Source organism: Streptomyces sp. SID13666 (genome assembly GCF_010548325.1).
GTDB classification, from domain to species: Bacteria; Actinomycetota; Actinomycetes; order Streptomycetales; family Streptomycetaceae; genus Actinacidiphila; species Actinacidiphila fildesensis.
Genome location: NZ_JAAGLX010000007.1, coordinates 57,672 through 115,098, shown reverse-complemented (window position 1 = coordinate 115,098; position 57,427 = coordinate 57,672). Strand labels below are relative to the sequence as shown.

Annotated in this window: 47 protein-coding genes and 1 pseudogene (2 of these 48 only partly in view); 10 read left to right on the top strand and 38 right to left on the bottom strand. The window is 70.9% G+C overall.

Going from position 1 to position 57,427, the window contains the following annotated elements; all coding sequences use genetic code 11:
- From G3I60_RS13250 to G3I60_RS13210, 10 genes and pseudogenes are all read right to left on the bottom strand, one after another.
- Positions 1-1,602: the 5' portion of a fatty acyl-AMP ligase gene (locus G3I60_RS13250; RefSeq protein WP_239069787.1), read on the bottom strand. The gene continues 150 nt to the left of window position 1, outside the view; only the first 1,602 of its 1,752 coding nucleotides appear in the window; the start codon lies at positions 1,600-1,602; the stop codon falls past the left edge of the window.
- A 47-nt stretch (positions 1,603-1,649) separates the two neighbouring features.
- On the bottom strand, positions 1,650-2,894 hold the full coding sequence (ccrA, locus tag G3I60_RS13245) for a crotonyl-CoA carboxylase/reductase (protein ID WP_164293617.1): 1,245 nt from the start codon (positions 2,892-2,894) through the stop codon (positions 1,650-1,652).
- Between the two features lie 72 nt (positions 2,895-2,966).
- Complete coding sequence (locus G3I60_RS13240; RefSeq protein ID WP_164293616.1) at positions 2,967-5,318, bottom strand: type I polyketide synthase; 2,352 nt, start codon at positions 5,316-5,318, stop codon at positions 2,967-2,969.
- A gap of 50 nt (positions 5,319-5,368) precedes the next feature.
- Complete coding sequence (locus G3I60_RS13235) at positions 5,369-6,424, bottom strand: aldo/keto reductase (protein ID WP_164293615.1); 1,056 nt, start codon at positions 6,422-6,424, stop codon at positions 5,369-5,371.
- 9 nt (positions 6,425-6,433) lie between these two features.
- A complete protein-coding gene (locus tag G3I60_RS13230) occupies positions 6,434-7,204 on the bottom strand; it encodes a thioesterase II family protein (RefSeq protein WP_164293614.1) in 771 nt (256 codons plus the stop codon).
- Entirely contained in the window at positions 7,201-9,969 is a 2,769-nt protein-coding gene (locus G3I60_RS46780) for a type I polyketide synthase (RefSeq protein ID WP_164607156.1), read from the bottom strand. The genes G3I60_RS13230 and G3I60_RS46780 overlap by 4 nt, the downstream gene beginning before the upstream one ends.
- Complete coding sequence (locus tag G3I60_RS13220) at positions 9,962-10,330, bottom strand: phosphopantetheine-binding protein (RefSeq protein ID WP_164293612.1); 369 nt, start codon at positions 10,328-10,330, stop codon at positions 9,962-9,964. Before G3I60_RS13220 ends, G3I60_RS46780 begins: the two co-directional genes overlap by 8 nt.
- Positions 10,331-10,446: 116 nt before the next feature.
- Positions 10,447-10,560, bottom strand: a pseudogene (locus G3I60_RS45375) (5,10-methylenetetrahydrofolate reductase); the annotation flags it as partial.
- Between the two features lie 46 nt (positions 10,561-10,606).
- On the bottom strand, positions 10,607-12,016 hold the full coding sequence (locus G3I60_RS13215) for an aldehyde dehydrogenase family protein (protein WP_164293611.1): 1,410 nt from the start codon (positions 12,014-12,016) through the stop codon (positions 10,607-10,609).
- Positions 12,016-13,095, bottom strand: a complete 1,080-nt coding sequence (locus G3I60_RS13210; RefSeq protein ID WP_164293696.1) for a long-chain fatty acid--CoA ligase — start codon at positions 13,093-13,095, stop codon at positions 12,016-12,018. Before G3I60_RS13210 ends, G3I60_RS13215 begins: the two co-directional genes overlap by 1 nt.
- A 222-nt stretch (positions 13,096-13,317) precedes the next feature.
- Here G3I60_RS13210 and G3I60_RS13205 point away from each other — a divergent pair, with 222 nt between their 5' ends.
- On the top strand, positions 13,318-13,695 hold the full coding sequence (locus G3I60_RS13205) for a YdhR family protein (protein WP_164293610.1): 378 nt from the start codon (positions 13,318-13,320) through the stop codon (positions 13,693-13,695).
- A gap of 63 nt (positions 13,696-13,758) precedes the next feature.
- On the opposite strand, the gene G3I60_RS13200 is transcribed toward G3I60_RS13205, so the two are convergent.
- The 9 genes from G3I60_RS13200 to G3I60_RS13160 all read right to left on the bottom strand — a co-directional run bounded on the left by G3I60_RS13200 (position 13,759) and on the right by G3I60_RS13160 (position 23,859).
- Complete coding sequence (locus G3I60_RS13200) at positions 13,759-15,144, bottom strand: FAD-binding oxidoreductase (protein ID WP_164293609.1); 1,386 nt, start codon at positions 15,142-15,144, stop codon at positions 13,759-13,761.
- Positions 15,145-15,196: 52 nt separating this feature from the next.
- Positions 15,197-16,810 (bottom strand): amino acid adenylation domain-containing protein, encoded by a 1,614-nt coding sequence (locus G3I60_RS13195; protein ID WP_164293608.1) that lies wholly within the window; start codon positions 16,808-16,810, stop codon positions 15,197-15,199.
- A gap of 93 nt (positions 16,811-16,903) precedes the next feature.
- A complete protein-coding gene (phzG, locus tag G3I60_RS13190) occupies positions 16,904-17,527 on the bottom strand; it encodes a phenazine biosynthesis FMN-dependent oxidase PhzG (RefSeq protein ID WP_275405896.1) in 624 nt (207 codons plus the stop codon).
- 77 nt (positions 17,528-17,604) lie between these two features.
- Complete coding sequence (locus tag G3I60_RS13185) at positions 17,605-18,441, bottom strand: PhzF family phenazine biosynthesis protein (RefSeq protein WP_164293606.1); 837 nt, start codon at positions 18,439-18,441, stop codon at positions 17,605-17,607.
- A 23-nt stretch (positions 18,442-18,464) separates the two neighbouring features.
- The gene (locus tag G3I60_RS13180) at positions 18,465-20,348 is read right to left on the bottom strand and encodes an anthranilate synthase family protein (RefSeq protein ID WP_164293605.1); all 1,884 of its coding nucleotides are present in this window, start codon (positions 20,346-20,348) and stop codon (positions 18,465-18,467) included.
- A complete protein-coding gene (locus tag G3I60_RS13175) occupies positions 20,345-20,968 on the bottom strand; it encodes an isochorismatase family protein (RefSeq protein ID WP_164293604.1) in 624 nt (207 codons plus the stop codon). Before G3I60_RS13175 ends, G3I60_RS13180 begins: the two co-directional genes overlap by 4 nt.
- A gap of 53 nt (positions 20,969-21,021) precedes the next feature.
- Positions 21,022-22,197 (bottom strand): 3-deoxy-7-phosphoheptulonate synthase, encoded by a 1,176-nt coding sequence (locus tag G3I60_RS13170; RefSeq protein ID WP_164293603.1) that lies wholly within the window; start codon positions 22,195-22,197, stop codon positions 21,022-21,024.
- Between the two features lie 32 nt (positions 22,198-22,229).
- Positions 22,230-22,718, bottom strand: coding sequence for a PhzA/PhzB family protein (locus G3I60_RS13165; RefSeq protein ID WP_164293602.1), 489 nt, complete (start codon positions 22,716-22,718; stop codon positions 22,230-22,232).
- 442 nt (positions 22,719-23,160) lie between these two features.
- The gene (locus G3I60_RS13160) at positions 23,161-23,859 is read right to left on the bottom strand and encodes a response regulator transcription factor (protein WP_239069794.1); all 699 of its coding nucleotides are present in this window, start codon (positions 23,857-23,859) and stop codon (positions 23,161-23,163) included.
- A gap of 660 nt (positions 23,860-24,519) precedes the next feature.
- Here G3I60_RS13160 and G3I60_RS13155 point away from each other — a divergent pair.
- Positions 24,520-25,551 (top strand): ketoacyl-ACP synthase III family protein, encoded by a 1,032-nt coding sequence (locus tag G3I60_RS13155; RefSeq protein WP_164293601.1) that lies wholly within the window; start codon positions 24,520-24,522, stop codon positions 25,549-25,551.
- Between the two features lie 38 nt (positions 25,552-25,589).
- Positions 25,590-25,871: a phosphopantetheine-binding protein gene (locus G3I60_RS13150; protein WP_164293600.1), complete on the top strand. Its 282-nt coding sequence runs from the start codon at positions 25,590-25,592 to the stop codon at positions 25,869-25,871.
- A gap of 69 nt (positions 25,872-25,940) precedes the next feature.
- Here G3I60_RS13150 and G3I60_RS46775 read toward each other — a convergent pair whose 3' ends face one another.
- The 3 genes from G3I60_RS46775 to G3I60_RS13135 form a co-directional block, all read right to left on the bottom strand.
- Positions 25,941-28,436, bottom strand: a complete 2,496-nt coding sequence (locus G3I60_RS46775; RefSeq protein ID WP_164293599.1) for a helix-turn-helix transcriptional regulator — start codon at positions 28,434-28,436, stop codon at positions 25,941-25,943.
- A 68-nt stretch (positions 28,437-28,504) separates the two neighbouring features.
- Positions 28,505-29,380, bottom strand: coding sequence for a class I SAM-dependent methyltransferase (locus G3I60_RS13140; RefSeq protein ID WP_164293598.1), 876 nt, complete (start codon positions 29,378-29,380; stop codon positions 28,505-28,507).
- Between the two features lie 382 nt (positions 29,381-29,762).
- Positions 29,763-31,922: a RecQ family ATP-dependent DNA helicase gene (locus G3I60_RS13135; RefSeq protein WP_164293597.1), complete on the bottom strand. Its 2,160-nt coding sequence runs from the start codon at positions 31,920-31,922 to the stop codon at positions 29,763-29,765.
- A 107-nt stretch (positions 31,923-32,029) separates the two neighbouring features.
- On the opposite strand from G3I60_RS13135, the gene G3I60_RS13130 reads away from it, so the two are divergent.
- On the top strand, positions 32,030-32,293 hold the full coding sequence (locus G3I60_RS13130) for a hypothetical protein (RefSeq protein WP_164293558.1): 264 nt from the start codon (positions 32,030-32,032) through the stop codon (positions 32,291-32,293).
- A 197-nt stretch (positions 32,294-32,490) separates the two neighbouring features.
- Positions 32,491-33,081, top strand: coding sequence for a hypothetical protein (locus G3I60_RS13125; RefSeq protein WP_164293596.1), 591 nt, complete (start codon positions 32,491-32,493; stop codon positions 33,079-33,081).
- 117 nt (positions 33,082-33,198) lie between these two features.
- Here the strand turns inward: G3I60_RS13125 and G3I60_RS13120 are convergent, their stop codons facing one another.
- From G3I60_RS13120 to G3I60_RS13110, 3 genes are read right to left on the bottom strand one after another with little or no spacing between them, the layout of a single operon-like run.
- Positions 33,199-33,858, bottom strand: a complete 660-nt coding sequence (locus tag G3I60_RS13120) for a hypothetical protein (RefSeq protein ID WP_239069786.1) — start codon at positions 33,856-33,858, stop codon at positions 33,199-33,201.
- 46 nt (positions 33,859-33,904) lie between these two features.
- The gene (locus tag G3I60_RS13115; protein ID WP_138357293.1) at positions 33,905-34,591 is read right to left on the bottom strand and encodes a ribonuclease HII; all 687 of its coding nucleotides are present in this window, start codon (positions 34,589-34,591) and stop codon (positions 33,905-33,907) included.
- Positions 34,592-34,615: 24 nt separating this feature from the next.
- Positions 34,616-35,227, bottom strand: a complete 612-nt coding sequence (locus G3I60_RS13110) for a TetR/AcrR family transcriptional regulator (protein WP_138357294.1) — start codon at positions 35,225-35,227, stop codon at positions 34,616-34,618.
- Between the two features lie 67 nt (positions 35,228-35,294).
- Here G3I60_RS13110 and G3I60_RS13105 point away from each other — a divergent pair, with 67 nt between their 5' ends.
- Entirely contained in the window at positions 35,295-36,842 is a 1,548-nt protein-coding gene (locus G3I60_RS13105; protein ID WP_138357295.1) for an MFS transporter, read from the top strand.
- An 87-nt stretch (positions 36,843-36,929) separates the two neighbouring features.
- Here the strand turns inward: G3I60_RS13105 and G3I60_RS13100 are convergent, their stop codons facing one another.
- From G3I60_RS13100 to G3I60_RS13090, 3 genes are all read right to left on the bottom strand, one after another.
- Complete coding sequence (locus tag G3I60_RS13100; protein WP_164293594.1) at positions 36,930-37,844, bottom strand: ADP-ribosylglycohydrolase family protein; 915 nt, start codon at positions 37,842-37,844, stop codon at positions 36,930-36,932.
- Between the two features lie 56 nt (positions 37,845-37,900).
- Positions 37,901-38,569 (bottom strand): histidine phosphatase family protein, encoded by a 669-nt coding sequence (locus G3I60_RS13095; protein WP_164293593.1) that lies wholly within the window; start codon positions 38,567-38,569, stop codon positions 37,901-37,903.
- A gap of 136 nt (positions 38,570-38,705) precedes the next feature.
- Complete coding sequence (locus tag G3I60_RS13090; protein WP_138357298.1) at positions 38,706-39,311, bottom strand: YdbC family protein; 606 nt, start codon at positions 39,309-39,311, stop codon at positions 38,706-38,708.
- An 86-nt stretch (positions 39,312-39,397) separates the two neighbouring features.
- On the opposite strand from G3I60_RS13090, the gene G3I60_RS13085 reads away from it, so the two are divergent.
- On the top strand, positions 39,398-39,802 hold the full coding sequence (locus tag G3I60_RS13085) for a VOC family protein (RefSeq protein ID WP_164293592.1): 405 nt from the start codon (positions 39,398-39,400) through the stop codon (positions 39,800-39,802).
- 33 nt (positions 39,803-39,835) lie between these two features.
- Here the strand turns inward: G3I60_RS13085 and G3I60_RS13080 are convergent, their stop codons facing one another.
- The 4 genes from G3I60_RS13080 to nrdR all read right to left on the bottom strand — a co-directional run bounded on the left by G3I60_RS13080 (position 39,836) and on the right by nrdR (position 45,258).
- Positions 39,836-40,729, bottom strand: coding sequence for an arylamine N-acetyltransferase (locus tag G3I60_RS13080; protein WP_164293591.1), 894 nt, complete (start codon positions 40,727-40,729; stop codon positions 39,836-39,838).
- Complete coding sequence (locus G3I60_RS13075) at positions 40,726-41,508, bottom strand: MBL fold metallo-hydrolase (RefSeq protein WP_164293590.1); 783 nt, start codon at positions 41,506-41,508, stop codon at positions 40,726-40,728. The genes G3I60_RS13080 and G3I60_RS13075 overlap by 4 nt, the downstream gene beginning before the upstream one ends.
- Before the next feature lie 206 nt (positions 41,509-41,714).
- Positions 41,715-44,612 carry a vitamin B12-dependent ribonucleotide reductase gene (locus tag G3I60_RS13070; protein WP_164293589.1) on the bottom strand — a complete coding sequence of 966 codons (2,898 nt, stop codon included), beginning with the start codon at positions 44,610-44,612 and terminating at the stop codon, positions 41,715-41,717.
- Positions 44,613-44,745: 133 nt separating this feature from the next.
- On the bottom strand, positions 44,746-45,258 hold the full coding sequence (nrdR, locus tag G3I60_RS13065; protein ID WP_138357303.1) for a transcriptional regulator NrdR: 513 nt from the start codon (positions 45,256-45,258) through the stop codon (positions 44,746-44,748).
- Positions 45,259-45,819: 561 nt separating this feature from the next.
- On the opposite strand from nrdR, the gene lexA reads away from it, so the two are divergent.
- Positions 45,820-46,590, top strand: coding sequence for a transcriptional repressor LexA (gene lexA / locus G3I60_RS13060; protein WP_138357304.1), 771 nt, complete (start codon positions 45,820-45,822; stop codon positions 46,588-46,590).
- Positions 46,591-46,689: 99 nt separating this feature from the next.
- Here lexA and G3I60_RS13055 read toward each other — a convergent pair whose 3' ends face one another.
- Positions 46,690-48,795, bottom strand: a complete 2,106-nt coding sequence (locus G3I60_RS13055) for an ATP-dependent DNA helicase (RefSeq protein WP_164293588.1) — start codon at positions 48,793-48,795, stop codon at positions 46,690-46,692.
- A gap of 103 nt (positions 48,796-48,898) precedes the next feature.
- Between G3I60_RS13055 and G3I60_RS13050 the strand changes: the two genes are divergently transcribed.
- Complete coding sequence (locus G3I60_RS13050) at positions 48,899-50,155, top strand: serine/threonine-protein kinase (RefSeq protein ID WP_164607154.1); 1,257 nt, start codon at positions 48,899-48,901, stop codon at positions 50,153-50,155.
- Here G3I60_RS13050 and G3I60_RS13045 read toward each other — a convergent pair.
- The 5 genes from G3I60_RS13045 to G3I60_RS13025 all read right to left on the bottom strand — a co-directional run bounded on the left by G3I60_RS13045 (position 50,133) and on the right by G3I60_RS13025 (position 56,889).
- Positions 50,133-50,630, bottom strand: coding sequence for an FHA domain-containing protein (locus G3I60_RS13045; protein ID WP_138357307.1), 498 nt, complete (start codon positions 50,628-50,630; stop codon positions 50,133-50,135). The genes G3I60_RS13050 and G3I60_RS13045 overlap by 23 nt on opposite strands.
- Before the next feature lie 64 nt (positions 50,631-50,694).
- Entirely contained in the window at positions 50,695-52,443 is a 1,749-nt protein-coding gene (locus G3I60_RS13040) for an IucA/IucC family siderophore biosynthesis protein (RefSeq protein WP_164607174.1), read from the bottom strand.
- A 188-nt stretch (positions 52,444-52,631) separates the two neighbouring features.
- Positions 52,632-53,324: a GNAT family N-acetyltransferase gene (locus G3I60_RS13035; RefSeq protein ID WP_307811530.1), complete on the bottom strand. Its 693-nt coding sequence runs from the start codon at positions 53,322-53,324 to the stop codon at positions 52,632-52,634.
- Between the two features lie 29 nt (positions 53,325-53,353).
- On the bottom strand, positions 53,354-55,351 hold the full coding sequence (locus tag G3I60_RS13030) for an IucA/IucC family siderophore biosynthesis protein (RefSeq protein ID WP_239069784.1): 1,998 nt from the start codon (positions 55,349-55,351) through the stop codon (positions 53,354-53,356).
- On the bottom strand, positions 55,348-56,889 hold the full coding sequence (locus G3I60_RS13025; protein ID WP_164607152.1) for a diaminobutyrate--2-oxoglutarate transaminase family protein: 1,542 nt from the start codon (positions 56,887-56,889) through the stop codon (positions 55,348-55,350). The genes G3I60_RS13030 and G3I60_RS13025 overlap by 4 nt, the downstream gene beginning before the upstream one ends.
- Positions 56,890-57,052: 163 nt before the next feature.
- On the opposite strand from G3I60_RS13025, the gene G3I60_RS13020 reads away from it, so the two are divergent.
- Positions 57,053-57,427: the start of a serine protease gene (locus tag G3I60_RS13020; protein ID WP_138357310.1), read on the top strand. The gene runs 789 nt beyond the window's last position; only the first 375 of its 1,164 coding nucleotides appear in the window; its start codon is at positions 57,053-57,055; the stop codon falls past the right edge of the window.

Here is a 57,427-nt window from a genome sequence, read left to right as displayed (position 1 = left end):
GCGCAGCAGTGCCGCACGCACCGCCGTCGTCACTTCCTCCGCACTCGCGTACCTGCCCACACGGCTGTCGCCCTCGACCACCACGACCACCGACTCCTGCTCACCGTCATCCACGGCGAACGCGGCCGCGGACGCGGGACGAAGCAGCGGATGGCTGTTCTCGGCCGTGTGCTCCAGGTCCTGCGGGTAGTGGTTGCGGCCCTTGACGATGATCAGGTCTTTGCGACGGCCGGTGATGAACACGTCGCCGCTGCGTACGAAGCCCATGTCCCCGGTGCGCAGGAACGGACCGTCCGCCGCCGCGCCGGCGATGCGGGCCCGGAACGTCCGCTCGCTCTCCTTCTCGCGCCCGAGGTAACCGGCGGCCACACACGGGCCGGAGACCCATATCTCGCCGACCTCGTCGGGACCCGCCGCCCTGAGCGTGTGCGGGTCGACGATACGAACGCGGGTGTCGCCCACCGTACGGCCGACGCTCATGACCGTGGCGGTGAAAGCGGACGCCTCCGCGTCCTCGGCGAGTGGGACCACCCTGCCGTGGCCCAGCGCCTGCGCGTCCAGCACGAGCGGCGCGGATTCGACGTCCTGCGGGCTGCCACACACCTTCAGGGTGTTCTCGGCCAGGCCGTAACTCGGGCACATGGCACGGGGGTCGAACCCGTCGGCGGCGAACTTGCCGACGAAGTCCTGCACGGTGTGCGCCCGGACCGGCTCGGCGCCGTTGACGGCCATCCGCCAGCGCGAGAGGTCGAGAGGGCCGCGGACGCTGTCGCTTCGCACGCACAGGTCGTACGCGAAGTTGGGAGCCGAGGCGTGCGTACCCCCGAACCGCGACAGCGCCTCCAGCCAGCGGCCGGGACGTCGGATGAAGGCCTCGGGCCCCATCAGGTAGGCCGGACGGCCCGCCCACAGGGGCAGTACGAGGCCCAGCACGAGGCCCATGTCATGGAAGAGCGGCAGCCAGGAGACCACGGTCCCGTCGTCCTGGACCGGCCAGAGCTCATCGATCGCCACGGCGTTGAACCAGAAGTTCGCGTGCGTGACCATGACGCCCTTGGGGTCCCCGGTGGACCCGGAGGTGTACTGGAGCAGCGCCACGTCCGAGAGCCCCGGCGTGGGCAGCTCGACCTCGGCGGCCGGCGCGAGGAGCTCGTCGGTCGCGACGAGCTCCAAGCCGGCCAGCTCGGGCAGGTCGGGGAAGTCGGCGAGCACCCGGTCGCGGACCTCGCGGGTGGTCAGCACGAGTGTCGTGTGCGCGTCGTCGGCAATCGTCCGCAGCCGCCGCACGGCGTGCCCGCGCGTCGGCACCTGGATGGGCGCCCCCTTGATGCCGGCCGCCGTGCAGCCGAGCCAGGCCCTGATGAACTCGAGGCCGGTGGGGTACATCAGGACGGCGCTGCGGCGCTCGCCGGCCAGTTCGGCGAGTGCCGCGGCCCTCGCCCGCACGTCGGCGTCGAGCTCCCGGTAGGTGATCTGCTCGCCGATCTCCTCGCCGTTGCGCAGGTAGACGTAGGCGACGGAGTCCGGGGTCCGTTCCGCACGCTGGGCCAGAATGGCCGGCAGCGGCAACGGGGTGCGCTCTGTCGTGGGATCAGTACTCATGGCCGTCCGTTCATCAAGGGTGGCAGCGGACATCCTCGAAGGGCCGCTCAGGCGAGGTCGGTGAGTCCCGCCCGGCGCGCGTTGACCAGCGCGGCCATGTTGCCGGGGGGCTGGCGGTTCTCGTGCATCTGCTGGTGCGCCTCGCCGATCTCCCCGAAGGTGAACAGCTCGGAGAGGCAGGGGTCGAGCTGTCCGGAACCGACGAGGTGGATCACGGCCCGGCACTGGGCCGGGTTGAAGCCGTGCGAGCCCTGGAGGCGCTTCTGGCGCATCCACAGGAAGCGCAGGTCGACATCTGCCGCGTAGCCGGAGGTGCCGCCGCAGATGGTGACCATGCCGCCGGTGTCGCACAGGTACATGGAGGTGGGGATGGTGTCCTGGCCGCTGTGCTCCAGGACGACCTTCGGCGCACGCCGGTCGCCCAGGGCCTCCCAGTACGCGCGGCCGAAGGACCGCACCCCTGCCATCCAGGCACCGAACGCGGCCTGGTCGTCGAGATCGGGCATCCGGCCCCAGTGGGCGAAGTCGTGGCGGTTGATGGTGCCGACGGCTCCCAGCTTGCGGCAGTACTCGGCACGCTCCTCGCTGGAGACCACCGCGATGGGCAGCCCGCCCGCGTTGCGGACCAGCTGGATGGCCATCGAGCCGAGGCCACCCGCACCGCCCCAGATCAGCACCGGGTCGCCCGGCTGGACGGTGTTGGGGGCCCAGCCGAACAGCTGGCGGTACGCGGTGGCACCGGTGAGGATGAAAGCCGCCGCGGCCTCCCAGGTGAGGTTCTTCGGCTTCGGGTGGCACTGGAAGTCCTGGACGAGGGCGAACTGGGCGAAGGAGCCGTAGTTGGACTCGTACCCCCAGGCCTGCAGGGTGGGAGACAACGTCGGGTCGCCGCCGAGACGGATGTCCTGGCTGGTCTCGTCCCACTGGCCGCCGGAGAGCACGACCTGGTCGCCGGCCCGGACACCGGACACGCCCTCGCCGACTGCGAAGACCACGCCCGAGCCCTCGGAGCCGCCGATGTGGAAGTCCTCCGGCTCGCCTCGCTTCTGGCGGGCTCCGATGACGTCCAGGGGATAACCGAGCCCCGCCCAGACGTTGTTGTAGTTGATGCCTGCCGCCATGACCCACACGAGCACCTGGCCTCGGCCCGGCTGGGGGGTGTCGATGACCTCGGTGGCGAAGGCCTTCTGCGGCTCACCGAACCGGTCCTGACGGATCACGGACGCGTACATCTTCTCCGGGATGGAACCGAGCGGCGGCATCTCACCGAGCTCGTACAGGCTCTTGCCCATGGTCACTGCTCTCCTGATGCTCGTGAACTGGTGGTGTGTCGAAAAACTGCGGGTCCGGGGCAGCCGGCTGGGTCAGGCCCCGGGGACCGGGAACGCGGAGCGTTCGAAGGGGTAGCCCGGAAGCGAGGTCTTGCGGGGATCGCGAAGCGGGTGCAGCGCGGGCCACTCGACCTCGACCCCGGCCGCCCACAGCGAGCCGATCGTCGACAGGAGGATCTGGGTGTCGGGCGTCGGGTCCGTCGGGTGCGGCAGCCCCTGGAGGATCGGGTGGCTCCAGCGCAGCTCCCCGTGGCGGCGGGCCAGCGAGGTCAGTGTGGTGCCGGGGCCGACCTCGACCAGCGCACTGCCCTCGACGGCTTGGAGCGTCTCCAGCACGTCGTGGTAGCGCACGGCGTTGCGCATGTGGCGGCACCAGTACGCGGGCGTGGAGATCTCCGCCGGGTCGGCCCAGGTGCCGGTGGTGTCGGAGACGATCCGGATCGCCGGCTCGTGGAACACGATGCCGGTGAGGAACGCCTCGTACTCGTCGAGTACCGGGTCGACCAGTGAGGAGTGGCCGGCGCCCGGAATCTTCAGCAGGCGCGTCTCCAGACCCTTGGCGGCCTGCTCCTCGACGAAGCGGGTGACCGGCTCGCGCGGCCCGGAAATGGTCACCTGGTCGGGTCCGCTGATCGCGGCGATGCCCACGCCCTCAGGGAGCAGGGGCAGCAGTTCGGCCTCCCCCAGCCGTACCGCCGCCATGGCGCCGTCGGCCAGGCCCAGCAGCAGCTCGGTGCGCTTGATGACCATCCGGATCGCGTCCGGGAAGGAGAACACCCCGGCGACGCATGCGGCGGCGTAGCCGCCGAGGCTGTGGCCGACGACCGCCGATGGCCGTATCCCCCAGCGGATGAAGGCCCGGGCCAGCGCGTACTCCAGTACGAACAGAGCGAGTTGGACGATCGCTCCGTCCGCGAGGAACTGGCGGGCCGTCTCCTCGGCCTCCTCGCCCCGGGGGTCGAAAATGACGCGCAGGTCCACACCGGCGGCGGCCCGCACGTGCTCGGCGCACCGGTCCAGGTCGGCCCGGAAGTACGGATCCAGGCGGTACAGCCCGCGTCCCATGCCGACGTGCTGACCGCCGTGCCCGGGAAAGGTGAACACCACGGGCGGTGCCACGCCGACGGAGCCCGCGCCCGCTCGGTCCTTGGCCTTGATCTTGACCTCCGCGAGCGCGGCGGCCGCCTCGGCGTGGTCCTGTGCGACGACGAAGCCCCGGTGGGCGTACGCCGTACGGCCCGTCTGGAGGGTCCAGGCCGCGTCCTGGAGCTCCTCGGCGCCCTTGGCCTGTTCCAGGTGGCGGCCGAGCCGCGCGGCCGCACCGGCCAGGGCGGTCGGCGACTTCGCCGAGAAGGGAATCAGCTGCCGGCCCACCTCGGCGGCGGACGAGGGCGCTCCGATGAGGGACTCGGGGGCGGGCGCCTCCTCCAGGATGACGTGGGCGTGCGTGCCGAAGGGGCCGGACCCGCTCACCCCGGCGCGCCGCGGCCTGCCGGCGCCGCCCGATTGGTGTTCCGCGTCGTGCACGGCGAGGACGGCCCGGATGAAGGCGGCCGCGGCAGGCGCCGTGTCGGTGACGCCGGACCCTGCGGGGGTGTCGATGGCGACGACCGTGTCTGCGGCGACACCGCTCACCACGAGGGCGTCGCGGACGGTGCGGCCACGGCCCGCCTCGGCGGACTCGCCGGGTCCCGCCGTGCCGACGGCTGTGCCGCGCACCACGGCGTAGATCCGGTCGCCGTCGTCCAGGGCCGCGCGGAGCGGCTTCAGCACGACGACCCCGCAGCCCCCCGTGGCGACCGCGCCGCCCTCGGGAGCGTGTACGGTGACCGACCCGGCCAGGGCGAGGTCGCACTCGCCGCCGAGCAGCGCCTGGACGGCGGTGTGCACGGCGACCAGCGCGGTCGCACCGGCAGCCTGCACGGACACGGCAGGGCCGGTCAGCGCCAGCTTGTAGGCGACCCTCGAGGCGAGGAAGTCGGCGCCGGTGGCGGCCCGGATCTGCCGGTCGTCGGTATGCGGCGACCGGTCGGCCTGCCGGCGCAGCCGCGCCGCGTGAGTCGTGGTGGCGCCGCCCGCGTAGATGCCGACGACCGCGTCGTCACGCGTCGGGTCGTGGGCGGCGTCCTCCAGGGCGTGATGCGCGCATTCCAGCAGGATGCGCTGCTGCGGGTCGAGTACGACCGACTCGCGCGGCGAGATGCCGAAGAACTTGTGGTCGAACACGTACGGGTCGGCCAGCGGCTCGTCGGTGACCGCCTCGCCGGGGGCGCGCAGCCGCTCACGGAACGCGCCGAGGTCCCCGGCCTGCCCGAAGCGCGCCGCCACTCCGACGACGGCGGCGCAGGCTTCGGGGTCGATGTCGGCCGGTGCGAGGTCAGTCATGCGATCCGTCCTTCCTGTTCACGTTCAAGTCGTCCGCTCACGTGGGGTGTTCAGGCCACTGGAATGGTCGGGCCGATAAATCGACCGGCTTCGCCGCCCAGTACGGCCTCGCGGTGGCCGGCGATCAGCTCGTAGGGCTGTCCGAGGTGGCACGCACTGGCCTGTTCCAGACGGTCGAACTGGGCCTCGTTGAGAATGACTTCGAGTGCGCCGAGGTAGTCGTCGAGCTGATCGGCGGTGCGGGGCCCGATGACGGGCACCATGGTGGTGGCCGAGCGTGCCGCGCGGGCCCGCAGCCAGGCCATGGCGACCTGTCCGGCGGACGCGCCCGTCTCCCCGGCGATGGCCAGGACGCCGTTGACGATCTCGGTGCGCTGCTCGGAGTCCTCGACCCGGATGGCCCGGCCCTCCCAGTCGCTGAGCCGGCCGCGGGGGCTCTTGCGGTACTTGCCGGTGAGCAGGCCGCCGCCGAGCGGCGACCACAGGGCGGCGCCCAGGCCCAGGGCCTCGGCCATGGGCAGCAGCTCGCGGTCGGCGCCGCGCTCGGCGAGGCTGTACTCGAACTGGATTCCCACCAAGCGGCTCAGGCCGCGCAGTTCGGCGATGGTTGCGGCGCGGGAGATCCGCCAGGCCGGGAAGTTGGAGAGCCCGGCGTGGAGGATCTTGCCGGCGTGGACGAGGTCGTCGAGCGCGGCGAGGACCTCCTCGATCGGAGTGACCGAGTCGGGCAGGTGGGCCCAGTACACGTCGATGTAGTCGGTGCCGAGCCGTTTGAGGCTCGCCTCGACCGAACTGCGGATGTTCTTGCGACTGTTGCCGGTGTTGGAGATCCGGGCACGCCCGGCTCCCAAGGTGAACTTGGTGGTCAGCACGAAGTGGTCGCGGTCGGCCGCCAGGAACTCGCCGAGCAGCTTCTCCGACTCCCCGATCTGGTAATTGTCGGCCGAGTCGATGAAGGTGCCGCCCGCCTCCGCGAAGCGCTCGAAGATCTTGCGGGATTCCTCGCGGTTGGCACCGCCGCCCCACAGCGTGCCGAAGTTGGCGGTGCCGAGCGCGTACTCGGACACGCGCAGGCCGGTGTTGCGGCCGAAGGTCGTGTAACGCATGCGTATCCCCTAGTTCTCCGTGCTCAGTGCGCCGCCGATGAGTCTCAGTAGTTCGGCCTGCTGCTCCGGGTCGCGGAAGTAGAAATGGCCGCCGCGCAGAACGTGTGCGCGGTAGGTGCCCCGGGTGTGGACGTCCCAGCCGAGTTGGGCGGGATCCTCCTGGTCACCGGCGAACGCCGTGACCGGGATGTCCAGTGGCTCCTCGGCCAGGTACTCGTAGGTCTCGGCGAGTTCGGCGTCGGCCCGGAGGTAGCGGAGGGCGAGCTCCTTGAGCTCCGGCTCCTCGTGGACGACCAGCGGCAGTGCGCCCCAGCGGCGCTCGATCTCGGCCAGCAGCTCGTCGTCCGGCAGCAGATGGGCGCGCTGCCGGGTGGTGATGGGGGGCGGCTGCATGGAGGACAGCAGCAGTCTGCCCGGCTGGCGCAGGCCCGCCTGGCGCAGGGCGCGGGCGGTCTCGAAGGCGATCAGCGCGCCCAGGCTGTGGCCGAAGAACGCGAAGTCACGCCGTCCGAAGTCGACCTGTTCGACAAGGTCGGTGACGAGTTCGGTGATCCGGGAGTAGGGGGGCTCGTCCTGCCGGGGGGCTCGGCCGGGCAGTTTGACCGACCAGAGCCGGATGCCGGGCAGGCTGCCGGACCACCGCAGGAACTCCCCTGCGGAGCCGCCCGCGTGGGCGAAGCAGAACAGGTCGAGGGTGGTCTCGGTCTTCGGTTTGCGGCTGGAGATCCAGCGGGCCTCCAGGTCGGCCGCCGCCGTGGTGCCGGCTCCGGTGCCGTTCATGTGGACCCCTCTTCCGTGTCCTGGTCCAGCTCGGCCAGCCTCTGCTCGATCAGTCCGGCCAGATCGGCTGCCGTGGCCGAGGTGAACAGCGAGCGCATCTTGATCTCGACCGGATAGATCTCCCGGATCCGGGCGAGGAGCTTCACGGCGACGAGAGAGTCGCCTCCGAGCTCGAAGAAGCTCTCCTCCGGTTCGACGTCGGCCAGTCCGAGCGCTTCACCGAAGAGGCGCAGCACCAGGCCGAGGGGGGTGTCGTCGGCCGGGCGGTCGTCGGCCTCCAGCCGGCCGATGCCGTCGGCGGCGCTCCCGGTGGCCGGTTCCTCGTCCGTCGTCCGGGCGTCTTCGGACGCGGTCCCCCGGATGCCCGCACCGGGTGCCGCCCGGGCCTCTTCGGCGGGGTGACGGACCAGGTACGGCAGCCGCTCGTGGGGGTAGGTGGGCAGCGCCACCTTGACCCGGCTCTCGCCTTCGTGGACCCCGGTCCAGGAGACCGTGATCCCGGACAGCCACAGCTGTCCCAGTGCCTGGTAGAGGGCCGCCAGCGCGTCACCGCCCTCGTCGAGGTCGGCCAGCGCGGCCAGCAGGAGGTGCGCGGGAGTGTGCGCGGGCTGCTGCCGGGCGAGCCTGACGAGGGTGGAGCCCGCGCCGATCTGCAGGAGGACGCGCCCGGGGTCGGCCAGCGCCGTGCCGAGCGCGGCGTCCGGGTCTGCCTGGTCGCGCAGTTCACCCGCCCACTGCTCGGCGATGATCGGCATGTCGGCGTCGTACCAGGTGCCGTCGCCGAGGATCACGGGGATCCGGTGCGCCTGTGTGCCCACCGAGTGGACCAGCCTGCGCAGTTCCTCGTCGCCCGCTCGGGAGCGGGTGGGTTCGGTGATCAGCCGCAGCGCGTCGGCGAGAGGGAAGACCCCCGCGACGACGGCCGCGGCCAGGGAGCCGACTCCGGTGCCGAAGACCGCGCCGGGTCGCACGCCCCAGCGCTGCCACAGCGCCGCGAGAGCGTACTCGAACGCGAAGACGTAGGCGTCGCGCACCACCGGGTCGCCGGGCCGGCGAAGGCCGCGCGCCACTTCGCGTACAGAGGTGACGAGTTCCCGATCGCCGCTGTCCAGGGCCGCGTCGAACGCCTCCTGGAAAGCGGGTTCGGTGGTGTACAGCCGCCAGGCTTCCGCGGGGCCGATCGTGCCGGGGAAGAGGAACACCACGGGCCGCTCCCGCGGGGGCCCCGCGGCAAGGACCGGCTCCGGGGCCGAGCCGTCGCCCGCGACCGCGAAGGCACGGTACGCGTGCTCGCGGCGGCCCGTCTGGAGGGTCCAGGCGACATCGGCGTAGGCAGGGTGGACCTGGCCGGCCAGATGGGCCTCGAACCGGTCCAGCCGGGCGCGCAGCGCGTAGGGCGTGCGTGCGGAGTGCACCAAGAGCTGGGCGCGGCGCTCGGACTCGCGCACCGGCCGCTCCGGGGCCTCTTCCAGGACCAGGTGGGCGTTGACACCGCCGACCGCGAAGGAGCTCACTCCGGCGCGCCGGGTGGCGCCGGCGGGCGCCCAGTCCCGGAGTTCGGTGGCGACCCGGAAGGGACTGGACTCGAAGTCGATCTGCGGGTTGGCCTCGGTGAAGTGGAGGCTCGGCGGGATCTGGCGGTGGCCGAGCGCGAGGACCGTCTTGATGAAGCCCGCGGCGCCGGCCGCCGCGTCCGCGTGCCCGATGTTGGTCTTCACCGAGCCGATGGAGCAGAAGCCCTGCTCGTCGGTGCCGTCCCGGAAGGCCTGGGTGAGGGCCGCGATCTCGATGGGGTCGCCCAGCGGAGTCGCGGTGCCGTGGGCCTCCACGTACGTGATGGTGCGGGCGTCGGTTCCAGCGGTGAGTTGCGCCTCCCGGACGGCGGCGGCCTGGCCTTCAACGCTGGGCGCGGTGAAGCCGATCCGGGCCGAGCCGTCGTTGGTGACGGCGGAACCGCGCAGCACGGCGCGGATGTGGTCGCCGTCGGACAGCGCGTCGGACAGCCGCTTCAGCACGACGACGCCGACGCCGTTGCTCGCGACGGTTCCGTCGCCCTTCGCGTCGAAGGCGCGGCAGGTGCCGTCGGGGGACAGGGTGCCGTCCGGGCCGCTCCAGGTGATCTTCTTCGGCGGTACATGCACGGCGACGCCGCCCGCCAGGGCCATGTCGCAGTCGCCCGCGAGCAGGCCTCGGCCCGCCGTGTGGATGGCGACCAGGGCCGTGGCACAAGCGGACTGCACGGCGATGGCCGGGCCGCGCAAGCCCAGCCGCTGGGCCGTGCGGGACACCAGGAAGTCGGGTGAGGTGCCGAGCAGGATGTCATCCTCGGTGACGCCCGCGAGCTGCTCACGCTGCGCCGACAGAGCCTGCGCGTACTGGGTTTCGGTGGATCCGCCGTAGACGCCGATGGCGCCGGGGAAGCGGTCGGGGTCCTGGCCCGCGTCCTCCAGGGCCACGGCCGAGCACTCGAGGAAGACCCGGTGCTGCGGGTCGATCAGGAACGCTTCCTTCGCGGAATAGCCGAAGTAGTCGGCGTCGAACCACTCGGCGCCGTCCAGCCGGCCGCGGGACGGCACGTAGGTGAGGTCGCTGCCGTCGGGCGCGCCGCCTGGAAAGACCTGGGGAGTCTCGCGGGTGACCGAGTCGGTTCCGGCGGCCAGATTGGCCCAGAACTCGTCGATGTCCGCGGCACCCGGAAAACGTCCCGCCATTCCGATGACGGCGATGAACCCGTCGGCGTCATCCTGGGGGTCGAAGTCATTCACTGAATTCTCCCCGGGTGTCCGATGAGTTTCCGTCGAGCTGGGCCCGCCGGTTTGCGAGGCGGTTCACCCGCCCGGCCGGGCGGCGTCGGCTGTTCCTCGCCAGTACACCGCCGTCATTGTCGAGGTGACGCGCAATGGAGCGTACGGTCGGGTGATTGAAGAACTCAATGAGCTCAACGTTCTTTCCGAGTCGCTGGACGACCTTTTCGCGAACCATCTGGAGCAGAATGGAATGCCCGCCGAGATCGAAAAAGTTGTCGTCACCACCCACTTCGGGGACTTCCAGAACTTCACACCAGATCCCGGCAACGACAGCCGCTGTCTCTATTTCCAGTGGATTCGTACGAGATGTGTGATCCACTCCACGCCCCCCCTTTGGCTCGCCGATTTGGCGGGTTCCACAGGATCATCTGCCGCACTCAGGAAGGTGTCCAATAGATTCCTTCCCCACCAAGCAGAACTGTTGTTTATAGTGATGGCCGCCGAGTGCCCCACGGCGGTCGGACGGGCCACCGGGCGTAGCGTCGCGTCGGCTGCGATCCGCTGGGCCGGTTCCACCGTGCGGTCCCGGGAGGATCCCCCGGCCCGGTACCCGCGGAGAGTCGTAGCCGACCTCCGGGACCTCGTTGCGGATGCTTCAGACCCGGACGACGGTCTTGCTGCGCATCAGGAACTCGCCGAGGTAACCGTCATGCGGCAGACCCGGGCGGTGCCAGTGCGTGGCGTGGCTGCCCACGTGCAGGTTGCTGATCGTCGGTTCGTCGATCAGCGCCTCCACGAGGTGCTCGTCCTCCGTGACGACGGTCAGCACGAGGGTGTCGCGCAGCGGCTCGACGCCGTCCTCGCGGCTCCAAGGCGCGACCCACACGCAGGGGAAAGGGACTTCGGCGGAAAGCTGGGGGGCGTCGGCCGAGTCCACCTGGTGGACCACCGGGCGCAGGACGGCGCTGCCGTCACCGAGTTCGTCGACGAAGCCGGCGCCGCCGAGCCAGGCGCGGGTGCCCTTGGCGCGGTCGAGCACGAACTTCTCCAACGCCCGGGCGGCCTTGGTGTTCTGGACCGGCAGCCGGGCCTTGTCGTCGTACGGCGGCAGGCTCGGCAGTGCGGCCAGCCGCTCGGCGATCGCGCCGGCGAGCGGGGCAGGGTCGCCCTCGACGAGCACGGCGGTGGCATTGACGCAGCCGCTGCCGGCGTGCCGGCTGACCGAGTCGACGATCATGTCGAGGTGGTCGCGCCAGTCGGTGTCGGCGGTCAGCAGGATCTTCGACCGGCCCGGCTGGAGGGACAGTACTCCGGGGTCGTCGGCGTACCGGCGGATGATCTCGTCTCCACCGTAGGCCAGGTCGGCGCTGCTCACGATCGCGTCGGCCGCCTCGTGGCCGCAGGGCAGCAGCACGACGTGGTCGTTGCCGAAGCCCGCCTCGCGCAGGGCGAGGACCAGGCGGTGTGCGGTGAAGGGCTCGCGGGTTGAGGCGCGGACAGCGACCCGGTAGCCGAGGGCGAGCGCTTCGGGCCAGAAGCCGTGGGTGCCGGGGTGGTTACCGGGGACGTGCACGGCCAGCACGTCGCCGCGCCGGGTCCACACGGCCTGGGTGGTGCGGACCAGCGGGTCGCGCCAGTCGGACACGGCTCCGCGGGGCCGGGCCAACTGGACGCTGCGGTAGGAGTGGGAGACCCGGTCGGCGCAGGTCTGGGTGGCGACCCGGACGATTTCGACCGGCAGCCCGGAAACCCGGGTGACGGCCGCCTCGTAGTCCTGCAACGTCAGTCCACCCAGCGTGGCCGTGCGGAACAGCTCGGCGGCACGGGCCAGAGCGCTCGCGCGCTCGGCGGCGGGCAGCGGGGCAGCGGCATGCAGGGCCTTCATCGCCCGGTTGACGAACAGTGCGGGCACCAGGCTCATTTCAGCCATGACCGCGCCGGTCACGTCCCTGACCTGCTCGCGGGTATGGGTGCGGTACGGGCCACCCGGGCCCAGCGCGTCCAGCACGGGCAGCCCGGGCTCCTGCTGCCCGGTCCCCTGCTGCGGCTCCTGCTCGGCGCCCATCAGTAGACCCCCTCGATGACGGCCTCGTCGTCGAACCGGGCCACCGGGGCGATGCCCGCGGCCGAGTCGCCGAGCCGGCCCTCGGGCGCGGCCACCCGGATCGCGGTGTCGCGCTCAAGGTTGTTGGGCAGCAGCAGCGCCTTGCTGACGTGGTGCATCACGACCCGGCCGCGCTCGCCGTAGGCCACTGCGGCGCCGGTGGCGGGGTCCACGACCTGGAAGGTGATGTACGGCGAGAAGGTATCGAACACGCGCGGCTCGCCCAGCGGGGTGCCGTGGCGCTGACCGGCGATGCCGAGGATCATCGTGCTGCCGTAGTGGCCGTAGAGGATGGTCTCGGGGAAGATCTCGGTGCGGTAGAGGGCCTCCGTGTCGGGGTCCATCTGTGTGCCGCCCCAGCGGATGGCCTTCACCTTGCGGTTGATGAGCTCGACGAGCTCATCGCGCCGGGAGATGCGCTCCAGCAGCGGCGGGGTCACTGTCAGCACGCCGATGTCCTGGGTGCGCAGGATGAAGACGGCCTGGTCGATGACGTGCTCGGCGTAGGCGTCCGCCTGGCTGCCGTTGCCCTCGGAGATCAGGCGCCTGACCCAGCGCGGGTCGAGGTCGATCTGGAAGCCGTACCGGCCGTGGGTCCGGGCCGACCGGCGGAAGATCTCGCCGACGATGTGGGGGCCGGAGGGGGTGATTCCCAGCCAGTCGACGCCGCGCGGGAAGCCGTGCACATCGAGGTTGGTGTTGCTCCAGGCGACCAGCTTCTCCAGCCAGTCGGCGGGGCACACCACCCGCTTCGGCGCCCCGGTGGTTCCACCGCTTTCGAACACCCCGACGATGTCGGGGTGTTCACCGTAGCCGCGCGGAACCAGGTCTGCGGCGGGCACGTCCCGCAGCTCATTGGCGACATTGGGGAAGAGGGTCAGATCGGCGTAGCCCTTGACGTCGGCGAGGGGGTTGAAGTCGAGCGTTTCGGCTCTTTTCAGCCAGAAGGGAGAACCTGTCTCCGGGCTGAAGTGCCACTCCATCGCGGCCCGGACGAGTTCGTCAGGGTCCGGACCCGCGTCGTGGGGCAGGTCCAGCATCGACAGCTCGGTAGGCGCCACTCGTCCTCCAATAACAACGGCCGGCACAAGGTGCCGGCCGGTCCCCGAATCGGGTCCAGCGCTGACATTGCCTGATATCTCTCATTCGATCACCGGCCGGGGCTCCCACGCCTGAGTAATGGCTACTCAATTCTGCGCCGGGTACCACTCTTCGGTATGAGTATCGGGCGCGAGCCCGCGGCCGGCTCATACACTGGCGCAATGAAGGCAATGATCGCTTGGTGGGATCTCACCGAGTCGCAGCAGACCGCCGGGACGCTCCGTGATTTCATCCGCGAGGAGGAAAAACGCTGGACGGACATATCCGGTCTGCTCCTGAAGGTCTGGCTGTCCGACCCGTCCACGGGGCGCTGGGGTGCCGTCCTCCTATGGGAGTCCGAAGAAGCGGCGAAAGCGGCGGTGTTGCCGCGCAGCCCGGCCGAGCTGATCGGCCGTCCGCTCGACTTCCGGGGGTGGTTCGACGTGGAGGCGACCGTCGAGGGTCTCCATTCCCTGTCCTCTCTCGCGGGCCTCGGGCCTGCCCTGGCCGGGCCTCTCGCGGTCGGTTCCGAAGAATCCGAAGAATGGGGACAGGCCTGAGCGGCGCCCAGGAGATCCGGAGCGCCGCAGAGAGCCGGACGAGAGTCTTCGGCGGGCCGCGATTCAGCCGACCGGCCGGATATTGCGATTGAACCGGAACAGATTGGCCGGGTCGAGGGCGAATTTCAGTGCGGCCAGCCGCCGATGGTCGGCCGGCTCCCAGAAGTCCTCGGCCGGCTCCCCGGGAGCGCCGTCCGCACAACCGCCGTACACCAGGCTCTGGAAGCGGCCGCCGACGGACTCGGCGGCGAGCGCGCCGAGCACCTTGTTCTGGGCGCCGAATACTTCGTCCTGCCCCGCGCCCATCAACGGCATCAGCACGCGCAGCAGGTAGCGGGCCTCGCGGTGGCCCACCGCGTTCGGCACCTCGGCCGCCCGGCCGAGGGCACCGCCGAGGTGGCGGATGTCGACCACACACGGAACGGCCGAGCCCGGTCCCACCAACTCCGTCACCTCCGCGGCCTGTTCCGGACCGAAGGCGCGCAGCAGGACGTTGTCGCCCTGATAGGCGTGCGGCATGGGAGGGTCGTTGTAGATCGCGCCGCACTCGGTGTACGGGATCTCCGCGACGGTGTCGGTCAGCCGGGGCCCGAGCGCGCGCAGCGGGGCGACCAACTGTTCGCCCGTGCGGGAGTCCCCGGTGTAGGCGATGCGCACGTGTGCCGCGTACCGGCCGCGCAGCGTGGCGGGGAACAGCGGCATATCAGGGTAGTCGAGCAGGGAGACCGAGGACGTGAGCTCCTCGGGGAGCGTCTCGGTCCAGCTCAGGTAGCCGGCGAGCAGGGCCGGGGTGCGGGCGAGGTCGAAGACCAGCTCTCCGCCGTACAGCCGGCTGACCGGCACCAGGTCGATTTCCATGCCGGTGATCACGCCGAAGTTGGCGCCGGCCCCGCGCAGCGCCCAGAACAGTTCGGGGTCGCTGTCGGCGGTGATCCGTCGCAGCCGGGCGTCGGCGGTGACGATGTCGATCGAGGTGACCCGGTCGGCCGCGTAGCCGAACTCCCGGGCCAGGAGGCCGAGTCCACCGCCGAGTATGTAGCCGACCGTGCCGACGCCCGGCGATGAGCCGTTCAGCGGGGCCAGGCCGTAGCGCGCGGCGGCGTCGACGATGGCGGCGAAGCGGGTGCCCGCGCCGATCCGTGCCGTGCGGGCCCGGGCGTCGATCGTGACGCCGGTCAGTGCGGCGGTGCTGATGAGCATGCCCCCGTCGGTGGCGACCGAGAGGCCGTGCCCGGTCGCCTGGACCGCCACCGGCAGGTCGTGGGCGGCGGCGTACGCCACGGCCGACACCACATCCTCGGGGTCGGCGGCCCGGACCAGCACGGAGGGCCGGTGACGGTAGGCGGTCTGGAAGCCCGCGCACCGGGCGTCGAACCGGTCGTCGCCCGGCAGCAGCACCTCGCCCCGCACTCGGTCGCGCAGCGAGGCGGCCGCGGCAGCGTCGTTCATCTCGAAGGTCCCTTTCTGTTCGTACGGTTCCCGGACCGACCGCGCCGACCGCTCACAGGAGGATGGGCTCCAGTTCCCCGGAGATGACCCGCTCGCGCAGCGCCTTGCGGTCGACCTTGCCGTTGACGTTCAGCGGGAAGGTGTCCAGCAGGTGGTATGCCAGCGGGATCATGTACGGGGGCAGGGTCTCGCGCAGCCTGTCGTCCACCTCGTAGACGTCGAGTTCGTGGCCGGCCAGGACACCGGCGAGCACCAGCACGCCCGTCTCGTCCCCGGGGACGGCGACGACGACGGCCTGGGTGATGCCCTCCTGCCGGAGCAGGTGAGCCTCCACCTCGCCCGTCTCGATGCGGTGACCCAGGATCTTGACCTGGGTGTCGAGGCGGCCGACGTAGCCGAACCCGCCCTCCGAGGTGCGGCGGACCAGGTCACCGGTGCGGTACCAGCGGCGAGTCTCCCCGTCCTGCGACACGGTGGTGTGGAAGGCCCTCTCGGTCTGCTCGGGCGCGTTCAGATAGCCCTCGAAGACCTGCGTTCCGGCGAGGCAGAGCTCGCCGGTGTCGCCGTCGGGCACGGGGCGGCCGCCCTCGGCCAGCACGGCGGCGGTCATGCCCGGGTAGGGGGAGCCGATCGACACGATGCCGTTGACGACGCCGGCCGGCGAGGTCTGCGGGTCCCAGCGGTGCACCAGACAGGCGATGGTCGCCTCGGTCGGCCCGTACAGGTTCTCCAGTGTGGAACCGGGCGCCGCCTCCTGCCATGCCATGGCGGTGGACGCGGGCAGCGCCTCGCCGCAGAACAGGCTCCAGCGCAGCGACGGCAGGCTGCCCGGCTCCAGCACCCCCCGGCGGTGCTGGAGCACCGCCACGGAGGGCACCGCGAACCAGACGGTGATGTCGTTCTGCCGCACGAAGTCCAGCGGCGCCATCAGGTCGAAGGAGTCCATCGGGACCAGACAGCCGCCGCTGCCCCAGGCCATGAACAGGTCGAAGATCGACAGGTCGAAGGTCTGGTCGAAGGTGTTGGTGAAGCGGTCCTCCGCCGTGAAGCCGTACCGCTCGGTGTTGGCGGCCAGGAACGCGGTCACGTTGGCGTGCGAGATCGGCACGCCCTTGGGACGGCCTGTGGAGCCGGAGGTGAAGAGCAGATAGGCGCCGTCCTTCGGGTCTCCTGCCGCCGGTTCGGCCAGCGGCGCGCAGTCCTCGAGGTCGCGGCGGGTGAGGACCCGTACCCCCTCGGGGAGGTTCGCGGGCGCCTCGTCGCTCTCCGGCAGTACGGCCGAAGGGGCGCCGGCCAGGCCGTCGAGCAGGGGGCCGAGCTGGGCCAGGGAGCCCTGGTCGGCCAGGACGACGTCGATCCCGGCGCGCTCCAGGATGTCCTGGTTGCGAGCCACGGGGTACTTCTTGTTCAGGGGCACCACGGTCGCCCCGGCGTACAGGGCCGCCAGGAATCCCGCGTAGGTGACGATGCTGCGGTGGCCCAGGATGCCCACGCGCTCCGGCTGCTTCTCGAGCTTGACGAGCGCCGCGGCCCAGACCCGGGCGAGCGCGTCCAGTTCCCGGTACGTCCACGTCTGCCCACGCAGGGACAGGGCGGGGTTCTCCGGAACGCGCTGGACCGAGGCCTGGAATCCGGAGTGGAGGAAGGAGGAGTCAGCTGCCTGCATGGTGTTCTCACGTTCCGCTCGGATGGGTACTGTGCGTTCGGCGGGAGCCGGCCGGTTCGACGGGAGTGCCGTTGCCGGGTGGTTCGTGCCGTGTTACGGCTGGAGGCGGCCGACGCGCCAGCCCTCGCCCTGGCGGTCGTACCGCAGCCTCTCGTGGAGCCGGTCGGATCCGTCGGCCCAGAACTCCACGGTGTCGAATCGGAGTTCGTAGCCTGCGAAGCCCTCCGGGCGGGGCAGCGGCCCGCCGCTCTCCCCCAGCTCCAGGGCCCGCTTGCGCAGTGCCTCCACCGCCTCGAGGCCGGCCACCGGCTCGCTCTGCCGGGAGGCGCTCGTCATGGCGTGGGTGAAGCCGGGACGGGCCTGCCACAGGGCGTCGGCCTCAGCGGTGGACAGCTTCGCCACCGGGCCTGCGACGATGATCTGCTGGCTGGTCTCACGCCAGTACAGGACGCCCGATGCCCAGGGATTGACGGCAAGTTCCCGCCCTTTGCGGCTGCCCTCGTGGGTGATGAACACGAGCCCGGTCTCCGTCACCTTGTTGACCACCACGATCCGGCTGGAGGGGTGGCCGTCGGTGCCGGCCGTGGCCAGCGCCAGCGCCCGGGGCTCGCGGACCTCGTAGCGCGCCGCGCCGGCGAGCCACGCACGCAGCAGAGCCACCGGCTCGGCGGGCGGCGCGGCGTACTCGGGAAAGGCGACCTGGATGGTCGCGGTCATGCTTTCCGACCTCGTGCTGCTCATGAATCCCTCCGGTTCGCTGGGCCCTGCTGCGGGAACGGCGGCTCGCGGCCGGGTCACAGCCGCAGCGCCCCTTCGAGTACGACGACGCCGTCACCGCCGACCTCGACCTGGGTGACCCGGTCCCCCGCGCCCTCGGCGAGCGCGTGCATGGGCGAGGGCCGGCCCATCTCGACGCCCTGCGTGATGACGATGCGCTGCCCGTACTCGATCCGGCCGTGCCGGGCCAGGTGGATCGCGATGGGACCGGCGGCGGAGCCGGTGGCCGCATCCTCGACGACGCCGTACGCGGGCGAGAACATCCGGCTGCGCCAGTTCGTGCCGGACCCTGCGAAGCAGTTGGCCGCCATGTCCTCGAACGCGGACAGCGCACGGTGGTCGGGAGTGAGCGCGGACAGCTCCTCGACACTGCCGAGGCAGACCAGGACGTGCCTCGGTCCGTTGCGGTATATGTCCACCGGCAGCACGGTGTCCGTCACCCCGAGCGCGGCCAGCAGCTCCTCCCGCCGGTCGAAGGACTCCCAGACCGGCACGGGCTGTCGCATCCAGGCCGCGGTGACCACGCCGTGCGTACGGACCAGCTCGAAGGGGATCAGGCCCATGGCCGTCTCCAGCTTGAGCTGCTCCGGCCGGCCCCGGTTGCCGATCGCGATGGCGGTGCCGAGCAGCGGGTGCCCGGCGAACGGCAGCTCGTTGACCGGGGTGAAGATCCGGATGTGCGCGTCGCCGCCCTGCTCGGGAGAGAGTACGAAGGTGGTCTCGGAGAGGTTCATCTCCTTCGCGATGGACTGCATTTGGCCGGCGGTCAGGTCATCGCAATCGAAGTACACGGCCACAGGGTTGCCCTTGAGCGGCTCGGTGGCGAAGGCGTCGACGACTACATAGGGGTACATGGGGATCTCTCGCTGTTCTGTTGTCACATGCTGAACAAATCCGTCAGGGAAGCGGCCAGAATGCGCGGGCCGTTCTGCGTGAGCACGGACTCGGCGTGGAACTGCATGGTCATGAAGTGCGGGCCACGTAGGCCGTACACCTCTCCCGTCGCCTGATCGCGGCTGATCTCCACCACGCCCACGCCCTCGACATCGCGTTTGTCCTCATCGCTGTGGGCGGCGAACGCGTTGTAGAAGCCGACCCGTTCCCGGGAGCCGAGGTAGTCGATCTCCTTCTGCAGGCCCTGGTTGGGTGCGGGCAGCCGGCACACCTCGAAGCCGAGTTCCAGACTGAGCACCTGATGGCTCAGGCAGACGGCGACGAAGGGGAGGCACTCGGCCAGCAGGGTGCGCACCGCCGTGTGGAGGTGACCGATCCGGGGGTGGGCGGTGTCGCCCGGATCGCCGGGCCCCGGGCCCAGCACGACGAGGTCGTGGTCCCCGAAGGAGTACTCCTCGTCGAAACGCCTCACGGTGACGTCCAGGCCCATGGAGCGCAGCTGGCCGGCGATCATGGAGGTGAAGGTGTCTTCGGCGTCGACGACCAGGATGCGGCGCCCGGCGAACGCGGGGTGCGGGGCGGACCGGTCCTCGGCGTCACGCAGCCAGAAGCCGGCGAGGGAGTCGTTGCGGCTCACCAGGGCGGCCCGGACCTTGGGGTGGTCGGCGAAACTCCCGATGCTGCCCGACTCCAGCGCACTCACCAGAGTCGACGCCTTGGCCCGGGTCTCGGCGGCCTCCAGAGCGGGGTCGGAGTGACGTACCAGTGTGGCGCCGACCCCGATCTCCACCCGGCCCGATACGTCGATGTCCGCGGTGCGGATGAGGATCGCCGAGTCCATCACGCGCCCGCCCTGCTCGTCGCGTCCGATGAGGGCCGCGACGCCGCTGTAGTAGCCGCGCCCCTTCGGCTCGTAGGCGTCGATGATCCGACAGGCGCTCTCCAGCGGGGAGCCGGTCACCGTGGGCGCGAACATGGTCTCGCGCAGGATGTCCCGGACGTCGTGCCCGGTGCGGCCCTCGATGAAGTACTCGGTGTGGGCGAGGCGGGACATCTCCTTCAGATACGGGCCCTTCACGCGCCCGCCCGACTCGCAGATCCGGGCCATCATCTTCAGTTCCTCGTCGACGACCATGTACAGCTCGTCGGCCTCCTTGCGGTCGGCGAGGAAGTCCATGACCTCCGGCAGGGTGGGGCCGGTCGGCGAGTAGCGGTAGGTGCCGCTGATGGGGTTCATGACGGCTGTGCCACCGCCGAGGCTGATGTGCCGCTCGGGCGAGGCTCCGACGAGGGTGCGCTCCCCCGTGTGGATCAGGAACGTCCAGTAGGCACCGACCTCGCGCTGGACGAGCCGGGAGAAGAACGACAGGGCGCTGTCCGGCCGGTAGTCGGTGATGGTGGCGACGAAGGACCGCTTGATGACGAAGTTCGCGCCCTCGCCCGCACCGATCACGTCCTCGACGACCTTGCGCACGATCTCCTCGTACGCCTCGTCGTCGACGTCGAAGTGCGCGCCGGCCAGCTCGGACGGCACTTGGGGGATGCGGCGCAGCGCGTCGTCCAGGGGGATCCGTTCCTGCTCGGTCACGCTCAGCGCGACCAGGGGCGCGCCGTCGTCGGGAGCCACGAAGCCGCGCTCGGTGATCTGCCGGTACGGGATGACCGTGAGGACCTCGTGGTGCGCGCCGACGCGCGCGTCCGAGGCGTCGGGCAGCGGGATGCCGGTGAGCGTCGCGGGCGTCGAGACATCGCCGGCCAACACATCGAGGGAGCCGGTGCCGCCCGCCTCCGGCCGGTGGAGCAGGGCGAAGGCGCCGGGACGGCCGGCAAGAACGCGGTCGAGCAGATCGCCGGTGATCCCGGTCATGCGAAGACCTCCTTGGCCGCGACGACCATCGCGCAGCGCTCGGCGGCGTAGTCGAGGGCCATCCGGTGGTAGCGCTCGTTGAAGTCGGCTACGGCGTCGCCGACGAGGAACACCTGAATGTCGTTCGTGAACGCCTCGAGAGCCGTCATCAGGATCCCGACGTGGGCATAGACGCCACAAATGATCAGCTGGTCGCGACCGGCATCCCGCATTCGTTCCAGGAGCGGGGAGTTGTGGAAGGCGCTGTAGCGCCACTTCGTCAGCTGCCAGTCGTCGTCCCGGGGTGTCAGCGCGTCGACCACCGCACGGTCCGCGGGGTCCCTGCGCATGCCGGGGCCCCAGAAGTCCATCAGCAGGCCGCGCTCCTTCTCGGTCATGCTGCCGGGCTGGACGGTGTACGCCACGGGGACACCGACTGAGGCGCACCGGTCCCGCAGCGCCGCCGTTCTGCTCACCAACGGCTCGCGGACGCTGTCCGGGAAGGGTGCCAGGAAATAACGCTGCATGTCGTGCACCAGCAGCACGGCGCGGTCCGGATCGGGTGTCCATTGGGCGGTATTGGCGGGCAGGTCGCCCGCGGCCGGAAACGCATAGGGCTCGATGGGAGGAATTCCGGCCATTGCTGCCTTCCAATGCCTGGCTCGGGGAGAGAGGGGTTCGACGCGTCCGGGGATCAGACGCTCCAAGTGGAGACCACGGAAACGGCCTGATGGGGATTGAGCCGTGGATCGCAGAACGTCGTGTACTTGTCGCCGACGTGAGCGAGATCGGCCTCGCAGGACACGCACTCGGTGACATCGTTCGGGGTCGTCTCCAGGTGCAGCCCGCCGCAGACGCCGTCGGCGCCGGTGACGGCCTCCTGGAAGCGCCGCACCTCGTGCGAGACGGTCTCGACGTACCGGGTCTTGTTGCCGTCGGGCGCCGTGACGGTGTTGCCGTGCATCGGGTCGGTCAGCCAGATGACCGGGTGTCCGGCGTCCCGCACGGCCTCGACCAGCGGAGGCAGCCGGTTCAGGATCCGGTCCGCGCCCATCCGGGAAATGAGCGTGAGCCGTCCGGGCTCGCGATCCGGGTCGAGGCGCTCGCACAGCGCCAGCAGCTCGCCGGGCTCCATCGTGGGGCCTACCTTGCAGCCGACCGGGTTGCTCACCCCGGCGAGCAACGAGACGTGGGCACCGTCGAGTTGGCGGGTGCGCTCGCCTATCCAGGGCCAGTGTGTGGAGCCGAGGAACACCCTGCCGTCGCCGTCGCCGCGCAGCATGGGGATTTCGTAGTCGAGCAGCAGCGCCTCGTGACTGGTCCACACCGGGGGGCTGATGGCGTCGCGCAGCGCCGCACTGTGCTGCCAGCCAAGGTGCTGCATGATGTCGTCCGCCGCCGTGTAGCAGGTGAGGATGTTCTGCGGATCGGGACGCCTGGCCTCCTCGTCCGGCTCGGGCCCATTGACCATGTGCCCGCGGAAGGTGGGCAGATGGGTGTCGCCCACCAGCTCGGCGCCGCTGGAGCGGGGCTTGGCGTACTGGCCCGCGATACGGCCGACCCGGATGACGGGCTTGTGCGCGTTCATGCGCAGCGTGCCGGCGAGCAGGTCGAGGAGCGCCACCTTGCGGGAGACGTCGGTGGGGGTGCATTCGCCGGGGTCCTCTGCGCAGTCGCCCACCTGGACCACCATCGCCTCGCCGGCCACGACCCGGGCGAGCGCGCCGCGCAGCACTCCGAGGTCATGAGCGCGCACAAGAGCGGGCCGGGCGGCCAGCGTGTCCCTCACCCGCGCAACCTGCCGCAGGTCGGGCCAGTCAGGCTGCTGCAACGCCTTGCGGATGCGGATATCGCGCAAGACTTCGTCCACAGGGTCCTCCTATGCGGCGATGGGGTGGCCGGTCAGGTGGGTATGCCGGCGCGCTTGATCTCGGGGACGGGGATGCCCAGGGAGCGCAGCTGCTCGAACGGGTTCATGAACTCCCGCTGCAGCTTGATCTGACCGTTCTCCAGTTCGAACGAGTGCAGGAAGTGGTTCTCGTAGTAGCCCTCGGGGTAGTCGGCGAAGCGGATCCGGCCACGGCCGTCGCACTCCACCCAGAAGCGGTTGGGGTTCTGGGTCTCGAAAATCTGGACGTTGTACCACTCCCAGTCCGGGAAGGTCTTCAGCGACCACACCGCGTGCTCACCGAGCCGGTCCCGGCCGCTGATGCTGATCGGGGCGCCGGTGTCGGTGGTCCACAGACCGCCGACACCGTCCTCCGTGAACAGCTTGTGGCGCTCCAGGCGGGCCTCGCCGAGGGCCGCCATGTATGTCGCTACCGTCGCCCGGTTGATTCCGCGCAGCTCGGCGTCATCGGTGAAAGCGTTGCTCTGAGCTGATTCAGACATGGATGGACTCCAACCCGTGCGTTGACTGCGTTGATCCGTGATGCGGAAGAGGGGGCACCAGGGGCCGGCCGACCGATGGGGGCGGCACCGTCGGGCACGCTTGGCGGCTGTCATCGATCTTGCCGGTCGTCGTGAGGCCGCACAAGAAACTTGAGGTCAGACTCAGTGCAGGTTCCTCAAGCGCTGACCTGATTCGTCAGAGGAACGTCAACTCCCGTAGACATTCCCGCTGTTGGTCCCAGAACACTCCGTCGGGCAGGCACCATGATCGAGTGCGCTGCTCTTCGGAGCCGGAGGACCTGAGCCATGCGCCTCCCGCACACGTCTCGCCGACGCGAAGCGGCCCCCGAGACAGGAACTCGGGGGCCGCTTCGACAGATCTGCGGTGACGGGCACGCCGATCATCCGGTGCCGGCGGGAAGGAGCTTGCGACCAAAGGTGTTCAGACGGAGCCCAGTTGGAAGCCGACGCCGCGGACGGTGCGGATCCATTCGCTGTCACCGAGCTTGTTTCGCAGGCTGCTGACATGGGTGTCGATGGTGCGCCGGGACCAGACGTCGCCCCACACGACTTGCATGATCCGCTTGCGCGGAATGACGGTGTCGGGCTGCGCCGCCAGAAGGTAGAGGAGGTCGAACTCCTTGCGGGTCACCTCGATTTGGCGACCGTGAAGGGTCACCTGGCGAGCCGCGGCGTCGATGTGCAGCGGGCCGTAGGTGATCGCTGACGGGGCGGCGACCGATGCCTGGACCCGACGCATGACGGCGTCCATCCGCGCCATCAGCTCACGAAATCCATAGGGCTTGACGAGATAGTCGTCAGCACCGGCCTGCAACCCGAGGACGCGGTCGAGCTCCGTACCGCGAGCGGTCACGGCGATCACCGCGGTGGTTCCGGCCGCGCGGATCCGCCGGCACACTTCCAGCCCGTCCAGGTCCGGCAGCTCAAGGTCGAGCAGGACCAGGTCGACGCCGTCGTACGCGTGCAGCGCGGCGATACCGGCATCCACGCGGTCCACATCATGCCCGTGCCGCCGCAGGCTCCCGACGAGGAACTCGGCGTCCTCGTTGTCGTTCTCCACCACGAGCACCCGCCAGACGACCGGCGCTCGGGGTACCTGCTGTCGACGTGATATGGGCATCTCCCCTTCGGTCAAGCCTGACATCCCCGTACCTGAATGCACCGGCAGATGGCGACTCATCGGGTCAGAACGGACGACCATGTTTCCCCCTTTGACAGTCCACAGAGCGGACTGGCTATCAACCGAGTACATGTGCGTATGGAACACCCCTTCCAAGGTTGACCTGGGAACGCGACGATCCCACGACCCCGACCGGTCACACACGATGCACAACATCTTCCCCCGTGCTCACCTCGCATACCACGAGGAGGCGACGTCACATGGTCTATCTTCCCACACTCCGACACCTGATGACTTAAGCAGACGTCTCGATGATTAAGCGCCGATAAAGTCCACGCAATCAAGGGAACGGATTGTTGACCCGGGCGACGAGAAGTGGGAAGTCCATGACTGATAATCGCCGCATGTGGCGCAATATCGCCCCTCGTGTGCCCGTCGTGCCCGCTCATGCCAACCCCGGCCGGTCGCCGTCGGCCGGGCGTGTCGCGCCGACGATGAGGCTCCGGCCCCCACTGCCCGCCTGCGTAGCGGCAGTCGGGCGGACTGCGATCTGAGTAGCAGCTACTCAGGCCACGGGGCGGGTTTCGTGGTCGGCTTGGGCCAAGAGAGCACACAGCAGGCCACGCCGAATTCGCGTGATGGCGTTGGAAAGGGATCCGGATGAAGTTTGAGGACGTCTACCTGTCCAGCCTCGGCACCTTCGTGCCGGGCTTGGTGACAACAGCGCAGGCGGTGGAGTCCGGCTGGTACGACGCGGACGTCCGCGAGGCCTCGGGGCTGGAGTCCGTCGCGATCGCCGATTCGCTTTCGGCCCCTGAAATGGCAGTGCTTGCGGCCAAGGAAGCGATTCTGCGTTCGGGACACTCTCCCGAGGATTTCGGCGCGCTGATCCACAGCTCCGCCTATCACCAGGGCCCCGATGGCTGGTCGCCGGCGCACTATGTTCTGACCAATACCCTGAACACGCCCATTACGGCGCTGGAAGTCAAGCAGGGATGTCAGGGAATGCTTTCCTCCCTTGCCATTTCCGCGCACCGCCTGGCGTGCGACCCGCGTAAATCCGCGGTTCTTCTCACCGCCGCGGACAACTACTCCACTCCGCTGGTCAACCGCTGGACGACGTCGCGCCTCTCCATATTCGGTGACGGCGCCGCAGCGGCCGTCGTCTCGCGCAGCGGTGGAATCGCCAAGCTGCTGTCCATCGGCACGTACTCCGCCCCGGCCATGGAGGCGCTGCACCGCGGCGGCGATCCGATCTTCCCGCCCGCGGTGACCATCGGCCAGGAACTGGACTACGAGGCGCGCGTCAAGTTCTGGATGGAGGAGTGGGCCAAGGGCAACACTCCCCCGATGGAGCACCCGGGCGAGGTCCTGCAGAAGGCCCTCGACGAGGCGCTGGAGGATGCCGGCATCACCGTGGAGGAGGTCAAGCGGGTCTGCCACCCGAGCGCCACACTGGACGCACTGCGGGACCAGTTCCTCGACCCGATCGGCTTCACACTCGACCGCGGGATCTGGGAGCACACCAGCAAGGTCGGCCACATCAGCGCCGCCGACGTCTTCATCGGCCTGGAACACCTGTGGAGCACCCGGCAAGTCGGCCCCGGCGACAAGGTGATGCTCTTCACCGGCAGCCCCGGCTTCGAAGCCGGTGTCGCGATCGTCGAGATCGTCACCGAACCCGCCGAGTGACCGGCCCCGGCACCCCGGAGAGGACGAACCCGAGCACCATGGCCAACAGCACTGACAGGACGAAATCCGCAGCCGCACCGCCCGTCACGGGTGAGGAGCTGCGCTCGGCACTCGCCGGCCTGATCGGCATCCCGCCCTCCGAAGTCGAGGACGACGCCAATCTCATCCGTCTGGGACTCGGGTCCCTGGAGATGATGCGCCTGGTCACCAAGTGGCGCCGAGCCGGCTTGGACGTGACCTTCGGCGAGCTGGCGGGCACCCCCACGTATGCCGCCTGGAACGAACGGATCACCGAGGAGCTGGCGAAGAACCCTGTCTGACGGCTCTCGTCATGGCAGTGCGCGGGCTGCCGTGTCCGACACCGCAGCCCGCGGACACACCCGTACGGTTCAGGCGATACGCCTGAACCGTACGGGTCCCACACCCAGTCGGGGAGCCAGCTCCGTCCTCGTGGTGACGCCGAGCTTTCCGTAAGCGCGGTAGAGGTGGTTCTCCACGGTACGCACGGAGAGCACGAGCCGGTCGGCGATCTCCTGGTTGGACAGCTGGAAGACGGCGAGGGCCGCGACCTCCCGTTCCCGGGAGGTGAGTTCCGTGCGGGCACCGGGTTCACGCTTGTCGGCAGGCGCCGCCCACTCCGGCGACCCGGCCCCGCTCCGGGAGGCGAGTTCGGCGCTCGCAACCTGCGCGGCACGCGCCCCCCGACGGTTGCCCGACGCCTGGTGTGCCTGCGCGGCCTGCGCGGCCGCCTCCGCCGCGAGCGGCAGCAGCCCCAGCACGTCGAACCGCCTGGATACGTCGTCCAGGGCAGCACCGTCCTGCTCCGCGAGCGCCACGATGTGCCGCAGCGGGACCGCATCGGCACTCGGCGCGCTGCCGCCGGCGGCCTCCCACAGAGCCACCGCCCTGATCGCGGCACCCGCCCGGGCCGCCAGATGGAGCGCGGAGAGCGCCTGGGCGCGCCGGCCGGCGGACAGCGTCCGCTCGGCGACCTCCAACGCCTGGCGCGCCGCGGCCGCCGGGTCGCCGAGGTATGCCGTCACCAGCGCGCCCTCCAGCTCCACCGCGTCCGCCATCAGCGGGTACCGGCACTCGTCCTGTTGCGCTGCCCGGGCCTCTTCCAACAACGAGAGGGCTTCCAGCGTGCCGCCGGACTCCGCTACGGCACCGGCGAGTTGGGCGATGCGCCAGGACCGCGTGGTGAGCCAGTCGGTGGACCCGGCGTATGCGGCCGCCTGCCGCAGCAGGTCGACCGCCTCGGTCGTACGGCCCGCGCCGCGCAGGATGCTCGCCTCCAGAAGGTTGGCGTACGTACGCGTGCGGGGGCTGTCGTCACCGGCCTGCTCGCGCAGCTCGTCCAGCACGGCCCCGGCCTCGGCCGTGCCCCTGGTGTGCAGAGTGATGCGCCCGGTGACGCAGAGGTGGTCGAGGCGCGCCGCGGCTTCCCGGCCGGCCAGGGCCGAGCGGGAAGCGGACAGCACGGCCAGGGCGCCCGCGTCGTCACCCGACTCGTGGCGGAGCAGGGCGAGCAGAGGCTCTGCGCCCACCGCGGACCCGGCCAACTGCCGCGCCTCACCGATCCGGTCCTTGAACAGCCGCACCAGGGCCCGCACGCCCCGGTCCGTCTCGGTGGCGGCCTCCGCCTCCGCGAGCCGGCCCAGGCCGAGGCCCATGTTGAGGGCCCGCGGGCGGAGCACGGCAGCGGAATGCGGGGCCTGCGCGAAGTGGGACTCCGCCTGCACATGGCGGCGTTGCCCGGCCAGGGCCTCTCCGAGTATCACGAGCACGCCGTCGTCGGCTCCGGCGGCGAGCGCGGTGCGACACAACCGCTCGGCGAGCGGGTAGTCCTCGCCGCGCAGCGCGCTCGCGGCCGCCTCTCGCAGCCGGCCGGGCTCCGGCAGCCACCCCGTACCGAGGCCGATCCTGACGATGCGCGCCGCGTCGCCCGGGCGGCGGGCCCCCGTACCCTCGATCGCGTCGGCGATCCGCAACCGGAGCCGACGTGCCGTCAGTTCCGGCAGGGTCGCCGCGACCACCGTCTCGCACAGGGGGTGCGCGAGCCTCAAGGAGAGCCGAAGTCCAGAGCGTTGGGCGACGACGACTCCGCGGCGGTTCAGTGACTCCGCCGCCTCACCCAGTTCGTCGACGATCGGCAGCCCGGCCTCCAACGGCCCGGCGAGCGCCAGCATGTTCACCAGTTCGCGCTCGCCCGGGTCCAGGTCGCCGAGCATCAGGTCCACCAGATCGACGAGCCGGCTGTCGGGCGCCCCGAGCAGCCCGGGCCACTGCCACCGTCCCCGCACCCGCCGCAGGGTGCCCGCGGCGAGGCCTTGCTCCGCCAGTTCCCGCAGCGTCAGCGCATTGCCGCGGGTGAGTTCCCAGAAGCGCTCAGCAGTGTCGACGGCGACCGGCCCGCCGAGACGGGCGGCGAGCATCCGTACGGAACCGGACCTGTCGAGGGCGTCGACACCGAGCCGCCGCAGCCGCTTGCCGATCAACAGCCGCCGCACCCCGTTGGGAAGGGAGGCGCCCGGCTGGGTGGTGGCCAGCAGCAACGCCTCACCGCTGTCCACCAGCCGGCATGCCAGCCCCAAGGTCACCGGGTCGGTCAGGTGCACGTCGTCGATCCCTACGGTGACGCGTCGGCGCTGCGACTTCGGCCGGGGCTGCGCTGCTCGGCGCAGATGCTCCCCCAGCCCGTCCCCGCGGACCACGACGGCCCCGCCGCGCTCCGCCTCCTCCAGCGCGGTGTTGAGGAGGATGCTCTTCCCCACCCCCTGTCGCCCGACCAGGAGAGTGCCGATCCCCGCGGCCGTCCGCTGCTTGATCTCCGCGAGTTCCGCCTCCCTCGCGGTAACGGGCCAATCATCTTCGACCACTGCCACCACTTCTCCCCCCGTGCAGACCGCGAGCGCCTCGCCTGAGCACCGAATGGATTTTTCGAGGGTTTGGATCAGGCCTTCGGAGCGTTTGCGCGAATGTAGACGATCGGCACCGGAACGGTAATGACGCCACTCTCGTCCCGCAGGGTGTCCAGTCGTCGGGAAACCTCCGCGATGACGTCGCGGCGCTCATTCTCCTCGATGCGCTCCCACATTCCGCGCATTCCGGTGGTGTAGGTGAATTCGACCCACTGCGCGCCTGACGTCACGACGACCGGAAGATCCTCCTCGACAACCTCGGCGTCGACGAATCCGGCGTCCCCGAGGGTCTTTTCGATGGACTCCGCGGTGACCAGCCAGTTCGCGCCGGCGTTGGCGAACTGGGAGTCATACGCGCCACTCTGCTTCAGCGACTGGAGCATGTACGGCATCAGCAGCTCATTGACGATCTCCGGGAACAGCGCCCACTTGCCCCTCGCGGTCGAGAAGAACGACGGCGCGGCCGTGGCGAACCGCCCGCCCGCGGTCAGCAGCTCCAGGTACGGGCGGACATCGTCGGCGCCCTTGACCCAGATGAAGAGGCTGCAGCTGCCGATCACCGCGTCGAACCGGCCGGGCTCGAACCCGGGGTTCTGCCCGTTCATGACGTGGAGGCCGACCTGCTTCAGGCCGCGCTCCAGAACGTCCTCCCTGGCATGCTTGACCATCTCCTCCGAGATGTCGATGCCGACGATCTCGCCGCCCTCACCGACAGCCTCGGCTGCCGGGAAAAGCGCTGCTCCACGACCGGCGCCTATATCGAGGACAGACTTCCCGGCCGAAATCCCTGCGAACTCGACAAGCCGCCGTCCAATCGGCCTGAAGAACTCCACGCCGCTCTGGTCGTATGCCTTCGCCGTCTTGTTGAAGAGGCTGTGCATCTCTTCGGTGCGCTCAACGCTTCCCATGCAAATCTCCCAAATTCAACCGGGTCCCGCAGTGGCCCCTCACGGCATTTCCGGTAATATCAACACGGTTCCGGCCAAGTGTCCAATAGCTAACCCTTCTTTCGGTCATCAAGAAGCGTTATGACACCCCGGCCGCGGCGCCCCACAGGGCCGAGGTCCGGGCCCGCGGCTGCCGGGCCGAACGCAAAAGCCGCCTTCCCGAGCAGGCTGTCCACCTGTTCGAGAAGACGGCTTACTCCTGCTGAACCCTTGGCAGAAGGTGCGGCGGACGCGTCCGGTCGGCGCCCGATGGCCCCATCAGCACCAGGGGCCGGCGGCACCGGGGCCCGCCCTGAGCTTGCCCCTGCACCGCTCGTGAGGACGAGCGCCGAACCGGGGCAGCTCAGCCGGCAACTGCGAGGACCAGCGGAAGAATTCGTTCGCTGCCTGCCTGGCGGAGCAGTCGGGCGGCGACCGCGAGGGTCCAGCCGGAGTCGGTGTAGTCGTCCACGAGCAGGACGGGGCCGGGAGAGCCGGCCAGTGCGCCGGCCAGCTCCTCAGAGATGGTGAAGGCACCGGACAGTGCCCTGAGGCGTTGGGCGGAGTTGCTGCGGCGTGCCACGTGCGCGTCGCTCGGCCCGGTGTACGTCAGGGTTCCCAGGAAGGGGAGGCGGCCGATGGTCGCGATTCCCTGGGCGAGGGAACCGACCAGTTGCGGGCGGGTCAGGGACGGCACGGCAACGACTCCTACCGGCCGCGCCGAGGCGTCCGGGCCGTCCGATGCCCAGCCGCCCGGGGAGCGCGCCCAGTCGGCGAGGACCGCAACCGCGGCTCGGAGGACGTCGTCGGGGACCGGCCCGTCGGGCGCGTTCTCCGCCAGCATCGGACGCAGTCGGTTGCCCCAGCCGATGTCCGAGAGCCGGCCCAGGGCGCGGCCGGTGGAGCACTGTTCCTTGGCCGGAATGCGCCCCTTGACGTTGATGCCCAGTGCGGACATCCCCGTCGGCCACATGCGGCGCGGCTCGACTTCCACCCCCGGGCGGTCCAGTTCCTTCGCCACTCCCGTCAGCGTCTCCGACGAGACGGCGGAATCGGTCCAGGCACCGGCGCAGTTGTCGCATCGGCCGCACGGGGCCGCGCCCTCGTCGTCCAGCTGCCGGCGCAGGAACTCCATCCGGCACTGGGACGTGCTGACGTAGTCGCGCATGGCCTGCTGCTCGGCGGCCCGCTGGCGGGCGACCCAGGCGTAGCGCTCGGCGTCGTAGGTCCACGGCTCGCCGGTGGAGGTCCAGCCGCCTTTGACACGTTTGACCGCCCCGTCCACGTCGAGCACCTTGAGCATGGTCTCCAGCCGGGTACGCCGTAGCTCCACCGACGCTTCCAGGGCCTGCACGGACAGCGGTCGTCCCGCATCGGCGAGGGCCGAGATCGTCTGGCGAACCTGTGCCTCCGGCGGGAACGCGGTATCGGCGAAGTAGCGCCAGATGGCCTCGTCCTCCTTGCCGGGCAGCAGCAGCACATCGGCGTGGGCGACGCCGCGCCCCGCACGCCCTACCTGCTGGTAGTAGGCGATCGGCGAGGACGGTGAGCCCAGGTGGACCACGAAGCCCAGGTCCGGCTTGTCGTAGCCCATGCCCAGCGCGGAGGTCGCGACCAGTGCCTTGACCCGGTTCTCCTGGAGGTCGATCTCGGCCTGCAGCCGATCGGCGTTCTCCGTGCGCCCCGTGTAGGAGGCCACCTTGAAGCCGCGCTGCCGCAGGAAGGCCGTGGCCTCCTCCGCGGCGGCGACGGTGAGGGTGTAGATGATCCCGGAGCCCTGCAGCTCGTCCAGGTGCTCGGCGAGCCAGCCCAGGCGGTGAGCGGCGTCCGGCAGCTGGACCACACCCAGCCGCAGGCTTTCCCGCTCCAGCGGACCGCGCAGCACCAGGGCCTCGCCGGCGCCGGTGCCGAGCTGCTCGGCCACATCCGCGGTCACCCGGGCGTTGGCGGTCGCGGTGGTGGCCAGCACCGGCACCCCCGGGGCGAGCTCGGCCAGCATCGCCCGCAGCCGGCGGTAGTCCGGCCGGAAGTCGTGGCCCCAGTCGGAGATGCAGTGTGCCTCGTCGACCACCAGCAGGCCGGTCGTGGCCGCGAGCTTGGGCAACACCTGCTCGCGAAAATCCACAGAATTAAGGCGCTCCGGACTTACCAGGAGAACGTCGGTCTCGCCCCGCTCGACCTCCCCGTAGATGGTGCGCCACTCCTCCGGATTGGCGGAGTTGATGGTGCGCGCCTGGATACCGGCCCGCGCCGCCGACTCGACCTGGTTGCGCATCAAAGCCAACAGCGGCGAGATGATCACCGTGGGACCGGAGCCGCGTCGGCGCAGCAGAGCCGTGGCGACGAAGTACACCGCCGATTTACCCCAGCCGGTGCGCTGCACCACCAGCGCCCGCCGACGTTCCTCCACCAGGGCCGCCACCGCCTGCCACTGGTCCTCCCGCAGCCGCGCCGAACCCCCCGGGTCACCGACGAGCTCAGCGAGGATGGCATCGGCTTCAGCGCGGAGCTCCTGGTTGTCCATGCCCCCATGCAACCCGATGGCGCTGACAATCGCCCAACTCACCCAGCGTGACAGGCGCTCGCGACCGGTCCACCGGCCGTGCACCGATCGGGGGAGGCCAGGGCCGAGTGCTCGGCCATCCCACCCCCGATCAGCGCGTTTACGCAGGTCACGGCACCAGCTCTGCCTGGACTACCGCCGGCTGCGGGCGCTGCACGGAGGCGTTCACCGTCCTGCCGGTACTGGCCGCGACACCGGCCGCGACACCCGGCCCGGTACTGCTGGTGGATGATCCGGCCGACACGGGCTGGACGCTAACCGTCGCGGCCCGGCTGCTGCGCAAGGCGGGCGCGACCGCGGTGTTCCCGCTGCTCCTGGCCGCGCAGGGGTGATGGGTATCGACGATTGAGACGATGAGTAGGATCTATCAGACGCAGGCGTCCATAACCGGTCAGAAGCTTCGAGTGCCCGTTGCCGCTCGCAGCCATGCGGGGAAGAATTGGCGCTGGATCCCCGACCGGCTCATCGAGCCCCCTGACCGGCGTGCGCCCGCGCCCGGTCGACGGGTGCGTCCACCGAAGGGAGGAACGTGACCATCGGTTTCGCTCCGGAGACCACTACGCGTGCCTCCTCCCGACTCTCCCGCAGCCTGGAACCAGCCGACTGGACGGCCGCGGGAATCCCCTTGCTCGCCAATCCGCGTGAGGTCGTCAAGGATCTGCAGTCCCGGCACCTCCCCACTCCGGTCACCGCCGTGGTCGCGGTGTTCGAACCGGAGGGCCGGCTGACGGCGAGTGCCTCGTTCACCGGCAGTACCGGGGTCGTCGACGGCTGGGAGCACCGCAACGCGATCCTCGCGCATCTGCGCCGGGTGCTCCCGCACGATCTGCGGCGGCGCGCACCGGTACGGACCGCGGTGCTGCTGCTGTGCCGCGACGGCACCCCCGGCTGGACCGAGAAGGACGGCGCCTGGATGTGGGGCCTGCGCGACGCGTGCATGCTGCACGGGCTGCGCTGCGGCGCCTACGTCACGCTCACCCGGGACGGCTGGCAGGTCCTGGGCGAGAACCGCGGTGGCCGCACCCCGAGTTCCCAGCCCTTCGCCGAGCAGCCGGGCGGCACAGCGGCCCTGCGCCCGCACGGGGCGCCGGAAGCGCTGCGCCGCACAGCTGCTCGTTGACCAGGCCTTCGGCCAGGCCCTCGACGGCCGAGCGTTCATCAGCCGGGCCCGCACCGACCAGCCCCTCACCGACAGAACCCTCACGGGCAAGGCCCTCACCGGCAGGACCCGCGTCGGTCAGGCCTTCGCGGCGACCGCCCCGTTGATCAGCCCGGGGTCGCCGCACACGATCAGCAGGGTGCCCGCACGGGCCAGCGCGGTGGGCAGTCCCAGCGCGGTGGCCTCGGCGGTTCCGCCGTTGACCGCGACGACCACGACCTGACGGCCCGCGGCACGTTCGGCCGTGATGCCGGCGTAGAAGACGTCGTCACCCGCGTCGTGCTGCGACCAGTAGGACGTCTCGCCGAAGGACAACTCGTGGGCGGCCCACGGGTGGTGCTCGCCTGTGGTGAGCACCAGGATCTCGCCCGGCGCGCGGCCGGTGTCCAACAGCAGGTCGACCGCCTCGTCGGCGGCGTCGATCGCGCCGTCGGCCGGGGCCGGGATGAGCTGGATCTGCGCTGTAGTGGTAACGCCCCCGGTTCCGCCGGGCGAACGCGGCACCGACGGCGTGGCGGCCGTCACGGTGGCGGAGGCGGTCGGGGCGGGCCCACGGGCCGGACCGGGCCGGCCGGGCCCGGCGTTGGCCGCGTAACCGGGGCGCGGCGGCCCGGGGCGAGGTGTAGGACGGGGACCGGGGACAGGACGGGGGGTCGACGCGCTGCGGCCTGCGGCCGGAGCTGAGCGGGGACCCGGGACACTCTCGTGAATCTGAGGCTCCTCGGGGATGAGAGGCATGGGCTGATGTCTATCAAATACGCCGCGGTTGCGCAGCGGTGGGTCGTCAAAAATCGAAACCGAGCTGCTCCCCAGGGTCGGCGGGAGCCCGGACCTTCTTCAGGTGCCGCCAGCGCGGCAGCGCGTCGAGGTACGACCAGGACAGCCGGTGGTGCGGTGTGGGGCCGAGTTCCTCCAGGGCCGCACGGTGTACGGGCGAGGGGTAGCCGGCGTTGTCGGCGAAGCGGAACGGCTCGTGTTCCGCGCCCAGTTCGGCCATCGCGGCGTCGCGGTGCACCTTGGCGATCACCGAGGCCGCGGCCACCGCGACGCAGGACTGATCGCCCTTGATGACGGTGCGCACCCGCCAGGGCCCGCCGAGGTAGTCGTGCTTGCCGTCCAGGATCACCGCGTCCGGGCGCTCCGGCAGTCCTTCGAGCGCGCGGACGGCGGCCAGCCGCAGCGAGGCGGTCATGCCGAGGGTGTCGACCTCCTCGACGCTCGCGTGACCGAGGGCGTAGGACGTCACCCAGTCGGCCAGCAGCGCGGCCATCGAGGCGCGGCGCTGGGCGGGGATCAGCTTGGAGTCGGTGAGTCCTTCGGGCGCCCGGCGCAGGCCGGTGACGGCCGCGCAGACGGTGACGGGCCCGGCCCAGGCGCCGCGTCCCACTTCGTCGACGCCTGCGACGATCTTCGCCCCGAGGGTGGCGCGCAGGGAGCGTTCGACGCTGTGGGTGGGAGGTTCATACGGCATGGCGGGGACCAGCGTACTCCCCTGTCAGGGGCGGAGCAGCGGGAGCATCACATGATCGACCAGATCGGCCATGTCCTGCTCCCCGATCCGGTGGTCGCCGATCTTGGCGCGGTACATCATCAGGGCGGGCGCCACGTCGGCGACGATGGCCGCGGTGGCGTCGGCGCGCACGGTGCCGCGGGTGATCCCGCGCCGCACCACGTCCAGGATGAGTTCCTTCCCCGGTTCGATCACGCCCTGGATGATCAGGTCGACGAAGGGCTGGGCGGCGGCGTGGTCGCACTCGTCCAGAACGGCCCGCAGCGCGATGCCGCCCTGTGAGTACATCGCCTCGCGCATCCGCATGACGAGGCACAGCAGATCCTCCCGGAGGGTGCCCAGGTCCGGCGGGGCGCCGATCTGCGGCAGCCCGAGCCGCAGCGCGTCGGCGACCAGCGCCTCCTTGGACGGCCAGCGGCGGTAGAGCGCCGCCTTGCCCGTCCGGGCGCGCGCCGCGACGCCCTCCATGGTCATCCCGCCCCAGCCGACGGCACCCAGCTGTTCCAGAGCCGCGTCGAGGATCGCGCGTTCGAGGACCGACCCCCGGCGGCGCGGCAGAACCGGTGCCCCCGACCGGATCCGCGGGGAAGTACCCATCGACAAACCTCCGTTGAAGCATATAGTGAACGGTGTCGTTCACTAAATCACTGATGGGGGATCATCTGTGACGACCTCTCAAGTACGCGAGTCACGTCCGCCCGGCACCGCCCGGCGCGAGGGACGACCCGGTATCGCTCTCGCAGTCATCGCCGCCTGTCAGCTCATGGTGGTCCTCGATGCCACGATTGTGAACATCGCACTTCCCCACATCAAGGACGCACTGTCCTTCTCCACCACAGATCTGTCCTGGGTACTCAACGCCTACACCCTCACCTTCGGCGGCCTGTTGCTGCTCGGCGGCCGGGCGGGCGACATCCTCGGCCGGCGACGGGTGTTCATCTTCGGCATCCTGCTGTTCTCGCTCGCGTCGCTGCTCGGCGGCTTCGCCCAGGAACCCTGGCAGCTGCTCGCGGCCCGCTCGCTGCAGGGCGTCGGCGGCGCCATCGCCTCACCCACCTCACTGGCCCTGATCACCAGCACGTTTCCCGAAGGCCCGGAACGCAACCGGGCGTTCGGCGTGTTCGCCGCCGTCTCCGCGGGCGGCGGCGCCATCGGCCTGCTCGCGGGCGGCATGCTCACCCAATGGCTCGACTGGCGCTGGGTGCTCTTCGTCAATGTGCCCATCGGCCTGCTGATCGCCTTCCTCGCACCGCTGTTCATCAACGAGTCCGACCGGCGGACCGGGCGCTTCGACATTCTCGGCGCCATCACCTCCACGGGCGGTATGGCGTCGCTCGTGTACGGCTTCATCCGGGCCGCGGACTCCGGCTGGAAGGATTCCGTGACGCTCGCCGCCTTCGGGGCGGCCGTCGTGCTGCTCGCCCTGTTCGTGGTGGTCGAGCGGCGGGCCGCCGATCCGATCACGCCGCTGCGGATGTTCGCCGACCGCAACCGTTCCGGCACCTACGTGATCATGCTGAGCCTGGCCGCGGCGATGTTCGGCATGTTCTTCTTCATCGTCCTGTTCGTGCAGAACGTCCTCGGGTACAGCCCGATCGACTCCGGGCTCGCGTTCCTCCCGATCACCGTCGCGATCGTGACCGGCGCGGGCCTCTCGACGCGACTGCTGCCCGTGCTCGGCCCGAAGCCGTTCCTCGTCACCGGCACCCTGCTGACCGGCGCCGGCATGGCCTGGCTCACCCGGCTCGATCCGGGCAGCGGCTATCCCGGCGGGGTGCTCGGTCCCATGGTGCTCTTCGGCTTCGGCATGGGGCTGAACTTCGTGACGCTGACCCTGACGGCCGTCTCCGGGGTGGCCCAGCACGAGGCGGGCGCCGCGTCCGGGCTCCTCAACGCCACCCAGCAGGTGGGTGGCTCGCTCGGGCTGTCGATCCTGGTCACGGTCTTCGGCACGGCGAGCAGGAACGAGTTCGGCGACCAGCTGCCGGACTTCCTCGCCAAGGCCACCCCGCAGCAGCGGGACGAGTTCGCGCGGACCCATGAGCTGCCCGCCCCCTGGGGGCACGACGTGCTCTCCCAGGGGATATCCACGGCCTTCATGGCGGGCGTCGGCTTCGTCGTGCTGGCGGTACTCACCGCGCTGTTCGTGGTGCGGGTGCGCAAGAGCGACCTGGAAGCGCTCAGCGGGAAATCCGCCGCGCCGGCGGCCTGACACCGCTCCGCCGCCCGGCCCGGTGAACGGGGCCGGGCGGCGGAGCGGAGATGGCCAGGGAGGGGACCGGCCCGGGTACGTCCGGGCTCAGGCCTCCGCGGGCGCCGCCACCCACAGCGGCAGCGGCTCGGTGCGCTCCAGCCACTCGGCCGGCGGCTGCCCGGTCGGCCGTGCGGCGATGATCCCGCCGACGATCGCGCAGGTGGTGTCGACGTCACCGCCCGCCTTGGCCGTCGTCCAGAACGCCTGCTGATAGTCGTCCAGGTGCCGGGCCGCCGACCACAGCGCGAACGGCACGGTGTCGTGCGCGCTGGTGCGCCGGCCACAGCCGAGCACCGCCGCCACCGTGGCCACGTCCGCGTAGTCGAGCATGTCGCGCGCCCGCCGTATGCCGGCCTTCACCGCGCTGGTCGGCACCAGGTCCAGCACGGCGCCGAGCAGCGCCGAGGGGTCCTTCGGGCCGTCCGGGTCGGCGACCAGCGCCGCCATGGCCGCGACGGCCATCGCGCCGACCACGGCCTCACGGTGCTGGTGGGTGGTGTACGCCGAGATCTCGGCCTGGTGTGTCGCCTGCTCGGCGTCGCCCGCGTACCAGGCGCCCAGCGGGGCGACCCGCATGGCGGCGCCGTTGCCCCACGAGCCCTGGCCGTTGAACAGGCCCGCGGCCAGCTCACGCCAGTCGGCGCCCTCCTGCCGGATCAGGCGCAGCATGCGGTTCACGGCCGGGCCGTAGCCGCGGTCGAAGTCATGGTGCTCCGCGAAGGACATCGCCAGGGCGTCCTGGTCGATGCGGCCGTGGGCGGCCAGCACGGCCAGCACGGAGCAGGCCATCTCGGTGTCGTCGGTCCACTGCCAGACGCCGGGCGGCAGCCCGCCGTTCTGGAGGGCCTGGTAGTTGGAAGGGACGAAGAACTGGGAGCCGAGGGCGTCGCCGACGGCGAGCCCGCGCAGACTTGCCAGGGCGCGGGAGATGTTTTCGGAGTCAACTGGGTGAGCGGTCATCGCGTCGGAAACTCTGACATCGTGCCTGATCCCGGTCAATCACCCTGTGCGCAAACTCACCTGCGGAATCCTTCGTCCACCATGGGGTCGGGAAGCCGCCACCGCGCGAAGGGGCGGTCGAGGGTGTAGCGGCCCGAGGGTCCGATGAGCAGGGCGCGGCTCTCGGCGTTGCCCGGGTTGGACAGCGACTCGAACTCCTCGACCGTCCAGTGGAACCACCGCATGCAGAACAGCCGCATGGTCAGTCCATGCGTGACCAGCAGGACGTTCGGCGGGAAGTCCGGCTTGTCGAAGGCCCGGTAGAGGGTCTCCAGAAACGCACCCACCCGGTCGTACACATCGGCACCGGACTCGCCCTGCGCGAAGCGGTAGAAGAAGTGCCCGTAGGCGTCCCGGGCCTTGCGCTGCCGCTGCACGTCGTCGACGTCCTGCCAGTTACCCCAGTCCTGCTCCCGGAGCCGGGGCTCCTCCATCGCGTGGGTCAGCGACGGGTCGAGGTCCAGCCCGCGGAAGGTCTGCCAGGTGCGGCGGTAGGGCGACACGAACGCCTGGACCGGCTCGTCGCCGAACAGCGCCCGCAGGTTCTCCCCCGCGTCCGCGGCCTGCCGACGGCCGGTCGCGGTGAGCTCGAGAGCGTGGTCCGGCACCCTCTCGTAGATGGTGTCGTCCGCATTGCCCTGAGACTCTCCGTGCCGGATCAGCACGATGTGGCGAGGTCGGCCCATGGAGATCAGCCTATTCCCGCGACGGATCCCGGGCGCGCCGGTACGCCCTCTGCGGCCGCCCGGCTCCCCGTGACCCGGCTCCCCATGGTGACCCGGTCCCTCATGGCCTCGACGCTCCCGGCCGCCCGCGACCCCGTCACACCGTCCACGCCTGCACGATGTCCACCACGTCGCCCGCCACCGAGACCACATCAGTCTCCAGCTCGGTGCGCTCCGCCAGCCTCGTCATCGCGGCGGGGCGGTACTTGCCGCGCTCGTTCGCCGAGATCCACAGGGACAGCACCAGGAAGTCGCTGTCCGGCCCCTCGGCGAAGGCCCCGCGCAGCAGTCCTGGCGACCCGGCCATCGCCGGGTTCCACACCTTCTTCTGCATCTCGGCGAAGTGCTCGCCGCGTCCGGGCCGCACCTTCGAATGCGCGACACGCAGCAGATCGGCGTCGGCGAAGCGCGCCTCGAAGCCCACCCGCACGTCCAGCAGGTGCTCGAAGAGCAGCACCCCGAGGTTCTCGTACGAGTCGGCCTGCGATCCGGCGAGCTGGTCGTGCCCGCCCGTCATGAAGGCGTCGTAGGCCGCCCTGCTGTCCCAGAACGCGAACAGATGCGCCACACCCGGCTGCGCGCGGCTCCAGCCGCCGCCCTGCCCCCGGAATCCTGGCTGCCCCCGCAGCCCCGCCCACTTCCGCTGCCCCCGTTCGAACCCCGCCCGGTCCACGACCCCACAGCGAATCCACTTCACCAGCACCGCGCCATCCTAAGTCCGACGAGGGCCCCTCCCGCGCCCGCTCACCCGCTCAATTCCCCTGCCGGGGTGGCGAATATGATCGATCAATGGACGCACTTCATCCCCGCCTCCTCGTGGAGGACTTCGCCACTGCCGCCGAATTCTGGACCGCGGCGCTCCGCGACCTCCTGGGCATCGAGCCCGTGAAGGTCATCCCCGAAGCCGGATACGCCAACTGGGACCTGAACGGCGAGGGCGTCCTCGTCCTGTTCTCCCGTGCCGCCGTCGCGGCGGTGGTCGGCACCCAGGCCCTGCCGGCCCGGCCCGCCGGGCAGGACACCTCGATGCTCGTCTTCCGGGTGGACAGCGTGGACGACGCCGCCCCGCTCCTCACCGCGCACGGCGCCAAGGTCGTCGCGGGTCCCCAGGACCGGCCGGCCTGGGGACCCGGCCTCCGTACGGCGCACCTGCGCACGCCGGACGGAACCCTCGTCGAGTTGCAGTCCTACTGAGCCGGACCCCGTCCCACGACCGACCGCACCTCCCTACCGGGCCGGATCGTGCAGACGGCCCAGCCATTCGGTGTCGGCCGCGGCGAGGACGAGGCCGAAGGTGCTCTCCAGCACCTCGGGCAGTTCCCCGGCCGGCACCTTCCGCCGCTCCTCCGCGCCGTCCGCGGCACCCGCGCGCGTCACCGTCAGCTCGTCCCGCACCAGGGAGTACCGCGCCTGCGGCGTCACCCGCTGCACCACTGCCTGGCCGGTGAACCGGGACAGCGGGTGCGTCGACGTGTAGTGGTTCAGGACGACGAGATCCACCGGGTACAGCGGGCTGGGCGCGAACGCGTACAGGTCCGACCAGCCCCGCGCGCCGAGCGAGCGCAGCACGCGCACGCCGCCCGCTTCCTCGGCGACCTCGAAGGCCCAGCCGCCCTGCCACGCCGGGGTGCCGACCCGCAGCTCGACCGGCTCCAGGGTTCCCGGACCGCCGAAGCCGGTGTCCGCGATCCATTCCGCGCCGTCCACGACGACCCGCAGCAGGACGTGCGTGATGGGCCGCAGCGTCGGGCCGGCGGTGCGGACCCGGGCGCCGTGGGCCGTGAAGACGAAGCCCAGGCGTTCGAGCACGGCCGCGAAGAGGGAGTTCTGTTCGTAGCAGTAGCCGCCACGGCGCTCCGTGACGAGTTTGCGCTGCACACTGTCCAGGTCGAGGCGGACCTCGCGCTCCAGCGCGACCTCCAGGTTCTCGAACGGGATCGCGGCGGTGTGCGCGCGGTGGAGTCCCCGCAGGGTCTCCGCCGTCGGCTCCAGGCCGCCCGTGTACCCGGTCCGCGCCAGATAGGCGTCCAGGTCGAGCCGGTCACCGCTCCAGACGGACTCCGCGACGGATCCGGCCGCTGTCTCCCGCTCCGCCACCGGCCCCGCCGGGGTCGCCGTCATCGCGCGGTCCCGGACTCGAAGCGCTCACCGGGCTTCAGCAGATGCAGGCGGTCGCTGATCCCCGCCCGCTCGAAGGCGTCCACCAGGGTGTCGCCGTTCTGTGTGAAGTGCCCCCAGTGCTCGAAGTGCAGCGGTACGACCTGCCGCGCGCCGAGGATCTCCGCCGCCTCGGCGGCGTGGACGCTGCCGAGCGTCAGATCGGCGCCCGGAAGCAGCGGGGTCTGCGCGGCGCCGGCGAACAGCACCGCGACGTCGAACGGTCCGAACCGCTCAGCGATCTCCCGTACGACCTGCAGCGACGCGTTGTCCCCGCTCACATAGACCGTCGGGAGGCCCTCGCCCGAGAGAACGAATCCGGTGACCTCGCCGACGACGGGCTCACTGCCGTCCGGCCCGTGCTGCGCCGGCACCCCGGTGATACGCAGCGTTCCCCCGTCCGGGCGGGTCAGCTCGGTGTGCTCCCAGTTCGGCAGTGCGGTGACGTTTCCGCCGATCCGCCCCAGCGCCGAACCGGTGGACAACGTCAGCGGCGCACTCGCCAGATACGCCCGCCCCGAGGTGTCGAGGTTGTCCGGGTGCTGGTCGTGCGAGAGCAGTACGGCGTCGACGGCCCCGACCGCGTCCGCATCGACCGCGGGGCCGGTGGTCTTCACCAGCGCCCGGTTGCCCATCGGGTACTCCCCCGGCGCGTCGAACGTCGGGTCGGTGAGCAGCCGCAGACCCCCGATCCCGATCACCGCGGTCGGCCCGCCCACGTAATGGATATCCAGCTCGGTCATCGCAACTACCCCCTGTCATCGGCGGAAACGGCGGCAGCACACCGTACGGGCACCCCGCCCGCGACACCGCCCCCGTGTCGTCACCGATCACAAGTCCTTCAAGATCACACCTATTCCCGGCACGGAAAAAGGTCCGGTGCCGACTCCCGTCGGCACCGGACCTCTCACTCCCTCAACCGCGGTTCACTCCCGCGGCGCGCGCACGCTCAGCTGCAGCCGCTGGTCGAGCCGCAGCCCTCGCACAGGTAGCAGCTGCCCGCACGGCGCATCTTCGTGCCGCAGGAGAAGCAGAGCGGGGCGTCGGCGTTCAGGCCGAGCTGGATCTCCAGCAGCTCCGTGGAGTTGTGCGCCTGCTTCGGGGCCGGCACGGCGGCCGGGTTCTCCGGCTTGGCGACGGCGACCGGCTTCGGCGCCGCGGCCTTCGGGGCGGGAGCCTCGACCTGGCGCGGTGCGGACTGGGCCAGGCCCTCGACGTCCACATCGTCGTCGCCCGGCTCGTAGGAACCGGTGTCCAGGTGGCGCTGACGCTCGCCGGCCGAGTGGATGCCGAGCGCGGAGCGGGTCTCGAAGGGCAGGAAGTCCAGCGCCAGGCGGCGGAAGATGTAGTCGACGATCGACTGCGCCATCCGCACGTCCGGGTCGTCGGTCAGACCGGCCGGCTCGAAGCGCATGTTGGTGAACTTCGAGACGTAGGTCTCCAGCGGCACGCCGTACTGCATGCCCACCGACACCGCGATGGAGAACGCGTCCATCATGCCCGCGAGGGTCGAACCCTGCTTGGACATCTTGAGGAAGACCTCACCGAGACCGTCGTCCGGGTAGGAGTTGGCGGTCATGTAGCCCTCGGCGCCGCCGACGGTGAACGAGGTGGTGATCCCCGGACGGCCCTTCGGGAGACGCTTGCGGATCGGACGGTACTCGACGACCTTCTGGACCTCGGCCGGGACGACGGCCTCGGCGGCCGGCTCCTTCTTCTTCGCGGAGAGCGGCTGGCCGACCTTGCAGTTGTCGCGGTAGATCGCGAGTGCCTTCAGGCCGAGCTTCCAGCCCTCGTAGTAGACCTCTTCGATCTGCTCGACGGTGGCCGTCTCGGGCACGTTGACCGTCTTGCTGATCGCGCCGGACAGGAACGGCTGGGCCGCCGCCATCATGCGCACGTGGCCCATGGCCGAGATCGACCGCTCGCCCATGGCGCAGTCGAAGACCGAGTAGTGCTCGGTCTTCAGCGCCGGGGCGTCGACCACGTTGCCGTGCTCGGCGATGTGGGCCACGATCGCGTCGACCTGCTCCGGCTGGTAGCCGAGGCGGCGCAGCGCCTGCGGGACCGTGCCGTTGACGATCTGCATGGAGCCGCCGCCGACGAGCTTCTTGAACTTGACGAGCGCCAGGTCGGGCTCGACGCCCGTGGTGTCGCAGTCCATCATCAGGCCGATGGTGCCGGTCGGCGCGAGCACGGAGGCCTGCGCGTTGCGGAAGCCGTTCTTCTCGCCGAGGCGGAGCACGTCCTGCCAGGCCTCGGTGGCCGCGGCCCAGACCGGGACGTCCAGGTCGTCGGTGCGCTTGGCCACCGCGTTGGCGTCCGAGTGCTGCTTCATGACGCGCTTGTGGGCGTCCGCGTTGCGGGCGTAGCCGTCGTACGGGCCGACGACCGCGGCGAGCTCGGCGGAGCGCTTGTACGAGGTGCCGGTCATCAGCGAGGTGATGGCGCCGGCGAGCGCGCGGCCGCCGTCGCTGTCGTACGCGTGGCCGGTGGCCATCAGCAGGGCGCCGAGGTTGGCGTAGCCGATGCCGAGCTGGCGGAAGGCGCGGGTGGTCTCGCCGATCTTCTCGGTGGGGAAGTCGGCGAAGCAGATGGAGATGTCCATCGCGGTGATGACCAGCTCGACGACCTTCGCGAAGCGGTCCGCGTCGAACGACTGGTTGCCCTTGTCGTCGTCACGCAGGAACTTCATGAGGTTCAGCGACGCGAGGTTGCAGGACGAGTTGTCCAGGTGCATGTACTCGCTGCACGGGTTGGAGGCGGTGATGCGGCCCGTCTCCGGCGAGGTGTGCCAGTGGTTGATGGTGTCGTCGTACTGGATGCCGGGGTCGGCGCAGGCCCAGGCGGCTTCGGCCATCTTGGTGAAGAGGGACTTGGCGTCGACCTCTTCGATGATCTCGCCGGTCATCCGGGCGCGCAGGCCGAACTTCGAGCCGGACTCGACGGCCTTCATGAACTCGTCGTTCACGCGGACGCTGTTGTTGGCGTTCTGGTACTGGACGGACGTGATGTCGTCGCCGCCCAGGTCCATGTCGAAGCCCGCGTCGCGCAGGGCGCGGATCTTCTCCTCCTCCTTCACCTTGGTCTCGATGAAGGCCTCGACGTCCGGGTGGTCGACGTCCAGGACGACCATCTTGGCGGCGCGGCGGGTGGCGCCGCCCGACTTGATGGTGCCGGCGGACGCGTCGGCGCCGCGCATGAAGGAGACCGGGCCGGAAGCGTTGCCGCCGGAGGAGAGCAGCTCCTTGGAGGAGCGGATGCGGGAGAGGTTCAGGCCGGCGCCGGAGCCGCCCTTGAAGATCATCCCCTCTTCCTTGTACCAGTCCAGGATCGAGTCCATCGAGTCGTCGACGGAGAGGATGAAGCAGGCGGAGACCTGCTGCGGCTGGGCGGTACCGACGTTGAACCAGACCGGCGAGTTGAAGCTGAACACCTGGTGCAGCAGGGCGTAGGTCAGCTCGTGGTCGAAGATCTCGGCGTCGGCCGGGGAGGCGAAGTACCCGTTGTCCTCGCCGCCCTTGCGGTAGGACTTCACCACACGGTCGATGAGCTGCTTCAGGCTCGACTCGCGGGTCGGGCTGCCGACCGCGCCGCGGAAGTACTTGCTGGTGACGATGTTGACCGCGTTCACCGACCAGGAGTCGGGGAACTCGACGCCACGCTGCTCGAAGTTGATCGAGCCGTCGCGCCAGTTGGTCATCACGACGTCGCGGTGCTGCCACACCACCTCGTCGTACGGGTGCACGCCCGGGGTGGTGTGGATACGTTCGATCCGCAGGCCCTTGCCACCCTTGGATCCCTTGGTCCGGGATCCTCGTGCCGCGCCGTTCGTCGTCTCAGTCATGTGCCGCCTCCCAATACAGGCAAAACGCCTAGAAGTGCGCGGATCATCCCGCCGCACGGTTCGTTGTCCTACGCCTCGGCGCAGCGCGCCTCGGCAAATCTGTGGGTACTGCCGCTGATCGGCCGTCGCTCGGTCAGTCAGCGGCGGGGGCGGGCGCGGGGACCCCGAGGTCCTCGTCGAGCCCGCGAAGGTTCGTGGGTGGGAGCTGCTCGCGCAGCTCGACGATGGCGGCCTCGAAGTCCTCGAGCGAGTCGAAGGCCCGGTAGACCGAGGCGAAGCGCAGGTACGCGACCAGGTCGAGATCCTGCAGGGGGCCGAGTATGGCCAGACCGACGTCGTGGGTCGAGAGCTCGGCGCTGCCGGTCGCCCTGACCGCCTCCTCGACGCGCTGCCCGAGCTGGGCGAGCGCGTCCTCGGTGACGGGGCGGCCCTGGCACGCCTTGCGGACGCCTGCGATGACCTTGTTCCTGCTGAAAGGTTCCGTGACGCCGCTGCGCTTGATCACCATCAGGGACGCCGTCTCCACCGTGGTGAAGCGGCGGCCGCAGTCGGGGCATTGACGGCGGCGGCGGATCGAGGTGCCGTCGTCCGTGGTGCGGCTGTCGACCACACGGCTGTCGGGGTGTCTGCAGAAGGGGCAGTGCATGTTCCCTATCCCCTCCTTCATTCAACCCGTACCGGCGGCTGAGCGCACGACGATGACGCTCCCGGGGTCTGGTCTCAACCCCTGGGAACAGCCCCAAGCATAGGCGATCCACTGAGGGGTTGACCCACTGGGACCACTACTGGTGGGTGGCTGGCACTTACTTAACCACTAGATCTGGTGCCAGAGCCCCAAGCGCGACATTCCGCGTGTCGCGGCGGCGCGGCGCGTCGGAGCTTACGCGACGTCGCGCCTCGGCGTGGTGGGAGGTCGGCGGTGCGACACTGGGGGCGCGGCCCGCCGGCGATCCCGGCTCCCATCAGGAATCGAATGAATGTTCGGTCAATACACCCGATACCTTGATCACGTCAGGTGATTTACAAAATTTCACTCGAACGTGTGTTTGGCGCAACCTTTCGAAACCCACTACCGTTGTACTAACTGTCCGCGACAGCTGAGCGGGCCGACCGCACGCACTTGGTGCGGTCGTAGGACGTGGAGACCTTGCCGCCGGGCAGTCTGCGAAGCGTCTGTCACAGGGAGAACATCTCGAGAGGGGCCGCCGTGACCACCACCGCAGACACCGCAGCATTGACCGCCCAGGACCGCTCCCAGGATCGGCTCAGCCCGATGGATGCGATGAACGACGAAACGCCCAAGCCCACCCGCTCACTCCCCGGCCGGCCGCCCGGGATCCGCGCGGACAGCTCCGGCCTCACCGACCGTCAGCGCCGGGTCATCGAAGTGATCCGTGATTCGGTCCAGCGCCGTGGCTACCCGCCGTCCATGCGCGAGATCGGCCAGGCCGTCGGTCTGTCCAGCACCTCCTCGGTCGCCCACCAGCTGATGGCGCTGGAGCGCAAGGGATTCCTGCGCCGCGACCCGCACCGCCCGCGCGCCTACGAGGTCCGCGGCTCCGACGCCACGCACTCGCAGCCGACGGACACCACCGGCAAGCCCTCCGCGTCGTACGTGCCGCTCGTCGGCCGGATCGCCGCCGGCGGTCCGATCCTCGCCGAGGAATCGGTCGAGGACGTCTTCCCGCTTCCCCGCCAGCTGGTGGGTGACGGCGAGCTGTTCGTCCTCAAGGTGGTCGGCGACTCAATGATCGAGGCCGCCATCGTCGACGGGGACTGGGTCACCGTCCGCCGTCAGCCCGTCGCCGAGAACGGCGACATCGTCGCCGCCATGCTCGACGGCGAGGCGACCGTCAAGCGCTTCAAGCGCGAGGACGGCCATGTCTGGCTGCTCCCGCACAATGCCGCTTACCAGCCCATCCCCGGTGACGAGGCGACGATCCTCGGCAAGGTGGTGGCGGTACTGCGCCGGGTCTGAACGACCCCTTACGACCGGGCCCCGGAACCTCTGCGCCGGTTCCGGGGCCCTGCCATGTCCGCGTCGCCATGGCGACGTCCGGCGTTCAACGTCCGGGGCTCAACCGGTGGCGGGCACTTCCTCCGCCGCGTCGACCGCCGCCGCCTCGGCCGCTTCCTCCGTCACCGCGTCCTCGGTCACCGCTTCCTCCGTCACCGTCTCCTCGGCCTCGGCTTCCTCAGCGACGGCTTCCTCGGTCTCGGCGATGGCGTTCGCCGTCGCGTCGATGGCCGCCAGCGAGCGGCGCACCTGGTTGCGGTCGGTGGTGTACCAGAGGTCCGGCATGCCGGCCCGCAGGAAGCTGCCGTACCGCGCGGTCGCGAGCCGGGGGTCCAGGACGGCGACGACGCCCCGGTCGCCCGAGGCCCGGATCAGCCGGCCGGCGCCCTGCGCCATCAGCAGCGCCGCGTGCGTGGCGGCCACCGACATGAAGCCGTTCCCGCCGCGCTCCTCGACAGCCTTCTGCCGCGCGCTCATCAGCGGGTCGTCCGGGCGGGGGAACGGGATCCGGTCCATCACCACCAGCTGGCAGTTCACCCCCGGCACGTCCACGCCCTGCCAGAGCGAGAGCGTGCCGAACAGACAGGTGGCCGCGTCCTCGGAAAAGGTGCGGATCAGCTCCCCGAGCGTCTCCTCGCCCTGCAGCAGGATGGGATGGTCGAGCCGGCCCCTCAGGTCCTCCGCCGCCGCCTGGGCGCCCCGCATCGAGGAGAACAGCCCCAGCGTGCGACCGCCCGCGGCCTGGATCAGCTCGGCGAGTTCATCCAGCATGTCCTCGCGGCGGCTGTCGCGGCCCGGCTGGGCAAGGTGTTTGGCGACGTAGAGAATCCCCTGCTTGGGGTAGTCGAACGGCGAGCCGACGTCGATGCCCTTCCACGGCGGCACGTCCTCGCCCTCGACGCCCTCCGGAGCCAGGCCGAGCGAGGCCGCGACCCCGTTGAAGTCGCCGCCGAGCTTGAGGGTGGCGGAGGTGAGCACCACGGAACGTTCCGTGAAGAGCTTCTCGCGCAGCAGGCCGGAGACGCTGAGCGGAGCGACCCGCAGTGAGGCGCCGAACCGGTCGTGGCTCTCGCACCAGACCACGTCGTACTCGGAGCCCTGCACGATGCGCTCGGCGACCTCATGGACGTGCTCGACCGAGGCGAGCGCCTGCTTGCGCACCGCGTTCTCGTCCTGGACGGACTTGTCGCGGGTCTCGCCGATCGCGGTGATCACCTGGCGGCAGGCGTCGCGCAGCGCCGCCAGTGCGTAGCCGAGGTCCTCCGGGATCTCCTCCAGGCGGCCGGGCAGTGCCAGTTCCATCAGCCGCTCGAAGCCCTCGGAGGCGCTGAGCAGCGCGTCGGCGGCCTTCTCGTTGACGAGCTTGGCGGCCCGCCGGACGGCGCGGTTGACGCTGCCGGGGCTGATCTCACCGGTCGCGACACCGGTGACGCGGGAGACCAGCTCATGGGCCTCGTCCACGATCAGGACCTCGTGGCTGGGCAGGACCGGCGCGCCCTCGATGGCGTCGATGGCGAGCAGGGCGTGGTTGGTGACCACCACGTCCGCGAGCTTGGCGCGCTCGCGGGCCGCCTCGGCGAAGCACTCCGCGCCGTAGGCGCACTTCGTGGCGCCGAGGCATTCGCGCGAGGTGACGGAGATCTGCGACCAGGCCTTGTCGGAGACGCCCGGCGTGAGGCCGTCCCGGTCGCCGGTCTCGGTCTCGTCCGCCCAGTCGCGCAGCCGGAGCAGGTCCTTGCCGAGCTTGCTGGTGGGCGCCGCGGCTTCGAAGACGTCGAAGAGACCGTCCTCCTCTTCCTGCGGCACCCCTTCGTGCAGGCGGTGCAGACAGAGATAGTTCGACCGGCCCTTGAGCATGGCGAACTGCGGCTCGCGGCGCAGCAGCGGCTTCAGCGCCTGGACGGTACGCGGCAGGTCACGCTCGACCAGCTGCCGCTGCAGGGCGAGGGTGGCGGTCGCGACCACCACCCGCTCGCCGTGGGCGAGGGCGGGCACCAGATAGCCGAGGGACTTTCCGGTGCCGGTGCCGGCCTGGACGAGCAGATGGGCGCTGTCGTCCACGGCGGTCTCGACGGCCTGGGCCATCGTGACCTGGCCGGGGCGCTCCACGCCGCCGACCGCGGTGACGGCTGCGTGGAGGAGTTCGGTGAGGGCGGGCTTCGTCATAGGGAAACCAGCCTAAGGGGGCGCACTGACAACACGGTCCTGCCCCGGGACGCGGTGATCGTTCGCCGTACGCAATCCGGCGTCCGGTGCTAACTTCTGGCGCATGTCGTTCGAGTTGGCCGGAGAAATCGGCGTCGGAACGGTGCTCAGCGGCCGGTACCGGCTGGAGGTCGCGCTGGGTGGCGGCGGCTTCGGGCAGGTGTACTCGGCGTGCGACCAGGCGCTCGGCCGGCAGGTGGCGGTCAAGGTATTGACGCTCCGCCCCGAGTGGGCGGACGGCGAGCGGTCGGCGCGGCAGGGCAGGTTCCGCCGGGAGGCCACCGCCGCGGCCCGGCTGAGCCACCCGAACGTGGCCGCCGTCCATGACGCGGGCGAGCACTCCGGGGCGCCGTACATCGTGATGGAACTGCTGCGTGGCAAGAACCTGCGGCAGGTCCTGCTGGAGCAGGGCGCCCTGCCGGTCGCCGACGTGGTGGAGTACGGCATCCAGATCTGCGCGGGGCTGGAGCACGCGCACGGCCAGGGGCTGGTCCACCGGGACATCAAGCCGGAGAACCTGATGCTGCTGCCCAGGGGCATCGTCAAGATCTGCGATTTCGGGCTGGTGGCGGAGCGTGACGCGAACGTCACCCGGTACACCGAGCCGATGTCCATCCTGGGGTCGCCGCAGTACTTCTCCCCCGAGCAGGCGCTGGGGCACGAGGTGACCGGCCGCTCCGACCTGTACTCACTGGGGTGCGTCCTCTACGCGCTGCTGGCGGCGTCTCCGCCGTTCGAGGCGGGCAACACCGTCGGCTACGCGTACCAGCATGTGCACGAGGTGCCGGAGCAGCTGGCCGCCCGCCGCCCCGGGGTTCCCGCCGCGCTCGCCGAGTTGGTGCACGCGCTGCTCGCCAAGAACCCGGCGGACCGGCCGGCGGGCGCCGCGGAGACCGCGGAGCGGCTGCGCGCGGCGGGCCGGCCCGCGCCGGCCCCGGAACCGAAGCCGGCCCCGGAACCGGCCCCGAAGCCCGAGATGCCCCGGACGCCGACCGTGCTGGACCGCGGACCGCAGGACACCGCCTGGTCGCGGCTGGAGGAGGCCGAGCGGCTGCTCGCCGCCGGCCGGTTCGGCGACGCCGACCGCTGCTACTGGAATCTGTACCAGCAGCTCAGCAGGTCGGGCGGGGAGGGCGAGCCGGCCGCGTTCGCCGCACTGTTCGGCCGGGCACGGGTCCTGGAGGGGCTGAACGGCGCGGCGACGGTCGTCCGCCGGCTGACGGATCTGTCGGCGCGTACGGCGGCGGCGCTGGGCCCCGACCATGCGCTGGCGCGCTGTGTGACGTCCTACGCGGCGGTCAGGACTCCACGCGGGCGGTGACATCGGCGGCGAGCCGCAGCGCGTCGCCCGGGCGCAGCGCCACCCGCTCTCCTGCGGTGATCCGGGTGCCGCGCACGAAGGTGCCGTTGGTCGAGCCCTCGTCGGTGATCCAGGCGGAGCCGTCGGGGTCGACGCCGACGCTGGCGTGGACCCGCGACAGGTTGTCGCGGCCGCCGAGGAAGCGGACGGCCGGGCACTGCTGCGGATCCCGGCCGAGCCGGATCCGGCCGCCCGGCTCGACGACCGCCGCACCGTCGGGGAAGACGAGCCGCAGCGCACGGCCGGGCGCGTCGCGGCGGGTGATGCCCGGCAGCGTCAGCGGTGCGGCCTTCGTGGGCGCCGTCATCAGCGCGAAGGGTACGTAGCAGCCCCGGCAGACGAGTTGGCCCGCGACCGCGCCGGCGAGGCCGCACTCCGGGCACGGCCTGCCGGTGCCGTGGTCCTCGCCGTCACGGCCCTCACCGCCGTCGCGCATGGCGCCCCCGCTTCTGTCTCCCGTGGTATCCCGTCACGGTATCGCCAGCCGGGACACAGCCGCGTCAGGGGCCGCTCAGGGGGTTGCGGACGGTGCCGTGGACGGCGGCGTGCGGGCGGTCGGGACGGTCCCGGTAGCCGTCGAGGTGCAGCCGGTTGCGGTTGAGGCACAGCCGGTCGATCCGGGGGGTGAGCAGGTCGAAGGTCGCGAAGCGCTCCTTCAGCTCGGGGAAGCGGTCCTGGTGCCGCAGGACCGTCTCGCGGACCAGCCCCCAGAAATCGCCTTCCGGGACGCCCAACTGGTCCTCGCACAGCGGCGCGAGGTACCGGAACACCCCGATGAAGAGCCCGGAGTGGATGAACTGGGTCAGGAAGGCCGGGGGTTCGGTGAGCAGCACCGCGCGGACGTCCGCGGGCATCGACCCGTGTTCCGGCAGCGGCTCCGCGGAGACGTTCATGTCGTCGACGAAGTCCTTGACGGCGAGCCGCACGGGAATGTCGTGCTCGTCGAAGACGACGATGGCGTTCTCGCCGTGCGGGGAGAAGACCGTCCCGTACTGGTACAGGAAGTGCAGCAGCGGGGGCAGCAGGGCCGCGAACAGATGGCGCAGCCAGACGCGCGGCGCCAGCCCGGAGCGTTCGACGAGCTCGGCGGTGAAGGCGCGCCCTTCCGGGTCGGTGTGCAGCAGCGCCGCGAGCGTACGGGCCCGCTCGCCGGGGCCGAGCCGGCCGGTGAGCGGCTCGCGCCAGATACAGCCGAGGAGTTCGCGGTACTGGTAGGGCACGCCCGGGATCCGGTCGTACAGCGGGTGTTCGACGGTGATCGAGGCGACCTCGCCGAGCAGAATCACCCGGGTCTCGTCGCGCAGGAACGGGTCGGCGTCCCGCAGACCGTGCACCCAGGCGGTGACCGCGGGGGCGGCGAGGGTGCGCTCGGTGGGCAGCCCGCGCCACACGAGGGTGTTGAGGACCGACAGCGGCAGCTTGACCGTGCGGCGGTCCGGGCGGCTGGTGTTGAGGAAGGTCCTGATCGACTGCTGGGGCAGCCGCAGGTCGTTGTCAGTGGCGAGGGGCAGGATGGAACCGTCGGCGAGATGAGCGGCGAAGAGGGGTGCGATCGTCTCCTCCCACTGCCAGGGGTGGACGGGCAGCAGGAGGTAGTCGGCGGGGTCGCGCCCCTGGTCGGTGATGGTGCGGGCGAAGCCGGCGCGTACGTCCGGGGGGAGTTCTTCGGCGTAGAGCCGGTCGGGGGTGTCGAGGGCGGCGACGCCCCGGTACTGGGCGAGGTCGCGGTGGACGGCGATCCAGGGAAGGCGGTGGTGCCGGCGGGCCTCAGGAGCCCATAAGACGGAGTCGGCGGCGGAGAAGCCGAGCCGGCCCTTGTTGGCGACGAGCCAGGGGTGGCCGGTCTGGTGGCCTTCGAGGTCGGCGTAGTCCAGTGCGGCGAGCTCGGCGGCGGTGACGGCGGAGGCGTCGAGCCGGACATCGGCGGCCAGCGTCGCCAGGAGTTCGCGGATCAGATGCCCCGTGGTGTCGCCCGGCAGGTCCAGCACGGTGTCGTGTCCATGGGCGAGGAAGTGCAGCGGGTCGCCGGTGGGCGTGATGGAGCCGGCGTCCACGGACCAGCTGCCATAGGCACCGCGGCGGGCGCGGAACCGGTAGACGACGTCGTCGCGCAGCACCAGCCGGTAGGGCGACCAGCCGGTCCCGGAACGGGACCCGGTGCCGGTGTCGAGGGCGGCGTCGGCGTCGGGATCCGGCTCCGGGGTGATGACGGCTTCGTACGCGTACTCGGCGAGCATCTTGGCCAGCATGCGGCGGGCGGCGAGCTGCCAGCCGGTGCCTCGGAGCGGTGGCGGGATGGTCAAGGTCGGTGCTCCTCTGCGGGGGACAGCGCGGCGGCGGACAGGGGTCGGCGGAGGTCCCGAAGGGGCCCGGGAGATCAGAAAGGTCAGGGTGCGGTCAGGCGGTCAGGCGGTCAAGCGGTCAGGCGGTCAGGCGGTCAGAGGAGGTGTCTCACAGCACGGTCGCGGATCATCAGAGCCGCCCGTTTGCCGGGCAGCTCCACCTCGGCGGAGAACCGGAAGCCCCCGGCGAGGAAGGCGGCGACGGAGGGGGTGTTGCGCAGGTCGGGTTCCGCGATGACGCGCGCGCAGGCCGGCCGGTGGTCGAGCACGAGGTCGGCGACGGCTCGCAGCAAGGTGGTTCCCAGGCCGCAGGCCCGGTCGTCGACGCCACCGATCAGCAGATGCACCCCGGTGTCATGGGGTCGGGAGGGGTAGTAGCGGGCGACGGAGTCGAGATCGGCCCGGTAGATCTCCCAGTAGCTCATGGGGGTGCCGTCCAGGACGCCGAGGCAGGGGACGCTGCGGCCGTCGCCGTCGAGCTGGCCGCGCAGATGCCGCTCGGTGATCCGCGGTTCTCCGGAGAGCTCCCAGAACTCGGCGACGGCCGGGTCGTTCATCCAGCCGGAGATCATCGGCAGATCGCGTTCGACGGTCGCGGGAACGAGCTGGAAGGTGCCCGCCCGGGTGGCCGTCGGCCCCCAGTCCGCGACCCCGCCGAGCAGACCGCCGTCCGCGCCCGGAGCCCCGGCGGACCGCGCCGGATCCGGCGCGTTGAAGAGGGCGAGGACCTCGTCGGACAGTGTCAGGTCCAGGGTGTCCTCGGTGTTGGAGTCGGCGGGCGGCAGCACGGCTCCCTCCTCTCCTGCGGTCGGACCGCTCAGGCGGCCAGCGGATTGCGGATCGTCACGTAGACGGACTGGGTGTCGACCGGGCCGACGAGTTCATCCATACCGTGCAGCCGGGTCAGCAGATTGGCTTTGCAGCGCAGTGTCGCGGCCCCGAGCAGCTGTTCCGGCAGACGGGAGCGGCCGGTGGCCGCCGCCAGGCCGAGGAACCGGCGGAAGGCGGCGAGGAGCAGGCGTTCGTCGGCCAGCCCCTGGGAGCCGAACGCGCCGATCAGGCCGAGGACGTTGTTGATGCCGAGGTAGTAGGCGAAGCGCTCGTCGGCGATGGCGTCCGCGACGAAGGTGTCGCTCTCCGCGCCGATCCCGGGCAGCCTGCGCTCCAGGGCGGCCCGGTGGGACTCCCGGAAGTAGTAGCCCTGGTTGTCCCGGTAGCGGCCGCCGGACGGCCAGCCGTCGGCGTCCAGCAGGACGAGGGTGTTCTGCTGGTGGGCCTCCAGGGCGATCCCCGCCTCTCCGTCCAGCCAGAGGACGGGACGGACGACGGCGTCCAGATAGCGCAGGAACCACTCGGTGGCGACGGCCGCGGCCGGGCGTCCGGTCCGGGCCGCGAGGCGGCCGGTGAGGTCGGCCAGGCGGGAGCGCAGGGCGGGCGCGGCCTGTCCCGGCCAGGGGCGCGGCGAGGTGAGGCCCGCCAGGCAGTGGGCTTGGTCGCCGGGGCCGAACGGGTTGTGCCGCAGCACCACGTCCAGGCCCTGGAGCGGCTCTCCGCCCGGCGCGTTCACCGCGAGCCACGCGGGGTCGCGGACGATGTCGAAGCCGGGGTGCGCGGCGCGCCACTGCTCGGCGAGTCCGCTGCGCAGCAGCCGGTGGACCTCGGTGCCGCGCCGGAGTTCCTTGCGGAGGTTCTCGCGGCGGGAGTTGGTGATGCGCAGCGCCAGCGAGAGCTTCAGCATCGCGGGGGCGCCGGACCGGTACACGGTCCGCACGGAGGAGGTGGGGTGCCAGGGATCGCCGAGCGGGCCGAGGTCACGCAGCTGACCCGTCTCGAAGAGTTCCCGCACCTCGGGCCGGTGCTGGACCTCGCGGGCCTGCCATGGGTGCAGGGGCAGGGCGGCGGCGCCGTCGGGGAGTTCGAGGCCGGGGCCCGCGAGGTCGGTGAGGAGCTGTTCGGCGGGAATGGCGCGGCCGCGTTCGGTCCAGGCCGAGTCGGTGGCGATCAGGGAGCGGTCGACGGCGAACCAGTGCAGCGGGAAGGAGCCGCGCAGTTCCGGCGAGTAGGCGCGGGACTCCGCCTCGGAGAGCCCCTCCCTGCCCTTGGGCGTGGGGTGCAGCGGGTGGCCGAGGAGGAGCGACTGCTCGGCTTCGAGGAACGGATCCGTGGCGGCGGGCGCCGCGGGCCGCTCCCGCCGGTCGGTGAGGAACAGGGCGGTACGGCGGGCGGAGTCGGCGACCCGGCCGATCAGGTCGCCGCCCTCGGCCGGATCCGTGCCGGCCTCGCGCGCCAGCAGCGCCGCCAGGCAGACGGCGGTCAGCGGCACCTGGTCGGCGAGGGCGAGCCGTACGGTCCCGAACCGGTGATGCCCGGTCGCTGACCAGTGCCGGACCCGGACGTCGAAGCCGGTGCCGCTGGCGGGGAGCGGTACACGCAGCACGCCGTCCCGCGGCTCGGGGAGCGCGGTCTCGCGCACCCAGCAGCGCAGCAGGCTCTCGATCGACGCCGCGTCGGCCGCCGCGTAGGCGTCGGCCGCTTCGAGGGGATCGGGCTCGCCCGGCAGCGGCAGGGCCGCCCGCCGCGACTGCGGCGGTACGAGGGCCGTGCTGTCCTGAACGGCCGTGCCGGTCTGGTGAGCCGGCCCGCCGTGGAGGGTCGGCCTCTCCTGCTGGGCCGCGCCGGCCTGGGCCGGCGTGCTGTCGGCGGCAGGGTCGGCGTTCGTGCCGGGGCATACGCTCATGCCGGTACTCCGTGTGTCGGTGGGGCCCGTCGGCCCGGAGGTCTGGGGGTACTCGGCCGTCGCCTGTGGGCTCGTCATGCGCGCTCCTCCACCGCTCCGGCGCCCGCGGACGCACCGGAGAATCCAGGACCGACGCGAGCGCCGGGAGTTCCCGCAGTCCCGGAACCCCCAGAAGTCCCAGGAGCTCCGGGAGCCCCGGAAACCGCCCGCTCGGCCGCCGCGATCGAGTCCGCGAGCCGGTCGAGCACCGCCTCGGCCTGCTCGTCGGTGATGGTGAGCGGCGGGAGCAGCCGGACGACACTGCTGTGCCGGCCACCGAGTTCGATGATGAGACCGCGCCGCAGCGCCTCCTGCTGCACGGCGGCGGCGAGCCGGGGCGCGGCGGGCAGCGACCCGTAATCGTCGGGTTCTGCCTCGCTGTCGACGAGTTCGAGGCCGATCATCAGACCGCGGCCCCGCACATCGCCGATGCACGGGTGGTGCGCGGCCAGTCCGCGCAGCCGGGCCGACATCCGGCTGCCGAGGGTGCCGGCCCGCACGTCCAGGCCGTGCTCACGGACGTACTTCAGGGTGACGGCGCCCGCCGCCATGGCGAGCTGGTTGCCCCGGAAGGTGCCCGCGTGGGCGCCGGGCCGCCAGGTGTCCAGCTCCTCCCGGTAGACGATGACGGCGAGCGGGAGGCTGCCGCCGATCGCCTTCGAGAGCACCATCACGTCCGGCACGATCCCGCTCTGCTCGACGGCCCAGAAGGTCCCGGTGCGTCCGACTCCCGTCTGTACCTCGTCGACGATCAACGGGATGCCGCGCCGGGCGGTGATCTCCCGCATCCGGCGCAGCCACGCCTCGGGCGCGGGGATCACCCCGCCCTCGCCCTGCACCACTTCGAGCAGCATCCCGGCGGGCGGCTGGACGCCGCCCTTGGGGTCGTCCAGCAGGCTGGCGGTCCACCGGGCGGACAGCTCCGCCCCGCGGTCGCCGCCGGTGCCGAACGGGCAGCGGTACTCGTACGGGTACGGGAGCCGCGTCACCCGCGCGTCGGCCTCGCCGACCGTGGCGCGCGCCGCGGTGTCCCCGGTCGCGGCCAGCGCGGCCGCGGTCATCCCGTGGTAGGCGCCGGTGAAGGCCAGCAGTCCGGCGTGGCCGGTGGCGTTGCGGACGAGCTTGATGGCCGCCTCGACCGCGTCCGTACCGGCCGGTCCGCAGAACTGCACCCGCCCGTGGGCGGCCAGTTCCGGCGGCAGCGTCTCGAACAGGGCGGTGGTGAAGGCGTCCTTCACCGGAGTGGCCAGATCGAGGACGTGCAGCGGGGCCCCGGAGTCCAGGACCGCGCGGATCGCCTCCAGGACGACCGGGTGGTTGTGCCCGAGCGCCAGCGTCCCCGCGCCGGACAGGCAGTCCAGATAGCGGCGGCCGTCGGCGCCCTCGACCGTCATCCCGCGGGCTCTGACCGGGACGACGGGCAGCGAGCGGGCGTAGGTGCGGGCCGCGGACTCACGCAGCGACTGCCGCCGCAGGATCCCCTCCCCCGCGACGAAGTCGTCTGCCGACGCGGCCAGTTGGTCCGGCCCGCTCTGGATGGCGGCCACGTGCTCACTCCTCCGGTCGACGTCCCCCATCCGCACTAACGACGCGCCCCTGGTCCGATCACGGTCGGCCGGGAGATCTTTCGGGGCGGAACCGCGGACCCGGCGCGAACCGTCCCTCACAGCACCCGGCATAGTGGGGGACCGCCCCTTCGCCGGGGTGAACTGCCGTTAGACGACCAGGGGGACACCACCCATGCCATCCATAAGCCGGCCACTGGCCGCCGCCGCGGTCGCGGCCCTGCTCGCGGTCTCGGCCACCGCATGCGGGCCGTCCGACGACAAGGCGGATCCCAAGCCGAGCGCCCCGGTCACGAGCGCGGACGGCCCGAAGCTCCCCTCCGCCCTGCCCACCAGCCTCGGGGACCTCGAGAAGTGGAAGAAGGCGTACAAGGACGGAGCCTGGAAGAACTGGGACAAGGACCAGTGGCTGCGCAAGGCCTCCGACTTCATCAACCCGGTCATCGACGGTCTGTGGGACAACGACCGGATGAAGGGCGCGGAGCAGAACGACAAGAAGGTGCCCGACGACGTCGCGGCGGACAAGGGCAAGACGGACGCGGTGCCCGCG

Coding starts and splice junctions, on each gene's coding strand:
- G3I60_RS13110 (WP_138357294.1), bottom strand. CDS start 35,227: ATGGGTACTTCCCCGCGGATCCGGTCGGGGGCACCGGTTCTGCCGCGC.
- G3I60_RS13205 (WP_164293610.1), top strand. CDS start 13,318: ATGAAGGCAATGATCGCTTGGTGGGATCTCACCGAGTCGCAGCAGACC.
- G3I60_RS13175 (WP_164293604.1), bottom strand. CDS start 20,968: ATGGCCGGAATTCCTCCCATCGAGCCCTATGCGTTTCCGGCCGCGGGC.
- G3I60_RS13235 (WP_164293615.1), bottom strand. CDS start 6,424: ATGCGTTACACGACCTTCGGCCGCAACACCGGCCTGCGCGTGTCCGAG.
- G3I60_RS13050 (WP_164607154.1), top strand. CDS start 48,899: ATGTCGTTCGAGTTGGCCGGAGAAATCGGCGTCGGAACGGTGCTCAGC.
- G3I60_RS13215 (WP_164293611.1), bottom strand. CDS start 12,016: ATGGGCGCCGAGCAGGAGCCGCAGCAGGGGACCGGGCAGCAGGAGCCC.
- G3I60_RS13100 (WP_164293594.1), bottom strand. CDS start 37,844: ATGACCGCTCACCCAGTTGACTCCGAAAACATCTCCCGCGCCCTGGCA.
- G3I60_RS13070 (WP_164293589.1), bottom strand. CDS start 44,612: ATGACTGAGACGACGAACGGCGCGGCACGAGGATCCCGGACCAAGGGA.
- G3I60_RS13240 (WP_164293616.1), bottom strand. CDS start 5,318: ATGACTGACCTCGCACCGGCCGACATCGACCCCGAAGCCTGCGCCGCC.
- G3I60_RS13230 (WP_164293614.1), bottom strand. CDS start 7,204: ATGAACGGCACCGGAGCCGGCACCACGGCGGCGGCCGACCTGGAGGCC.
- G3I60_RS13085 (WP_164293592.1), top strand. CDS start 39,398: ATGGACGCACTTCATCCCCGCCTCCTCGTGGAGGACTTCGCCACTGCC.
- G3I60_RS13140 (WP_164293598.1), bottom strand. CDS start 29,380: ATGGGAAGCGTTGAGCGCACCGAAGAGATGCACAGCCTCTTCAACAAG.
- G3I60_RS13160 (WP_239069794.1), bottom strand. CDS start 23,859: ATGCCCATATCACGTCGACAGCAGGTACCCCGAGCGCCGGTCGTCTGG.
- G3I60_RS13080 (WP_164293591.1), bottom strand. CDS start 40,729: ATGACGGCGACCCCGGCGGGGCCGGTGGCGGAGCGGGAGACAGCGGCC.
- nrdR (WP_138357303.1), bottom strand. CDS start 45,258: ATGCACTGCCCCTTCTGCAGACACCCCGACAGCCGTGTGGTCGACAGC.
- G3I60_RS13185 (WP_164293606.1), bottom strand. CDS start 18,441: ATGTACCCCTATGTAGTCGTCGACGCCTTCGCCACCGAGCCGCTCAAG.
- G3I60_RS13055 (WP_164293588.1), bottom strand. CDS start 48,795: ATGACGAAGCCCGCCCTCACCGAACTCCTCCACGCAGCCGTCACCGCG.
- phzG (WP_275405896.1), bottom strand. CDS start 17,527: ATGACCGCGACCATCCAGGTCGCCTTTCCCGAGTACGCCGCGCCGCCC.
- G3I60_RS13150 (WP_164293600.1), top strand. CDS start 25,590: ATGGCCAACAGCACTGACAGGACGAAATCCGCAGCCGCACCGCCCGTC.
- G3I60_RS13180 (WP_164293605.1), bottom strand. CDS start 20,348: ATGACCGGGATCACCGGCGATCTGCTCGACCGCGTTCTTGCCGGCCGT.
- G3I60_RS13040 (WP_164607174.1), bottom strand. CDS start 52,443: ATGCTGGCCAAGATGCTCGCCGAGTACGCGTACGAAGCCGTCATCACC.
- G3I60_RS13195 (WP_164293608.1), bottom strand. CDS start 16,810: ATGCAGGCAGCTGACTCCTCCTTCCTCCACTCCGGATTCCAGGCCTCG.
- G3I60_RS13030 (WP_239069784.1), bottom strand. CDS start 55,351: ATGACGAGCCCACAGGCGACGGCCGAGTACCCCCAGACCTCCGGGCCG.
- G3I60_RS13095 (WP_164293593.1), bottom strand. CDS start 38,569: ATGGGCCGACCTCGCCACATCGTGCTGATCCGGCACGGAGAGTCTCAG.
- G3I60_RS13120 (WP_239069786.1), bottom strand. CDS start 33,858: ATGCCTCTCATCCCCGAGGAGCCTCAGATTCACGAGAGTGTCCCGGGT.
- G3I60_RS13165 (WP_164293602.1), bottom strand. CDS start 22,718: ATGTCTGAATCAGCTCAGAGCAACGCTTTCACCGATGACGCCGAGCTG.
- G3I60_RS13025 (WP_164607152.1), bottom strand. CDS start 56,889: ATGGGGGACGTCGACCGGAGGAGTGAGCACGTGGCCGCCATCCAGAGC.
- G3I60_RS13200 (WP_164293609.1), bottom strand. CDS start 15,144: ATGAACGACGCTGCCGCGGCCGCCTCGCTGCGCGACCGAGTGCGGGGC.
- G3I60_RS13115 (WP_138357293.1), bottom strand. CDS start 34,591: ATGCCGTATGAACCTCCCACCCACAGCGTCGAACGCTCCCTGCGCGCC.
- G3I60_RS13210 (WP_164293696.1), bottom strand. CDS start 13,095: ATGCTGGACCTGCCCCACGACGCGGGTCCGGACCCTGACGAACTCGTC.
- G3I60_RS13045 (WP_138357307.1), bottom strand. CDS start 50,630: ATGCGCGACGGCGGTGAGGGCCGTGACGGCGAGGACCACGGCACCGGC.
- G3I60_RS13135 (WP_164293597.1), bottom strand. CDS start 31,922: ATGGACAACCAGGAGCTCCGCGCTGAAGCCGATGCCATCCTCGCTGAG.
- G3I60_RS13155 (WP_164293601.1), top strand. CDS start 24,520: ATGAAGTTTGAGGACGTCTACCTGTCCAGCCTCGGCACCTTCGTGCCG.
- G3I60_RS13075 (WP_164293590.1), bottom strand. CDS start 41,508: ATGACCGAGCTGGATATCCATTACGTGGGCGGGCCGACCGCGGTGATC.
- ccrA (WP_164293617.1), bottom strand. CDS start 2,894: ATGGGCAAGAGCCTGTACGAGCTCGGTGAGATGCCGCCGCTCGGTTCC.